Genomic DNA, 57,671 nt, shown 5'->3' on the forward strand with positions numbered 1-57,671 from the left:
CTGAAAGCATCTAAGCGGGAAGCACGCTTCGAGATGAGGTTTCCATACACCTTGTGTGTGAGAGGTTCCCTAGAGACGATGGGGTTGATAGGCCGGATGTGGAAGACCAGTAATGGTTGTAGCTGACCGGTACTAATGAACCGATAACTTATTATCACACTCAGTATTGTTGTGCTAGTGCTCGCGTCCCTGTGTAATTCTGAAACAATACACTCGCCATGATGGGTTGATATGTTTCATAGTGTTACGGTGGTTATAGCGAAGTGGGAAACGCCCGGTCACATTCCGAACCCGGAAGCTAAGCCCTTCAGCGCCGATGGTACTGCACTCGGTAGGGTGTGGGAGAGTAGGACACCGCCGGACTTCTTCAACAGAAGGGTCCTTGATCTGATGAACGTCGTGTTCCTTGAAGCCCCCGACGGGTGGCTCGGAGCTTGAACAGTTCTTGGATCAAGGGCCCTTCTTTCATGTATGCCCTGGCTGCGCAGCCGTGGTCGATGCCCTCGCTCCGTCGTAGCAATGGGTGCCGGCTCGCCCGAGGCGCCGCCCTCGTGCCACGATGTCTATTGCCCGTCCTGAGAAGAGGAAGACATGCCTGACGAGAACACCGAGAACACGCCAGAGCGTCGCGAACGCAGTTCGCGCTGGTCGCAGGGAGGTCGCGAGGCGGCCTCCGGCGAGCGTCGCCCGGCTCGTGACGACAGGGGTTCCCGTGAGCAGCGGGGTCGGTTCGAGCGCGACGATCGTCGCTCGTCAGGTCGCGACGAGCGAAGCAGCTATGGACGGGGCAGCGACCGTCGTGACGACCGTAGAGGTGTCCGCCGCGATGAGCGTGGCTACGGTGGCCCGCGTCGGGACGACGAGCGGGGTCGTGACGATCGCCGTTCCTTCGGTCGTGACGATCGTGGGGGTTTCCGTCGGGACGACCGTGGCCGGGACGAGCGCAGCTATGACAGACCGCGTCGGGATGACGAGCGGGGTCGTGAGGATCGTGGGGGTTTCCGTCGTGATGACCGTGGCCGGGACGACCGCCGCTCGTCTGGGCGTGATGAGCGTGGTGGTTACGGACGCGGTTCGGATCGTCGTGACGAGCGGGGTGGCGGTTTCCGTCGGGATGACCGCAGCGAAAACCGTGGCGGGTTCACCGGCCGGGGGGACCGCGGTGCCGGCTGGTCGGACGAGCAGTCGTCGATTCGTGGCCCGCGCAGCTGGGACGCGAAGGCCGTGGGGGACGAGCGTCCCCGTCGCAAGCCGGAGCCGGTGCTGCCGGAGGACATCACGGGCTATGAGCTCGATAAGGCGGTTCGTCAGCAGCTGCGTACCCTGAGCAAGGAGAACGCCGAGGGCGTCGCCAAGCACCTCGTCGCTGCCGCCGAACTGCTGGACGAGAACCCGGAGAAGGCGCTCGACCACGCGCAGCACGCCGTGAGCCGGGCCGGCCGGGTTCCGGCAGCGCGCGAGGCGCTCGGTCTGGTCCTCTACCGAACGGGCGAGTTCGCCGAGGCACTGCGTGAGTTCCGGACCGCGCGCCGGCTGTCCGGCTCCGACCACCTGCTGCCGTACATGGTCGACTGCGAGCGTGGCCTGGGGCGCTACGAGCGGGCCCTCGAGCTGGCGAACTCTCCGGAAGCGCAACGCCTCTCTGAGGCCGACAACATCGAGTTGGCCATCGTCGTCTCCGGCGTGCGCCGCGACATGGGACAGTCGCGGGCTGCCGTCGTCGGACTGCGCATTCCCGCCCTGCAGAAGGCGACGACGCAGCCCTGGGCCGCTCGTCTGTTCTACGCGTATGCTGACGCGCTGCTCGACCTGGGTGAGCGGGAGGAAGCGCGGGCGTGGTTCGTCAAGGCCGACGCGGCCGACCGTGATGGCGAGACGGACGCCGCCGACCGCATCGACCAGATCGACGGCTTCGAGCTGACCGACCTCGCGCCGGAGGACGAGCAGGACGTCGACCCGCGTCTCGCCGAGCTCGACCTGAGCGCGTTCGGCGCCGTACCGCCGAACGAACCGTCAGCGTCGGTCGGGGAACAGGACCCCCGTGACTGAAGGCCTGCTCGACCGGTACGACGGCATCGTCTGCGACCTCGACGGCGTCGTCTACGCAGGGCCCGACGCCATCCCGCATGCCATCGCGAGCCTCCAGAGCACGCGCGAACATGGGACGCGCGTCGTCTACGCGACGAACAACGCCTCGCGTCCCCCGTCGGCCGTCGCGGCGCATCTGCGTGAGCTCGGGCTGCGTCTGGACGACGAGGACGTCGTCAATTCGTCGATGGCGGCAGCGCACGTGCTGCGCGAGAGTGGCGCGCAGGTGCGTATCGTCCTGCCGATCGGCGGGGAGGGCGTTGCCCGAGCGCTGAGGGGGGCCGGTTTCGTCTGCGTCGGCGACGACGATGCAGGTGCAGGGACCGGCGACATCGATGCCGTCGTCCAGGGCTACGGGCCGGATGTCCGTGCGACGGACCTCGCGGCCGCAGCGCACGCCGTCAACGGTGGTGCGCGCTGGGTCGCGACGAACACTGACCTGACCTTGCCGACCGAGAAAGGGATCGCACCCGGCAACGGCTCGCTCGTCCAGGCCGTCCGCAATGCGGTGGCGGTCGATCCCGAAGTGGCCGGCAAGCCCATGCCCGTCATGTACGACATGGCGAGTGAGCGCATCGGCGCGGCCGACGCGTCGCGCGTCCTTGCTGTCGGCGATCGGCTCGAGACGGATATCGAAGGCGCGACCCGCGGCGGGTACGACAGCGTGCTCGTGCTCACCGGTGTTCACGGCCTCGCGGACGCAGCCGCGGCACCGAAGGAGCGTCGCCCGACGTACGTGCTCGCGGATCTGCGCGGGTTGACGCAGCCGTACGAGGTCGAGACTGCCGGGGAATGCGGCCCGGGTGCGAGCGTCGCGCGCGTGCGCGGTCTGCTGACGTCCCTGTGGGAGCGCGTCGATGCGGGAGACCTCTCCGCCGAGGACGCGGCGCGCGAGATGCGTCAGGCGTGCGGGTCATGAACGTCGGGGTGCCCAGCCCGGTTGAGCTCGCCCAGCGGGCCGAGGGCCGTCGTGTGATCGCCGGGGACGGCCCGGTCGGTGACACAGAGCTGGACGATGCCGTGAGCCGCCTGCGCGAGAGCGTCGATGCGATGGCCGGCAAGTCGACGGGCGGCAATGGGTCGGTCGGCAGAGTGTCGAATGACAGCGGGTCCGAAAGCTGTGGGCCCGACGTCGACGCCGCCGACGTCATCGCTCGTGCACACGACGTCCATGAGAGCTTGCAGCGACGCCTCGAACAGGCCCAGGCATGAGTGGTGTGCGACTCGACGCCGCCCTCGTGGCGCGCGGCCTCGTGCGTTCTCGCGCCCAGGCGAAGGAGCTGCTCGACGCGGGGAGGGTGCTTGTCGACGGCAAGGTCGAGGCGAAGGCGTCGACCAAGGTGAGCGACACGCAGAACGTCGAGATCGAGGGCGACCTCGACCACTACGTGGGCCGTGCCGCACACAAGCTCCTCGCCGCGTGCGAGGCCTTTCCGGGTGTCGCGACCCGCGTCGCCGGAGCGCACGCCATCGACGTCGGCGCCTCGACCGGTGGGTTCACGCAGGTGCTGCTCGAACGGGGGGCGGCTCACGTCGTCGCTCTCGACGTCGGGCACGGCCAGCTCGCCGAACCGGTCAAGAGCGACCCGCGCGTCACCGATCTCGAGGGCGTCAACGTCCGCGACGTCGTGAGCGCGACGCAGCTCGACGGCTCACCGTTCGCACTCGTCGTCAGCGATCTGTCGTTCATCTCGCTGACGCTGGCGCTGCCCCACATGTCCTTTCTGCTCGCCGACGACGGTGATCTCATCGCGCTCATCAAGCCGCAGTTCGAGGTCGGACGCGAGAGACTGGGCAGGACGGGCGTCGTGACGTCAGTCGAGCAGCGTCGCGAGAGCATCGAGAAGGTGCTCGCGTGCGCGTCCGAACTCGGCCTCGCCGTGCACGGTCTCGCGTGGAGCCCGATGGTGGGCAGCCACGGCAACCACGAATACCTCGTCTGGTTGCGTCGCGCCGCGGTCGGTGGCGCACTCGACGACGCCTCCGCCAACCAGCGAATCCGCGACCTCACGCGAAGGAGCGAGTGATGAACCGCCGCGTCCTGCTCATCGGCCACCCGCGCCGGCCCGAGGCCTACGAGGTCGCCGAGCGACTCGTCGAAGGGCTGACGGCCGCCGGGATCGAGGTCGCGGGCATCGCCGACGAGCTGGCGGCCTTCGGGATCGCGCAGCGGCCGGGCGTCGTCACCGTCGCGCCGGAGGAAGCCGGGGTGGCGTGCGAGCTCGCCGTCGTCCTGGGCGGTGACGGCACGATCCTGCGCGCCGCCGAACTGTCGCGCGACTGCGGGGTGCCGCTGCTCGGCATCAATCTCGGCCACGTCGGGTTTCTCGCCGAGGCGGAGAAGGAGGACGTCGAGCGGATCGTCGCCTGCGTGCGTGAGCGCTCGTGGATCGTCGAGACCCGCGCGACGCTCGAGGTCGTCGCGACCGACGGGCGCGGTGAGGTGGAACTGCACCGCGGGTGGGCGCTCAACGAGGCGAGCATCGAGAAGGCCGCACGAGAGCGCATGCTCGAACTGACCGTCGAGATCGACGGCCGTCCCCTCGCGTCCTGGGGCGCTGACGGCGTCGTCATCGCGACGCCGACGGGGTCGACGGCCTATGCCTTCAGCGCGGGAGGACCGGTCGTGTGGCCGGACACCGAGGCCATCCTCCTCGTGCCGATCTCGGCGCATGCGCTGTTCGCGCGCCCGCTCGTGCTGGGGCCGCGCGCGCAACTTGCCGTCGAACTCGTGCCCGGTGCGCAGGGGCGCGCCGTGCTGTGGTGTGACGGGCGGCGCCCGTTCGATCTGCCCGACGGCGCCCGTGTCGAGGTGCACGCGAGCGACAAGCCCGTCACGCTGGCGCGCCTGAGCACCGCGCCGTTCACGGATCGTCTCGTGCGCAAGTTCGACCTGTCGGTCGAGGGCTGGCGCGGCACGCGACGCGCGCATTGAAAAGTTCATCTGTTCGTAAGCGTGTTCGAATCACCATTCGTCGCGTCGTGCCCCTAGGGTGGGAAGCGTGCTGAGGGAAATCCGGATTCGCAACATGGGTGTCATCGCCGACGCGACGCTCGAACTCAGCCCGGGGCTCAACGTGGTCACGGGCGAGACGGGCGCGGGTAAGACGATGGTCGTCAGCGGTCTCGGGCTGCTGCTCGGTGAGCGTGCTGACGCCGATCGGGTGCGCACGGGGGAGAAGTCGGCGCTCGTCGAGGGGTTCCTCGACGTGCCGGGCGAGCATGTGAGCGCGGCCGCGCTGGCCGATGAGTTCGACTTGGAGGCGGGCGACGAGGTGATCCTCAGCCGCTCGGTAGCCGCGACGGGGCGTTCGCGTGCGCAGGTGGCCGGGCGCAGTGTCCCCGCAGGCGTGCTGGCGCGCATCGGGCATGAGCTGGTCGCGGTGCACGGGCAGGCCGACCAATGGCGGCTCAAGCAGCCCGAGGAGCACCGTCAGATCCTCGACGCGTTCGCAGGCCCCGAACTCTCGGAGGTGGCGCAGCGCTACCGCGACGGGTATGTGAGGCTGAAGGCGCTGCGGGCCGAGCGGCGCGAGTTGACGCTCAAGGCGCAGGAGCGCGCGCAGCGGCTCACGATGCTCGAGGCTGGGATCGCGCGCATCGACGAGATCGAGCCGATCGAGGGTGAGGACGTCGAACTCGCGGCGGAGAGTGAGCGGCTCACGCATGCCGAGGATCTCCTGGCCGCCTCGCGTGGTGCGGGTGCGGCCCTGGCCGGCGACGAGTTGTCGCCCGACGAGCCGAATGCGCTGGCGCTCATGGCTGCTGCGCGCAGTGGGCTCGAGTCGGGTGTGACGCTGGACGCCGACCTCGCACCGTTCATCGAGCGGTTGCGGGAGGTGCAGACGCTCACGGCCGACCTCGCCGCGGACGTGGCGCAGTACGCGGCCGCCATCGACATGGATCCGCAGCGGTTGCAGGAGGTGCATCAGCGGCGCGCCGCCATCACCCAGCTGCTCAAGGCGTACGGGCCCGAACTCGACGACGTGCTCACGTGGCGTGAACAGGCCGGGCGTGAGGCGCAGGAGCTCGCCGGCTCGGACGATCGCATCGCCGCGATCGACGCCGAGGTCGCGGGGCTCACGCCGAAGGTCGGGGCTGATGCTCTCGCGCTGCACGATCTGCGTCGATCCGCGGCCGAGCGACTGGGTGAGGCTGTCACGCAGGAGCTGCATCACCTCGCGATGGGCTCGGCTCGCCTCGTCGTCGAGGTCTCGATCGCCGAAGCCGACAAGGGCCTCGAGTTGCCCGACGGGCGCCTCGTCAAACCCTCGGAGCACGGCATCGACGACGTCACGATCCTGCTGTCGGCCAACCGCGGCATGGATCCGAAGCCGGTGACGAAGGCCGCCTCCGGTGGTGAGCTGTCGCGCGTCATGCTCGCCCTCGAGGTGGTGACCTCGACGGGCAGCGTGCCCACGTTCGTGTTCGACGAGGTGGACGCCGGCGTCGGGGGCGAGGCGGCGCACGACATCGGCGCGCGCCTGGCGCGGCTCGCGCAGAGCGCGCAGGTCATCGTCGTGACGCACCTGGCGCAGGTCGCGGCGTACGCCGACAACCACCTCGTCGTCCACAAATCGCATGACGGCGCCGTCACCGAGAGCGGCGTCGCCGCCGTCACGGGTGACGCGCGCGTCACCGAGATCGCGCGCATGCTGGGTGGCGACACGACAAGCGCGGTCGCGCGCGAGCACGCCGAATCCCTGCTGGCGGCGGCCGGCGCGTCACAGAAGTCGAGCGCATGAACGTTCTCTGGGTTCACATCCATCGTGCGGCAGCCCTGTCGCCCGAACACCTCTCGATGAAGTACGCTGGCATTCCGTGGTGGATCAGACGACGAAGCATATTTTTGTCACCGGAGGCGTGGCCTCCTCCCTCGGAAAGGGCCTCTCGGCATCCAGTCTCGGCCGTTTGCTGCGTTCGCGCGGCCTGCGCGTCACGATGCAGAAGCTCGACCCCTACTTGAACGTTGACCCGGGAACGATGAACCCGTTCCAGCACGGTGAGGTGTTCGTCACCGAAGACGGCGCGGAGACCGACCTCGACATCGGTCACTACGAGCGATTCCTCGACGTCAACCTGCACGGGCGCGCCAACGTCACGACCGGCCAGGTGTACTCCGATGTCATCGCACGCGAGCGTCGCGGGGAATACCTCGGTGACACGGTGCAGGTCATCCCACACATCACGAACGAGATCGTCGAGCGCATGCGCGCCGAGGCGAACAGCGACGACGCACCCGACATCATCATCACCGAGATCGGTGGCACGGTCGGCGACATCGAGTCCTTGCCGTTCCTCGAGGCCGCACGCCAGGTGCGCCACAACGTGGGGCGCGACAACGTCTTCTTCCTCCACGTCTCGCTCGTGCCGTACATCGGCCCCAGCGGTGAGCTGAAGACGAAGCCGACGCAGCACTCCGTCGCTGCACTGCGTCAGGTCGGCATCCAGCCCGACGGGCTCATCCTGCGCGCCGATCGCGAGATCCCCGAGCCGATCAAGCGCAAGATCTCGCTCATGTGCGACGTCGACTCCGAGGCCGTCGCGGCCGCCGTCGACGCGCCGAGCATCTACGACATCCCGCGCGTGCTGCACTCCGAGGGGCTCGACGCGTACGTCATCCGCCGCCTTGGACTGCCGTTCCGTGACGTCGACTGGGCCCAGTGGGACAAGCTCCTCGACCACGTCCACCGTCCGGCGCACGAGGTCGAGATCGCCCTCGTCGGCAAGTACATCGACCTGCCCGACGCCTACCTTTCGATCACCGAGGCGATGCGCGCCGGCGGTTTCCATCACGACACGAAGGTGAAGATCCGCTGGGTCGCCTCCGACACCTGCACGAGCGACGCGGGCGCGAAGAAGGCGCTGTCGGGTGTCGACGCGGTGCTCGTGCCCGGCGGGTTCGGCGTGCGCGGCATCGAGGGCAAGCTCGGCGCGCTGAAGTGGGCCCGTGAGAACAAGGTGCCGACGCTCGGCATCTGCCTCGGCCTGCAGTGCATGGTCATCGAGTACGCGCGCAACGTCGCGGGCATCGCTGACGCGTCAAGCTCCGAGTTCGACCCCGAGACGTCACACCCCGTCATCGCGACGATGGAGGAGCAGAAGTCGTTCGTCGAGGGCGCCGGCGACCTCGGTGGCACGATGCGCCTCGGCGCCTACCCGGCGAAGTTGCTCGACGGCTCGGTCGTGGCGAACGCCTACGGCACGACGGAGGTGAGCGAGCGTCACCGTCACCGCTACGAGGTGAACAATGACTACCTCGAGCAGGTCAGCGACGCTGGCCTCGTCGTCTCGGGTACGCACCCCGAGCTCGGGCTCGTCGAGTTCGTCGAACTGCCGAAGGACGTCCACCCGTACTACGTCTCGACGCAGGCTCATCCGGAGTTCAAGTCGCGACCGCACCGCGCGCACCCGCTGTTCGCGGGGCTCGTCCAGGCCGCGCTGGAGCGACCGAGCAAGTGACGACGTGCGGCTGCTGTTCGGGCCGCGTGTCATGAATCGAGGAGGGCGATGCCGGAGACGGCGCCGCCCTCCTCGGCGTTTCTTGGGACGTCGGCCTGCGACGTAGCGGCCGGGCGCGACCGGGTGCCAGTCCGGTGTGTCAGGATCGGTGGCATGACTTCCATGCACCCCACGATCACCCCCAGCGAACTCGTCGACGACTACACCCCCGCGCCCGTCGTGCGCAGCGACGTCGTCTACGAGGGATGGGTCTGGGACGTCGTCCAGGAGGAAGCCGATCTCGGCGATGCCGGGCGCGTCACCCGTGACTTCGTCCGCCATCCGGGCGCCGTCGCCGTCCTCGCGATGCGCGGCGAACCCGGCGCCGAGGAGGTGCTCGTCATTCGCCAGTACCGGCACCCCATCGGTGCGCAGGAGTGGGAGATCCCGGCGGGGCTGCTCGACGTCGACGGCGAGCTGCCGCACGAGGCGGCGCTGCGTGAGCTCTACGAAGAGGCCGACCTGCGCGCCGGGCGTCTCGACCTGCTCATCGACTACGCCTCGTCACCGGGCGGGCTCTCGGAGCAGCTTCGCGTCTTCCTCGCCCGCGACCTCACCGACGTGTCGGAAGATGACCGGTTCGAGCGCGAGGAGGAAGAACTCGACATGCCGACCGGCTGGGCTCGCCTCGACGACGTCGTCGACGCAGCGCTCGCCGGGCGCCTCCACAACCCGGCGCTGCTCATGTCATGCCTCGCGGCTCGCGCGGCGCGCGACGCGGGCTGGGCACCGTTGCGCGCCCCCGACACCCCGTGGTCGGTGCACCCCGCCTTTGCTCCGAAGCAGTAGCGGGTCAGCGGTAGCCGCCGCGGCGGCGCACCTCGGCGGCGATGCTCTCGCGTGACGCCCCGGTGGCCAGCATCGTCATGACGAGCAATCGCACCTGCACGGCGCGCAGGTAGCCACCCATGACGACGCCGCGGCGCTGGAGGTCGACCTCCGCGCCGACCGCACCGTACGTCTCGACGAGCGCCGGGCCCGAGAAGGTCCGGCTCGTCATGATGACGGGAATGCGGGCCGCGATGTGTCCGACGCTCTCGGCCCACCACCCGGGCACGTGCCCGGCTCCGAGGCCGGCGATGACGAGCGCGTCGGCGCCCGCGCTCACGGCGTCGAGCGCCCGCGCCGACTGCCCGAGTGCCACCGTCAGGACGGGCACCTCGGCGTCGACGGCGTCAGGCCGGGGGAGGGCCGGCAGTCGCGCGGGGCGGTGGAAGAGGTGGGTACGACCTTCGAGGACGCGCCCGATCGGGCCGCAGTCGGGGGAGACGAACGTCGTGAGCGATGACGTGTCGCCCTTCGTCACCGAGCGCGCCGCGTGGATCTCATCGGCGAACACGGCGACGACGCCCAGCCCACGCGCGGCGTCGCTCGCGGCGACGCGGATCGCGGCGAGCATGTTGGCGGCTCCGTCGGCCCCGGCCATCGTCGGGTTGCGCATCGCGCCCGTGACGGCGAACGCGCGCCCGTCGTCCCAGAGCAGGTCGAGCAGGTAGGCGCTCTCCTCGAGCGTATCGGTGCCCTGGACGAGGACGAACCCGTCGGCGTCGGAGGCACTCGCGCGCTGCAGCACCTCGAGCAAGTGCGCCGGGGTGAGCGAACCGCTCTGTTCGCGCGCGATCGTCTCGCCGGTGAGGTCGACGTCAGCTGCGTCGAGGCCGGGGACAGCGGCGATGAGGTCGTCGGCGCCGAGCGTGGGGCGCACTCCGGCGCCGTCATCGGAGGACATGGAGATGGTTCCGCCGAGGAAGTACATCGCGATCCGCTTCGTCATGGCGCACAGGTTATCGTCGTGCCAACGAACCGCCGCGCGCCGATCGCTGCGCGAGCCCGTCACCGAGGAGACCCATGCCTGCTGCGGCTGACCCAAGCGTGCGACCCGGCCCGGACGCTGAGTGCCCCTGCGCCTGGGTGCCCGGGCGCTCGTTGCGCGAATGCTGCGGCCCGCTCGTCCTCGACGGCGTGCTCGCGCCGACGCCCGAAGCGCTCATGCGCTCGCGCTACACGGCGTTCGTGCTACCCGACGCCGACCACCTGTGGCGCACCTGGCATCCGCGCACGCGCCCGGCTCAGGTCGGCGACCTCGACGGCGTGACGTGGCTGGCCCTGCGGGTGCTCGACACGGGTGACAGCGGCATGAACGAGGCCGATACGCGCGGCACCGTCACCTTCGAGGCGTCCTACCTCGCCGACGACGGTCGTCGCGGGGTGCTGCGAGAGCACTCGCGCTTCGAACGCCGCGCCGGCCGCTGGTTCTACGTCGATGGGGACGAGCTCGACTGAGCCGCGAAAAACACGGGCGCGTCGCACACGCGGCATCACCTAGAATGAGCAGGTACGCCGTGGCGGCCTGACACCCCGCCCGAGCATGGCCCGTGACGGGCGTGTTCTGCGGCGGACCGCGCGTCCGGCGTCACCGACGAGAGGCCGAAGATCTTTCGGCGAAGGTGTGGTGGCACCGCGACCTGGCCCCCGCCCACACCTCCCGGGCTGCTCCCACGTGGGGCGCCCGGTCGAGCATCGTCCGATCGACGCGTCGCCGCATGGAACGAATCGAGAGGAACATCATGCTTCGAACCCATGAAGCCGGAACCCTTCGCGCAGCCGACGTCGGTGACACCGTCACCCTGACGGGTTGGGTGGCCAAGCGTCGCGACCACGGCGGTGTCGCCTTCGTCGACCTGCGTGACGCCTCGGGCGTCGTCCAGGTCGTCGCACGCGACGAGGTGCTGACGGGAGCCGCGCACGGTCTGCGCTCCGAGTACTGCATCAAGGTCACGGGTGAGGTCGCCGCGCGCGAGCCGAAGGACGTCAACCCGAACCTGCCGACGGGTGAGGTCGACGTCGTCGCGAACGAGATCGAGGTGCTCTCCGAGGCGGCGCCGCTGCCGTTCCAGATCGACGAGCGCATCACCGTCGGAGAGGAGGCGCGCCTCAAGTACCGCTACCTCGACCTGCGTCGCAAGGACCAGGGCGACGCGATCCGTCTGCGCTCGAAGGTGAGCCAGGCTGCGCGCGCCGTGCTCAACGAGCGCGACTTCGTCGAGATCGAGACGCCGACGCTGACGCGTTCGACGCCCGAGGGCGCTCGTGACTTCCTCGTCCCCGCTCGTCTCGCGCCGGGCAGCTGGTACGCGCTGCCGCAGAGCCCGCAGCTGTTCAAGCAGCTGCTCATGGTCGCCGGGATGGAACGCTATTACCAGATCGCGCGCTGCTACCGCGACGAGGACTTCCGCGCCGACCGTCAGCCCGAGTTCACGCAGCTCGACATCGAGATGAGCTTCGTCGAGCAGGACGACGTCATCGAGCTCGGTGAGCAGATCGCGAAGGCCGTGTGGGCGACGATCGGCGTCGACCTGCCGACGCCGTTCCCGCGCATGACGTACGCCGACGCGATGGCGAAGTACGGCTCGGACAAGCCCGACCTGCGCTTCGGCAACGAGCTCGTCGAGTGCACGGAGTTCTTCAAGGACACGACGTTCCGCGTGTTCCAGGCCGAATACGTCGGCGCCGTCGTCATGCCGGGTGGTGCGTCGCAGCCCCGTCGTCAGCTCGACGCGTGGCAGGAGTGGGCGAAGCAGCGCGGCGCGAAGGGCCTCGCGTACGTCCTCGTCCAGGAGGACGGCTCGCTCACCGGCCCGGTGGCCAAGAACCTCACCGAGACCGAGGTGGCGGGCCTCGCCGGCCACGTCGGTGCGAAGCCCGGCGACTGCATCTTCTTCGCCGCGGGTGCGACGAAGGCGTCGCGCGCGCTGCTCGGCGCAGCGCGTCTCGAGATCGGCAAGCGCTGCGACCTCATCGACGAGAACGCGTGGAGCTTCCTGTGGGTCGTCGACGCGCCGCTGTTCGAGCCTGCCGCCGACGCTGTCGCCTCGGGGGACGTCGCCGTCGGCTCCGGTATGTGGACGGCCGTGCACCACGCGTTCACGATGCCGAAGGCCGAGTACCTCGACACGTTCGACACCGAACCAGGCGAGGCGCTCGCGTACGCGTACGACATGGTGTGCAACGGCAACGAGATCGGCGGTGGCTCGATTCGTATCCACCGCAAGGACCTGCAGGAGCGCGTCTTCAAGGTCATGGGTCTGAGCGAGGAGGACGCGCAGGAGAAGTTCGGCTTCCTCCTCGAGGCGTTCAGCTTCGGTGCGCCCCCGCACGGCGGCATCGCGTTCGGCTGGGACCGCATCGTCTCGCTGCTCGCGGGCACCGACTCGATCCGCGACGTCATCGCGTTCCCGAAGAGCGGCGGCGGCTATGACCCGCTGACGGCCGCGCCCGCCCCGATCTCCGCTCAGCAGCGCAAGGAGGCGGGTGTGGACGCCAAGCCTCAGGTCAAGAGTGAGGCTTCTGCGGACGCCGCATCGCCCGCCGCTCCGGCCGAGGTGTCGCCCAACAAGTCGTGATCGGCTGATCGGCGACCGATCAACGGGTCGAGCCCCTGACGTCGCATGACGTCAGGGGCTCGACCGATTCTGCGCGACGCGCCGGGGGTGCTGGGCCCGACAACGGTTTCAGGGCTTGCCCCTTTCAGCCGTAGGGTCGCCACATGCGTGATACGGCTACCGTCCTGTTCGATGCCGACGGTGTGCTGCAGCACGCGCGTCACGGCTGGGTGGGTGCGCTCGACGCGATCGGTGGCGAGGGCTTCGCGTCCGTCGTGTTCGCCCGCGAACTGCCCGCCATGCGGGGCGAGGCGAGGATGCGTGACTGCCTCGTCGCCGCGGCCGAGGAGCACGGGGTCGCGCTCGATCCCGATGACGCGCTGCAGCTGTGGTCGCGTTTCGACATCGACGAAGAGGCGATGGCCGTCGTCGCCAAGGTCAGACGTGCCGGGTACGGCGTGCATCTCGCAACCAACCAGCAGGACGTGCGCCGTGACCTCATGCGCCGCCGCTACGCCGGAGTGTTCGACGAGGAGTTCTATTCCTGCGAGCTCGGCGCGTGCAAACCGGCCGAGGCGTTCTTCGCGTCGATCATCGACCGGCTGGACGTCCCGGCGGGTCAGATCGTGTTCGTCGACGATTCGGCCCGCAACGTCGCGGCGGCGACGTCCTGCGGCATCCGGGCACATCTGCATGACCCCAGCAGCGGCGCGGCCGGCATGCGCCGGATGCTCGAGGGCGCCGGTGTTCGAATGTGACCGCAAATCGCCGTTGGGGACGGGATTCGCAAAGGGGGACGCGATTCGCGGGGGAGTCAGTCGCGGAGGCCGAAGCGGGCGTGCCAGCGTTTCATCGGGGCGGGGGCCCACCAGTTCCACCGGCCCATGACGGTCATCGTCGCGGGCACGAGGATCATGCGGACGAGCGTGGCGTCGAGAATGATCGACAGGGCGAGGCCCACGCCGATCTGCTTGATGATGACCATCTTCGCCGCGGCGAACCCGAGCATGACGATGACCATGAGAAGTGCGGCGCTCGTCACGATGCGTCCGCTGCGCTGGATGCCGACGGCGACGGCGCGCGCGTCGTCGTCACCATGTTCGTGGGCCTCGACGATGCGAGAGAGCAGGAATACCTCGTAGTCCATCGCCAGGCCGAAACCGAACGCGATGAGGATGACGGGGACGGTCGACTCGATCGCGTCGTTGCTCGTGTAGCCGAGCAGCGATTCGAAGTGGCCGTTCTGGAAGATCCACGTCATCGCTCCGAGGCTCGCGCCGAGGGAGAGGGCGTTGAACAGGAGGGCCTTGAGCGGCAGGACGAGCGATCCCGTCATGAGGAACAGCAGCACGAGCGTCGCGAACGCAACGACGAGCACGACGTAGGGGGCTCGCGCAGCGATGGCGTGCGTGTAGTCGTCGAGCTTGGCCTGCTGGCCCGTCACCCATGTCGGAAATCCTGGGCGGTGAGCGTGCAGGTCGTGGACGACGTGCTGCGTGCGCCCGTTGGAGGGGGTGGCCCCGTCGACTCGCAATCCGACGGCGACCTTGCCGTCGCCGAGGTCACGCACGGGGTTGACCCCGGTGACGTATTCGCGGTGTGCGACATCGCTCGAGACCCACTTCGTCATCGTCGCCACGTCGGTCTCGCCGACGATGCTCACGGCGGGTTCGCCGAGCGCAGGGAAGTCGTGGGCGAGGTCGTTCATGAGGGTGCGTTGCGGGTCCGACGTCGGCAGCAACGCGCTCGTCGAGCTCACCTGCCGCATGCCGAGCAGCGGCGCGGCCAGCACGAGCAGGACGACGACGACACCGCAGATCGAGATCCACAGATGACGCTGGACGGCGTGGGCGAGGTCGGCGAATCGTCCCTCGTCCGCGTCAGGCTGCACGCGCTTCTTCGCGAGGCGCGCCGCAGCGAGGCGCGCGCAGGCGGGCACGAGCGTCAGCGCCGCGAGGCAGGCGACGGCGACGACGGACAGGCCGGCGAGGCCGATCGCCTTTGTCACCGATGCGGGGAACAGGACGAGCCCTGCGACGGAGATCGCGACCGTAAGCCCGCTGAAGAGAACGGTGCGCCCGGCCGTCGCGATCGTGCGCTGGGTCGCGAGGTCGTGGTCGGCGCTCGTGAGCACCCCGTCGAGGCCGTCGGCCTCGCGCTGCAGCGCGAGGCGCGACAGTTCCTCGCGGAAGCGTCCGACGATGAGCAGGCCGTAGTCGATCGAGAGGCCGAGACCAAGAATCGTGACGATGTTGACGACGGTCGCATCGAGGTCGGTGACGTGGCTGAACCCGAGCAGCGCGAGCAGCCCGCCGGCGATCGCAGCGATCGCGCCGATGAGGGGGAGGCCCGCCGCGATGAATCCTCCGAACACGATGACCATGACGATGAGGGTCAGCGGGAAGGCGATGCCCTCTCCGGTCTTGAGGTCTTCCTGCACCTGATCGGTGATGCGCTTGAGCACTTCCACGGACCCGCCGGTGCGCACGCGCACCCCCGCGGGCGTCACCGCTTCGACGGCCTTCGTGACCTGCGCGCTCACGTCCTCCTGCACGCTCTTGTCGAGCCCAGCATCGAGCGTGGCGACGAAGACCATCGACTCGGGTGCGCTCGAGGAACGGTAGGCGGCAGCGACGCGCGGGTCGCGTTTCGCCGCGGGTGAGTACGCCGACTCGACCGCCGACGTGTGCACGACGTCGTCGATCACCTGCTGCACCTTCGCGCCGACAGCCGCTTGCTGTGAACTCGCCACCCCGTCGAGTCGGACGGCGACGCTGCCGCCGGCCTTGTCGCCGGTCAGCAGCATGTCGTTGCCGGTGTGTGCCTCACCCGGCACGAACGGCTCGGCCTGCCGCAGGTGTGCGAAGAGTCCGCCGCCACCGAAGGCGCCGGCCGTCGTCGCAAAGGCCAGGACGACGGCGACGAGCCACGTCAGGACGATGGCCATGGCGTGACGCGCGACGAAGGCGCCGTAGCCTCGCCCGCTCGGACGCTCGCCGTCGGTCGGCTCGGGCGAATGGCCCGAACCATTTGACGAGGCAGCCGACGAATCGTCGGCCCGAGAGGCCCCGGCGCGCTGTCGCGTGGCGCCCCACCTCATCCGATGACCGCCACGATGACGCTGACGAGCGCGAGTGCCATGAGGGCGCACGGCAGCGGCAGCCAGCGCACGCGACGACCGGAGGGGACGTCGGCCGGGTTGTCCACCGTCTCGGCGTCCAAGGCCTCGCGCAGCGCGCCGGCAGAGCGCGGAGGCTGCGTCAGGGTGCCCGGCATCGGGCGCAGGGACGCGGTCGGCAGGATGCCGAGACGCGCGTCGTCGGCGTTGCGCGCGCCGCGCGCCTTCTGCGAGCCGATCGCCCACACCGTCGTCTTGTGCCCGTCGTTGTCATGGAGGACGAGGCTGCCCTTCGACGTGGCGTGCGAGATGCCCGGCCAGGGCAGCGTCACCTCACGCACGACGTTGGAGACGACGACGTCGTCCGCGCCGAAGCGGATGCTCGGGCGCACCATGACGCAGAACGACGCCGCGGCGAGGGCGAAGCCGACGAACGCCATCGTGTGCGGCGAGCGGGCCATGAGGCCGCTGACGACGAGGACGATCCCGATGGCGACCCCGAACCACCCGATGACGACGTTGAACGTCTGACGGATCGCGGTGGGTTGGGAGGAATTGCTCATGGGGTGTCCTTCGAGGCGGGCGGCGCGGTGGCGCGGCTCACTCTAGTCGTGCCTTGTCGGTGGTGGCTGGTTGACTGCAGCCATGAGTGATGACCTGTTCTCGAGCCGCCTCGACGGTGAACGAACCTCGGGCAGCGCTGGTGCGTCGGCGATGGCGCCGCTCGCGGTGCGCATGCGCCCGCGCACCCTCGAGGAGGTGCGTGGGCAGGGCGACGTGCTCAAGCCCGGGTCGCCGCTGCGGCGTCTCATCGAGGGCCAGGCGGGTGCGGCGGGGCCGATGAGCGCGATCCTGTGGGGGCCGCCCGGAACGGGCAAGACGACGCTCGCGCATCTCGCGGCGAACAGCGCGGAACGCCGGTTCGTCGAGTTGTCGGCGATCACGGCGGGCGTCAAGGACGTACGTCAGGCGATGGAGGAGGCGGGCCGCCACCTCGCGATGTACGGGCGTTCGACGGTGCTGTTCCTCGACGAGATCCACCGCTTCAGCAAGGCCCAGCAGGACGCGCTGCTGCCGGGCGTCGAGAACCGCACCGTCATCCTCGTCGCCGCGACGACGGAGAACCCGTCGTTCAGTGTCATCGCCCCGCTGCTGTCGCGTTCGGTGCTCGTCACGCTCACCTCGCTCGACGACGCGCAGATCGCGGACGTCATCGGCGCGGCACTCGTCGACGAGCGCGGTCTCGACGAGCGATTCACCCTCGACGACGACGCGCGCGATCACCTCGTCCGCATGGCCGGCGGTGACGCCCGGAGGGCGCTCACGGCTCTCGAGGCCGGCGCCGGGGTGGCGACGGACGCGGGGGAGAAGACCATCACGCTCGCCCACGTCGAGCAGGCGATGGCGGCAGCCGCGGTGCGCTACGACCGCGCCGGTGACCAGCACTACGACGTCGCTTCCGCCCTCATCAAGTCGATGCGCGGCTCCGACGTCGACGCCGCCCTGCACTATCTGGCACGCATGCTCGAGGCGGGCGAGGATCCGCGATTCATCGCGCGGCGCATCGTCATCGCCGCGAGCGAGGACGTGGGGATGGCGGATCCGACGGCGCTGCAGACGGCGGTGGCGGCGATGCACGCCGTCGCGCAGATCGGCATGCCGGAGGCGCGGATCATCCTCGCGCAGGCGGTCGTGCACAACGCGATCGCGCCGAAGTCGAATGCGGCGTACGCGGCGATCAACGCCGCCATCGCCGACGTCCGGGCGGGCCGCGGCGGCGCCGTGCCGCCGCATCTGCGCGGTTCGGGGTATGCCGGGGCGACGCAGTTGGGGCACGGGGCCGGATACACATACACGCACGATGAACCGGACGGTGTCGGCCCGCAGCAGTTCCTGCCGGACGACCTGCTGCCCGATGCGGACTACTACCACCCGACGTCGCGGGGGTGGGAGGAGCGGCTGGGGGAGCGATGGCGACGCCTGCGCGCCGTCATCCGCGGGGGAGAGAGTGCAACGTGATGCAGCTCACTGCGTGATGTTGCAGAATCGCGTGTTTCGTTAACGCGGTGTTACACCTGCGGCCATTCGCGGGTCAAAGGTAACGATCTGGTGACCCTCGTACTTTGAGGCTGGAATCACAATTTCGATGGGGCATGATCTGGGGTGCATGACGAGCTCGGCCAACCGCCGGTCCGCGTGTGACAGGCGGAGCGCGCACCGAGCGCCCCGAGACGGAAGGACGAAGCCTTGGCAATGGTCACCGGCGATCCCGCGCTCGAAGGGATGGGCCCCGATGGGGCCGAACCCAAGACGCCCGAGGAGCCCAAGGCGATCGAAGGTCGTTCGCTTCGTCAGATCGCGGTCTCGCGACTCAAGCGCGACAAGGCGACCCTCGCTGCGATGACCATCGCAGGGTTGTTCGTCCTCATCGCGATCCTGGCGCCCATTCTCGTCGCGGTCGGTGTCCTCGACCCCACCTCCACGCACCGCGATCTCCTGTCGAGTGACGGCAGCCCGATCGGTTCGTTCAGCGGCGCCAGCTCACACCACCCGCTCGGCGTCGTCCCGCAGTCGGGCACCGACCTGCTGAGCCGCCTCATGTACGGCGTGACGTTCTCCGTCGTGGTCGGCCTCGGCGCGACGTTCGTGGCGATGCTCATCGGCATGACCGTCGGCCTCATCTCCGGCTTCGCCGGGGGCAAGGCCGACTTCCTGCTCAGCCGACTCGTCGACCTCGTCCTGTGCTGGCCGCAGACGCTGCTCCTCCTGGCTCTGTCGGGCACGCTCATCGCGCGCATCCAGAGCCTGGGCGTCAGCAACGACAACATCGCTGCCGGCATCTACATCATCCTCGTGCTCGGCCTTTTCGGCTGGCCGACATTCGCCCGCATCATCCGCGGCCAGGTCATGACGCTGCGCAACCGTGAGTTCATCGAGGCGGCCCGCTCCCTGGGTGCGACGAACCGCCGTCTGTACGTGACGGAACTGCTTCCCAACCTCTGGGCGCCGTTCCTCGTTTACGCCACGCTGACGTTCCCCGCCTTCGTGTCGGCTGAGGCCGCCCTGAGCTTCCTCGGTGTCGGCATCCACGCCCCGACCCCTACGCTGGGAAACATCATCACGGACGCCATCGACTTCTCGCAGGCGGACCCGATGTACTTCTTCGTGCCGGTGATAACCATCTCGACCCTCGTCCTGAGCTTCAACCTCATGGGTGACGGTCTGCGCGACGCGCTCGACCCCAAGGCCGACCGTCACTGACGCCACCAGGCGTTCTACAAACGAGCCTTCAGGCTCCCTCAATTTTCCTGGCCACGTCCGGTCAGGTCGGTTGGATCGCCTCGGCGGATCCTTCTTTCATCAAGGAGATGACGATGAACAAGAAGTCGGCTTCCATCCTCGCCGTGGCGATGGCTGGCTCTATCAGCCTCGCTGCCTGTGGCGGCGGCTCCAGCGACAAGGGTGGCTCCGGCGGCTCCGGGGGCAAGGACTCCGGTGGCACGCTGAACTACCTGTCGAAGGCCGGTGCGGAGAACCTCGACCCCCAGCGCGTCTACATCGGGCGTGACATCTCGAACTGGGGCCGCCTGTGGTCGCGTTCGCTCGTCACGATGCCGGCCACGACGGACAAGGCGCAGGGCGACAAGCCCGTTGCCGACCTCGCCACCGACACGGGCAAGATGTCGGACGGCGGCAAGCAGTGGAGCTTCACGCTGAAGGACGGCGTCAAGTGGCAGGACGGCAAGGACATCACGTGTGATGACCTCAAGTACGGCATCTCGCGTACCTTTGCCACGGACGTCATCACGGGTGGCCCGTCGTACGCCCTGTCGTACCTCGACATCCCGCAGAAGGACGGCCTGCCGATCTACGACGGCCCGTACAAGAACCACAACAAGGACGCGTTCGACAAGGCCGTCAAGTGCGATGGCAAGACGATCACCTACAAGTTCAACAAGGCATGGCCTGACTTCCCCCTCGCCATTGCTTCCCTGCGTGCCTACGACCCGTTCCGCAAGGACCAGGACAAGGGCGACAAGAGCAACCTCACGGCGTTCTCCAGCGGTCCGTACAAGCTGCAGGGCAGCTGGAAGAAGAGCCAGGGTGGCACCTTCGTCCGTAACGACCAGTGGGACGCCAAGACGGACAACGTGCGCAAGGCGCTGCCGGACAAGATCGTCTTCCAGGAGGGCATCGACCCGGTCAAGATCAACCAGCGTCTCATCGCCGACCGCGGTGACGACCAGACGGCCATCACGACCAGCAGCATCCAGCCGCAGCTGTACGGCCAGATCACGGGTGCCGTCAAGGAGCGTTCGTCGAACGTCCAGTCGCCGTACATCGACTACCTCGTGCCGAACTTCAAGAAGATGACGAACCAGAAGGTCCGTCAGGCTCTGCTCGCCGCGACGAACCAGGACGCCTGGATCACCGCCGGCGGTGGCAAGACGGCATACGCGAACGCCGACTCGATCATCAACCCGGCGCTCACGACGGCCTACGTCAAGAACCCGGCGTTCAAGTACGGCACAGGTGGCAACATCGAGGAGGCCAAGAAGCTCCTCAAGGAGGCCGGCCAGACGAACCCGACGATCAAGTTCACCTACCGTGGTGGTACCCCGCTGGCGGACAAGCAGGCGGCCGCTATCGCTGACGGCTGGCAGAAGGCCGGCTTCACGGTGAAGCTCAACGGTCTGACGGACACCTACTACGACGTCATCCGCGACCCCAACTCCGACGGCGACGTCTACTGGGCCGGCTGGGGTGCTGACTGGCCGTCCGCCAGCACCGTGATCCCGGCGCTGTTCGACAGCCGCGTCAACCTGACGTCGAAGTCCAACGGTTCCGACTACGGCAACTACAAGTCGGACGAGGTCAACAAGATGATCGACGAGGCCTCGAAGGCCACGTCCATCGACGCGGCAGCCGAGATCTACAAGAAGATCGACGCCAAGCTCGGTGAAGAGGTCGCCTACATCCCGCTCGATTCGCAGAAGTTCTACTACCTGCGCGGTTCCAAGGTCACGAACTACATCAACGGTGCCGGCACCTCGATGTACCCGGACCTGGCCGGAATCGGCGTCAAGAAGTAATCGGACGCCTTGACACCTTGACCGGCGGGGCGTCCACAGACGCCCCGCCGGTCACCCGGTCCTCGCGGCCGACACCGAACCCACCCCGTTCCCCGTTCGAGAGGACTGCCCGCAAGGGCGGAAGCTCATGGTTGCCTACGTCATTCGCCGACTCTTCTCGGGTCTGATCATGCTGCTCGTCGTGACCCTCGCGACGTTCGTGCTCTTTTTCTCCGCCGGCAAGGACCCGGCCGCCCAGACCTGTGGCAAGAACTGTTCCCCGGCGCTCATCGAGCAGAACCGCAAGGCTCTTGGCTACGACAAGCCCGTCATCGTGCAGTGGGGAAATTTCGTCAAGGGGGTCGTGGCCGGCCGCGACTTCCCGGAGGACGAGTCCCTGCGCAAGAGCGCCCCTGAGCTCGCCTATCACTGCGACGCCCCGTGCCTGGGATACTCACCGCTGCAGTCCGCGAACGTGACCGACGAGATCAAGCAATCCTTCCCCGTCAGCTTCTCGATCGCTCTCGTCGCCTTCGCCCTCACACTCATCCTGGGGGTGGGGTTCGGTATCCTCGCCGCGTTGAGTCGAGGAGGGATTCTCGACAAGGCTTTGGTCGGAACTGCGCTGATCTTCTATGCCCTACCCACGTTCGCCATCGGCTCTCTGCTGTACCAGTTCGTCGCGATCGACTGGGGCTGGGTGGAAGTGCCCAAGTACTCGACCATCGCCGACGGAGGTATCGGCGGCTGGCTGGCCGGTCTGTTCATGCCGGCACTGACGCTTGCGTTGTTCACAGCCGCCGGATACGTCCGCATGACCCGCGCCTACGTACTCGAGACGATGAGCGAGGACTACCTGCGCACCGCCAAGGCCAAGGGTCTGTCCAAGGGCAAGACACTGTGGAAGCACACGATGCGGGCGGCCATCACGCCGATCATGACGATGGCAGGAATCGACTTCGCCGTGCTCGTCGGCGGCGCCCCGATCACGGAGTCGGTGTTCAACTACGACGGTCTGGGCAAGTTGGCGGTCACGTCGACCCGGACCCCGGACCTGCCGACCAACGTCGGGATCGTCGTTGTCCTGTCCGCGCTCGTCATCGTGGCCAACATCGTCGTCGACTGCCTCTACGCCGTGGTCGACCCGCGCGTGAAGCTGGCCTGAGGAGAGACATCATGTTCGACAAGCTCAAGAAGAAGGTCGACGACTCCGTCGTCGGCGAGAAGGCCGAAGCGCTCGTGGACAAGGCCGGCGACGCCGTCGCCGCCGCGTCCGCGAAGATCCCCGGGCACGGCGCGGGCCATGGCGTGGGCCGCGAGACGTTCACGGACAGCGACGCCAAGCCCGGCAAGAAGCAGATCGACAAGAGTGGCACGCCGCTGCTGTCGGTGCGCGACCTCAAGGTGCACTGGCCGACCGATGACGGCATCGTCAAGTCGGTCGACGGCGTGAGCTTCGACCTCTACGAAGGTCAGACGCTCGGCATCGTCGGTGAGTCGGGATCCGGCAAGTCGGTGACGTCGACGACGATCATGGGCCTCAACCGCGACACGAACGCCCAGATCTCCGGCGCGATCGACTTCGACGGTGACGACCTGCTCACCATCAAGGAAGACCGCATGCGCGAGCTGCGCGGGCGCAAGATGGCGATGATCTTCCAGGACCCGCTGTCGGCGCTTCACCCGTACTACACGGTGGGCGCACAGATCATCGAGGCCTACAAGGTGCACCACCCCAAGGCGTCGAAGAAGGAAGCGCGTGAGCACACGATCGACATGCTCGCCCGCGTCGGTATCCCGTCGCCGCAGAAGCGAGTCGATCAGTACCCCCACGAGTTCTCGGGCGGTATGCGTCAGCGCGCGATGACGGCCATGGCGCTCGTCAACGACCCGAAGCTGCTCATCGCCGACGAGCCGACCACGGCACTCGACGTGACGGTGCAGGCACAGATCCTCGACCTCATGCTCGACCTGCAGCAGGAGTTCAAGTCGGCGATCATCATCATCACCCACGACCTCGGCGTCGTCGCCGACGTCGCGGACGACCTGCTCGTCATGTACGCCGGCCGTCCGGTCGAGAAGGGCGACGTCTACGACACGTTCGCGACGCCGCAGCACCCGTACACCGTGGGTCTGCTCAACTCGATGCCCCGTCTCGACGAGGCACGTCGCGAGCAGCTCGACCCCATCCCCGGCAACCCGCCGTCGCTCATCAACCTGCCGAAGGGCTGCTCGTTCGCGCCGCGTTGCGCGTTCAAGCACCTCGTGCCGGGCGATCGCTGCGACACCGAGATGCCCGATCTGCGCCACTTCGGCGACCAGGAAGCACGCTGCTTCCTGACCGCAGAGCAGAAGGCCGAGCACATGAAGCCCGCGCAGACCCGCACGATCGACGGCGCCGACGCGACGACCACCGGCACGGCGCAGGGCGTCATTGCAGGATCAGTTGACTCGCACGGCGCGACCAAGGTTGGAGATTGAGCATGACCAACGCAGACACGCGCGCGACGAGCGTGACACCGGGACCGGAGGACGCTCTCGCCGGCGCGACCCAGGTCGCCGCCGGAGACGAGGTGCTGCGCGTCACCGGGCTGCAGAAGCACTTCCCGCAGAAGAAGGCGGGCCTCATCCGGCGCCCCGACAACCCCGTCAAGGCCGTCGACGGCATCGACCTCGTCGTCCACCGCGGTGAGACGGTCGGCCTCGTCGGTGAGTCGGGCTGTGGCAAGTCGACCGCCGGTCGCACGATGCTCAAGCTCCTCGAGCCCACGGGCGGCCGGATCGAGTTCGCCGGTGAGGACATCACCGACTTCAAGGGCGGCGACCTGCGGCGCATTCGTCGTGAGCTGCAGATGGTGTTCCAGGACCCGCACGGCTCGCTCAACCCGCGTCACACCGTCGGCAAGATCATCTCGGCGCCGTTCGAGATCCAGGGCGTCAAGCCCGAGGGCGGCGTGAAGAACGCGGTGCAGGAGCTCATGGCGCGCGTGGGGCTCAACCCCGAGCACTACAACCGCTACCCGCACGAGTTCTCCGGTGGTCAGCGTCAGCGCATCGGTGTCGCGCGTGCGATCGCCCTCAAGCCGCAGGTCATCGTCTGCGACGAGCCGGTCTCGGCGCTCGACGTGTCGATCCAGGCGCAGGTCGTCAACCTGCTCGAGGAGATCCAGGACAGCGACAAGATGGCGTACGTGTTCGTCGCCCACGACCTGTCCGTCGTGCGTCACATCTCCGACCGTGTCGTCGTCATGTACCTCGGCAAGGTCATGGAGGACGCCGACCGGGACACGCTGTACGAGCGCCCACAGCACCCGTACACGCACGCGCTGCTGTCGGCCGTGCCGATCCCGGACCCGACGCTCAAGGGCAAGCGCGAGCGCATCCTGCTCAAGGGCGACCTGCCGAGCCCGCAGAACCCGCCGTCGGGTTGCGTGTTCCGCACGCGCTGCCCGAAGGCGCAGGATCTGTGCGCTCAGGTCGTGCCCGAGCCCGTCGAGGTCGCGCCCGGCCACCGCGTCGCGTGCCACTTCCCGGAGGTGCGCGCCGACGTCGTGTGACGTCACCCGCTCGAAGCCGTCAGGCCCGTCCCACACCGGGGCGGGCCTGACGGCCGTGTGCACCCCGTAATCTGGTGACGGCGCGGCAAGCGCCGCCGGAGAAGGAGATGACGTGGACCTGACGCTCGGGCAGATCGCCGGATTCATCGCGGCCGTCGCGTTCGCCGTGCTCGTGTGGCGCCTCGGCAGCGTCATCGGCAAGGCCGGAGCCGTGCTCGACGAGGCGAGCGCCGCGGTGCGCAAGGTGAGCGACGAGACGTTGCCGCTCATCACCGAGATGACCTCGACGGTGACGGCGGCCAACGCGCAGGTCGAACGTCTCGACGCGATCACCGCGAACCTCGCGACGATGACGAACAACCTCAACGCCCTGACGTCGTTGACGGTCGCGACGGTGGGCCGGCCGATGCTCAAGGTCGCCTCGGTCGGGTACACGATCAAGACGGCGGTGAGCGGGCGCACGGGCGGGGTGACGAAGGCGCGCTGAGCCGCCGGAAGCGCCCGGGCGCAGGGTTCGGCGACGCGCGGCACTCGTGGGATGATGGGCGGCGCACACCCGTACGACTTCTCACGAATGAGGGCGATTGATGGAAACCGCCGAGATCAGGCGCCGCTGGCTGCAGTTCTTCGAAGGCAAGGGCCACACGGTCGTCCCGAGCGCACCGCTCATCTACGACGACCCGAACCTGCTCTTCGTCAACGCCGGCATGGTGCCGTTCAAGCCGTACTTCCTGGGTCAGGCGACGTCGACGTTCACGCGCGCCACCAGCGTGCAGAAGTGCGTGCGCACGGGTGACATCGAAGAGGTCGGCAAGACGAGCCGTCACGGCACGTTCTTCCAGATGAACGGCAACTTCAGCTTCGGCGACTACTTCAAGGAAGACGCGATCAAGTTCGCGTGGGAGCTGCTCACGACGCACCAGAGCCAGGGCGGGTACGGCCTCGACGCCGACCGGCTGTGGCCGACGGTGTTCGAGAGCGACGACGAGGCCTACGCGATCTGGAAGGACGTCATCGGCGTCGACGCCGCGCGCATCACGCGCCGCGACGCCAACGACAACTACTGGAGCATGGGCGTGCCCGGCCCGGGCGGGCCGTGCTCGGAGATCTTCTTCGACCGCGGCGCCGAGTACGGCGTCGAGGGTGGCCCGGCGGTCGACGAGGACCGCTACATGGAGATCTGGAACCTCGTCTTCATGCAGTACGAGCTCTCGGCCGTGCGCAGCAAGGCCGACTTCGACGTCGCCGGCGAACTGCCGCGCCGCAACATCGACACCGGCATGGGCCTGGAGCGCATGGCGTCGGTGCTGCAGGGCGTCGACAACCTCTACGAGATCGACGAGGTCTACCCCGTCCTCGACATGGCCGCCGAGATGACGGGCAAGCGTTACGGCGCGAACTCGGGCCAGTCGGCCGCGAGCAGCCACCCCGACGACGTCCACCTGCGCGTCGTCGCCGACCACGTGCGCAGCTCGCTCATGCTCATCGGTGACGGCGTGACGCCGGGCAACGAGGGCCGCGGCTACGTCCTGCGCCGCATGCTGCGCCGCGCGGTGCGCGCGATGCGCCTGCTCGGCTACGCCGACCCCGCACTGCCGCACCTGGTCCCGATCTCGATGGAGCGGATGTCGCAGTCGTACCCCGAGCTCAAGACCGACTTCGCGCGCATCTCGCAGATCGCGTACGCCGAGGAGGAGGCATTCCGCCGCACCCTCGTCGCTGGTACGACGATCCTCGACACCGCGGTCGCGAAGGCGAAGCAGACGACGGACCAGCAGGCGGGCGGCGACAAGCCCGTCCTCACCGGCGACCAGGCGTTCAGCCTCCACGATACGTACGGCTTCCCGATCGACCTCACCCTCGAGATGGCGGCCGAGCAGGGAGTCAGCGTCGACGAGGCCGGTTTCCGTCGCCTCATGGACGAGCAGCGTCAGCGCGCCAAGGCCGACGCCAAGGCGAAGAAGGCCGGCCACGGTGACGTCGCCGTCTGGACGCAGCTGCGCGAGGCCGGGGCCACCGAGTTCCTCGCCTATGAGACGCTGCAGGCCGAGGCGAGCGTGCGCGGCCTCGTCGCGAACGGCTCGGCCGTCGAACAGCTCGAGCCGGGTCAGAGCGGCCAGGTCGTGCTCGACCGCACGTCGTTCTACGCCGAATCCGGTGGTCAGATCGCTGACGAAGGCATCATCGTCACGCCCGCCGGTCGCCTCAAGGTCGTCGATGTGCAGCGCCCGGTCAAGGGCCTCATCGCGCACACGGTCGAGGTGCTCGACGGGCCCGTCCGCGTCGGCGAGGGCGTGCACACGCAGGTCGACCCCGAATGGCGCATCTCCGCCTGCCAGGCGCACTCGGGCACGCACGTCGTCCACGCCGCGCTGCGCGAGGTGCTCGGCCCGTCGGCGCTGCAGAGCGGCTCGTACAACAAGCCCGGTTACCTGCGTCTCGACTTCGCGTGGAACTCGGCCCTGTCGCCCGAGGCGCGCAGCGAGATCGAGGAGGTCTCCAACCTCGCCCTGCGTCGTGACCTACCCGTCGCCGCGCAGTACATGACGCTGCCCGAGGCAAAGGAGTGGGGCGCGATCGCCCTGTTCGGCGAGACCTACGACGAGCAGGTGCGCGTCATCGAGATCGGCGGCCCCTGGTCGCGAGAGCTCTGTGGTGGCACGCACGTCGCGCACAGCTCGCAGATCGGTGCGCTCACGCTCACCGGCGAGTCGTCCGTCGGTTCGGGCGTGCGCCGTCTCGAGGCGTTCGTCGGGATCGACGCGATGCGCTACCTCGCGAAGGAGCGCGCCCTCGTCGCCGACCTCACGTCGATGACGAAGGCGCAGCCGGGTGAGCTCAAGGACAAGATCTCCGAGATGCTGACGCGCATCAAGGACGCCGAGCGCGAGCTCTCGCGCCTCAAGCAGCAGCAGATGGCCGCTGCGGCCGGCTCCCTCGTCGAGCAGGCGAAGGACGTCTTCGGGGTGCGCTTCATCGGTCATCACGACGACGCGATAGACGCCGACGCGGCCCGGGCGATGGCGACGGACCTGCGCGCCAAGCTCGGCGACGCGACGCCGAGCGTCGTCGCAGTCGGCGGCGTGAGCAAGGGCCGCCCCGTCATCGTCATCGCGACGAACGCGCCGGCACGCGAGTGGCGTGTCAAGGCCGGTGACCTCGTCAAGGTCGCGGCCGGCGTGCTCGGTGGTGGTGGCGGCGGCAAGCCGGACCTCGCACAGGGTGGTGGCCAGGACGCCTCGAAGCTCGGCGCCGCGATCGCCGAGGTCGAGCACACCGTCGGCCGCACGGTCACGAACTGAAGGTGCGGCTGGCTCGTGATGCGTGAGGGGATCAGGTTGGGCGTCGACGTCGGCACCGTGCGTGTCGGCGTCGCCGTCAGCGACCCTGACGGCATCATGGCGACGCCCGTCGAGACCCTCGCGCGCGCGAGCGCGAGCGACAAGGATGTGCAGCGCGTGGCCGAGCTCGCGGACGACGCTCGTGCCCTCGAGGTCGTCGTCGGCCTGCCCCTCAACATGAAGGGTGAGGACACCGCGTCGACACAGGCCGCTCGCGCCTGGGCCAACACGCTGAAGCGTCTTCGGCCCGCGCTTCGCGTCATTCTCGTCGATGAGCGTCTAACATCTGTGTCCGCGCACCAATCGCTCCACGCCAGTGGGGTGGCCGGGCGCAAGCACAGGCAGCACGTCGACCAGCAGGCCGCCGTGCTCATCCTGCAGGCCGCACTCGAGACCGAGCGTGGCACCGGAAGGCCGCCCGGCCTCGAGGTGGGGGGCCGCAAGCCCCGTGCGCGACGACGGACAAGCGAAGGTGACACCCACGATGCCTGATTCTCCCCGCGAGCGTCTCTTCGGGAGCGGCAACGACGAGGTCGACCCCAGCCAGAGCGTCCGTCGTGACGGCGAACGCAGCGCACCCACTCGGGCAGAGCTGCCACAGGCGCGACGGCTGCAGTCGCGACGCGAACATCGCGCCCGCGCTGATGCGCAACGCGAGGCCCAGGCTCTCCGCCCAGCCGGCGCCAGCGAGGTCGACTACAACCCGAACAAGCGCCGCGGTCTCGTGACCCTGGCGCTCGCGCTCGTCCTCGTCGTCGCCGCCGGATCCTTCGCGTGGCGCACCCTGGGGCTGAGCCTGCCGTCGTTCAGCAGCTCAGGGGGCGACTACTCGGGCACGGGGGAGAACGAGACCGCCGAGGTCAAGATCAACAAGGGTGACGCGGGCAGCACGATCGGTTCAGCCCTCGTCGCGGCCGGGGTGACGAAGTCGACGTCGGCCTTCGTCGAGGCGATGGCGGCGTCACCGAACGTCAACCTGACGCCCGGCGTCTACAAACTCAGGAAGAAGCAGAGCGCCGATTCGGCGCTCTCCGCGCTGCAGGACCCGAAGAACCGCGTCGGCGGCGGCATCGTCATCCAAGAGGGCCTGTGGCAGAGCGAGATCTTCGCGAAGCTGTCGAAGGGCACCGGCCACCCCGTCAGTGAGTACGAGGCCGTGACGCCCGCGCAGCTCGGCCTGCCGAGCACGATGAACGGCAAGCTCGAGGGCTGGCTGTTCCCCTCGACGTACGACTTCGACAAGTCGATGTCGGCGAAGCAGCAGCTGCAGACGATGGTGACGAACACCAAGGAGCAGATCAACTCGCTCAACATCCCGGCCGACCAGATCCAGAAGGTGCTGACGAAGGCCAGCATCGTGCAGGCCGAGTCGCCCAACGCGGCGAACGACGGCAAGGTGGCCCGCGTCATCGACAACCGCCTGTCGAGCGGGATGAAACTGCAGATGGACTCGAGCGTCCACTACGTCATCCACAAGCGCGGCACGGTGACGACGACCGACGCCGACCGCGCCAACCCGAGCCCGTACAACTCGTACGTGCACGCGGGTCTGCCGCCGACGCCGTACAACAGCCCCGGTCTCGACGCGATCAAGGCCGCCGCGAACCCGACGCCGGGCACGTGGAAGTACTTCGTCGCCGTCAACCTCGACACGGGCGAGACGCTGTTCGCGGACACCTACGACCAGCAGCTCGAGAACGAGAAGAAGTTCCGGGCCTGGTGCAAGGCGAACCCCGGACGCGGCTGCTGATGCCCCGCGCACTCGTCGTCGGCTCGCCGATCGACCATTCGCTCTCGCCTACGCTGCACGAGGCGGGGTATCGAGCGGCGGGCCTGGACGACTGGTCGTACGCACGTGCCGAGGTCGTCGCTGATGAGGTGCGCGCATTCGTGGCCAGGCTCGACCACGATGTCGTCGGACTGTCGGTGACGATGCCGTGCAAGGAAGCGGCGTTGGCTGTGGCTGACGAGGCGTCGGCGCTCGCTGGTGACGTCGGCGCGGCCAACACGCTCGTGCGGCGTGAGGGTGGTTGGTTCGCCGACAACACCGACGTCCACGGCGTCGTCGAAGCCCTGCGCGCCGCCGGGTGCGCGGGTGGCCGGGGCGCCGTCGTCATCGGCTCGGGCGCGACGGCACGTTCCGTCGTCGCCGCTCTGTCGCGTCTCGGCGTGCGCGAGGTGATGTTTGTCGTGCGCGAGCAGGCGCGCCCCGAGACGCTGGCACTGGCGCGCTCGCTGGGCATGAGCACCCGCGTCGTGCGCGAGGACGACGAGGACGCGGCGTGGGCGGTCGGCATGGCGCTGCTCGTCGTCCAGACGTCCCCGGCCGGGGGCGCGGACGCCCTCGCTGCGCGCGTCGTCGACGCCCCGTCGTTGCGCATCGGCGCGGCCGGCGGGCCGTTCGTCCTCGACGTCGTCTACGCCGACTGGCCGACGGCATTCGCCCGCACGATGAGTGCGCGCGGTGCGACCGTCGTCAGCGGCCTCGACATGCTCGTGCACCAGGCCGCGGCACAGTTCGAGCTGTTCACCGGCCACGCTGCCCCCATCGCGGACATGATGGAGGCCGGGCGCGCCGCCGTGAAATGATCGGCCGCATGCTTCGTTGGTTGACCGCAGGTGAATCGCACGGCCCGGCCCTCATGGGCGTCATCGAGGGGCTGCCCGCCGGCGTCGAGGTGACGTCGCAGAACATCTCCGACGCTCTCGCGCGCCGTCGCCTCGGCTACGGGCGCGGCGCCCGCATGAAGTTCGAGCAGGACGTCGTGACGTTCGTCGGCGGCCTGCGTCACGGCGTGACGCTCGGTTCGCCGCTCGCGCTGCAGATCGGCAACAGCGAATGGCCGAAATGGGAGACCGTCATGTCGTCCGATCCGGTCGAGGCATCCGCGTACGAGGCGTCGAACGACGTCAACGCCGAGAAGGAGATCGCGCGCAACAAGCCGTTGACGCGCCCGCGCCCCGGCCACGCCGACCTCGTCGGCATGCAGAAGTACGGCTTCGCCGACGCCCGCCCCGTCCTCGAACGCGCCTCCGCGCGCGAGACCGCGGCGCGCGTCGCCCTCGGTGAGGTCGCCGCGCGCTTCCTCGAGCAGGCCTACGGCATCCGGCTCGTCTCGCACACCGTCGCCGTCGGGACGGCCGCCGTCGCCGACGACTCACCGCTGCCGCACCCCGACGACGTCGCGGCCCTCGACGCCGACCCCGTGCGCACCCTCGACGCCGACGGCTCGGCGCGCATGGTCGCCGAGATCGACGCGGCGAAGAAGGCGGGCGACACGCTCGGCGGCGTCGTCGAGGTCTGCGCCTACGGTCTGCCCCCGGGCCTCGGCTCGCACGTACATTGGGACCGCCGCCTCGACGCGCGCCTCGCCGCCGCGATGATGGGCATCCAGGCGATCAAGGGTGTCGAGATCGGTGACGGGTTCACGACGGCCGCGCGCCGCGGTTCGGCCGCTCACGACGAGATGGTGCGCGGTGTCGACGGCGTCATCCGTCGCCAGTCGAACCGTGCCGGTGGCACCGAGGGCGGCATGTCGACCGGTGACGTGCTGCGGGTGCGCGCCGCGATGAAGCCCATCTCGACGGTGCCGCGGGCGCTCGCGACCGTCGACGTCGCGACGGGTGAGGCCGCGACGGCGATCCACCAGCGTTCCGACGTCTGCGCCGTTCCGGCGGCTGGCGTCGTCGCGGAGGCGATGGTCGCGCTCGTACTCGCCGAGGCGTGCGTCGAGAAGTTCGGTGGAGACTCGGTCGCCGAGACGCGGCGCAACCTCGAGAGCTACCTCGCCAACATCCCCGATCTGCTCACGACGTGGGAGTGAGCGCGCCAGCGACGCCTGCGGCTGACGCCGAGCGCCACCACCCGCGTCCCCGCGCCGTGCTCGTCGGGCCGATGGCGTCCGGCAAGTCGTCCGTCGGGCGCTCCCTCGCGGCGCGCTGGGGCGTCGAACTGCGCGACAGCGACGCGCTCATCGTCGAACGCCTCGGCTGCTCGATCAGTGACTACTTCGCGACGCACGGCGAGGCCGCGTTCCGCGAGGTCGAGCGCGACGTCATCACCGAGCAGCTCGGCACATTCGACGGAGTCCTCGCGCTCGGTGGCGGGGCGGTGCTCGACGACTCGACGCGGGCGGCGCTGCGCGAGCACACCGTCGTCTACCTGACCGTCGACGAACGCAACGCCGGCTACCGCATCCGCGGCGACGTGACGCGCCCGATCCTCGCGAACGGTGGCATCGACACGTGGCGGCGCATCTTCGCCGAACGCCGACGGCTGTACGAGGAGGTCGCGACGGTCACCGTCGACACCTCGCGCGGGACGACGGGTGCGTCGGCCACGCGCATCATCGAGGCGCTCGTCGCGGCCGAGCGCGAGACACCCGTCTCGACCGGTGGAAAGCGCCCGTTGCCGTCTTCGGTGGCGGCGACGATCGCGCGACGACGCATCCTCGGGGCCACACGAGGCGGCCGGACGCGCCGCGACGAAGGAGAGACGCCATGAGCATCATCAGTGTGGGAACCGCGTATGCCGTGCACATCGGCGAGGGGGTGCTGCAAGACCTCGCGGGCGCCGTCCCGGCCGGGGTGGCGCGGGCACTGATCGTCGAGCAGGCGGCGGTGACGGCGATTGCCGACCGCGTCGAAGAAGCGCTGCGTGGCCGCGGCATCGACGTCGTGCGCGAGGTCGTGCCCGACGGCGAGGCTGCCAAGACGATCGAGGTGAGCGCACGCCTGTGGGGCGTCATGGCGCGAGCCGGCTTCACGCGCACCGACGTCGTCGTCGGCGTCGGCGGGGGAGCGGTGACCGACCTCGCCGGCTGGGTTGCCGCGTCGTGGCTGCGCGGCGTGGGCGTCATCCAGGTGCCGACGACGGTGCTCGCGATGGTCGACGCGGCGGTCGGCGGCAAGACCGGCATCAACATCGCCGAGGGCAAGAACCTCGTCGGCGCGTTCCACGAGCCGCTCGCCGTGTTCGCCGACCTCGCCACGGTGCGGACGCTACCCGAACCCGACGTCGCGGCCGGGCTCGCAGAGGTCGTCAAGTGCGGTTTCATCCGCGACGAACGGATCCTCGAACTCGTCGAGGCCGACCCGGCTGCGTGCCTCGACGTGACGAGCCCGCAGCTCGTGGAACTCGTCGAGCGGGCCATCAGCGTCAAGGCCTCGGTCGTGGCGGCCGACCTCAAGGAATCGAACCTGCGCGAGATCCTCAACTACGGCCACACATTCGCGCACGCCATCGAGCAGCTCGAGAACTACACCTGGCGACACGGTGACGCCGTCGCCGTCGGCTGCGTGTTCGCCGCCGAACTGGCCTTCGCGGCAGGCGTGCTCAGGCGCAACGATGTGGAGCGGCAGCGCGCCGTCATCACCTCGCTCGGGCTGCCGACGACGTACGCGGGCGGTGACTTCGACGAGATGCTCACCGTCATGGGGCGTGACAAGAAGACGCGCGGCACGACGCTGCGCTTCGTCGTCCTGCACGGCATCGGCGACGTCCACCGCCTCGAAGGCCCGACGCGCGAGCAGCTGCGTGCAGCCTTCGACGCGGTGACTGGCTGAGACGCGCCGTTCAGCGCGTCGGCTGCTCCTTCTTCGCCGTCTCGCGGTCACCGGCGGCGGTGCCGGCGTTCTCGAAGTCGCCGGCGACCATGATGTCGGTGATCTCGCGCGCCAGTTCGTCGCCGAGGCGCCCCCAGTCGGGCTGGTAGCCGAAGACGTCGGCGAGGCCTGTGCCCTTGCGCATCCCGTCGAGCAATTCGACGTCGTCGGGCGTCAGCAGACCGGGGTGCGCGACGCCGACGGCGTCACTGATCTTCAGCAGGTCCTTGCGCAGCGCGACGAGGTAGTTCGCGAGGCGAACCTTCTTGAGCTCGGGGTCAAGGCCGTGCGCGAGCCACGCGTTCTGCGTCGCGACGCCCGTCGGGCAGGTGTCCTCGTGGCACTTCTGCGTCTGCAGGCAGCCGATCGACAGCATCGCCTCGCGCGCGACGTTGATCATGTCGGCCCCCATCGCGAACGCCTGCGCCGCCGTGATCGGCAGGCCGAGCTTGCCGGAGGCGATGAACACGACGTCGTCGGTGAGGCCGGCCTCCGCGAACAGGGCGTAGACGCGCGAGAAGCCGACGGCCCAGGGGAGCGCGACCGAGTCGGAGAACACGACGGGCGCCGCACCCGTGCCACCCTCGCCGCCGTCGATCGTCACGAAGTCGACTCCGCGGCGCGGGCCGTCGACGCTCGACATCGCTGCCGTCAGCTGCTGCCAGAAACCCATCTCGCCGACGGCCGACTTGATGCCCACGGGCAGGCCTGTGCGCTCGGCGATCGTCTCGACGAGGTCGAGCATCGAGTCGATGTCGTGGAACGCGGTGTGCCGTGACGGCGAGACGACGGTCTCGCCCTGCGGGACGCCGCGGATGTCGGCGATCTCCTTCGTCACCTTCGCGCCGGGCAGGACGCCGCCGAGGCCCGGTTTGGCGCCTTGGGAGAGCTTAATCTCGATGGCCCTGACGGGCGCCGACTCGACGACGGTGACGAGCTTGTCGAGGTCCAAGTGGCCGTCTTCGGCACGGCAGCCGAAGTAGCCGGTGCCGATCTGCAGGATGAGGTCGCCGCCGCTTCGGTGATAGGTGGACAACCCGCCCTCGCCGGTGTTGTGCATCGCCCCGGCGAGTGCGACGCCCTTGTTGAGCGCGGTGATCGCCGCGCCGGAGAGCGAGCCGAAGCTCATCGCGGAGACGTTGACGACCGAGCGCGGACGGAACGCCTTGGCGCGTCCGCGGGCGCCGCCGAGCACCTTCGCACAGGGGATGGCGTGGTCGTCGGTCTCCGCGGCATGCGACTGCGCGAACGTGCGGTGCTTGACGATCGGGTAGCCCTCGTTCCTCTCGAGGTCGTTGTCGGTGCCGAAGCCGACGTAGTTGTTGACGCCCTTGGCCGAGCGGTAGATCCAGGCGCGCTGGTCGCGGCTGAACGGGCGCTCCTCGTCGTTGCCGGCGACGATGTACTGCCGCATCTCGGGGCCGATCAGCTCGATCGCGTAGCGCGCGTGGCCGAGGACGGGGAAGTTGCGCAGCAGCGAGTGGTTCTTCTGCGTGAGGTCGTAGGCGGCGACACCGGCCGTGCCGAGTGCGGGCAGGGCGGCTACGAGGCGAGTCCACTTCATGCGCCCAGTATGGCGAGGCTCGACGTGAAATGCATCACGCGCAGGTGTGGAACGTCGATCGGGGGAGGTGCGCTCACACGATAGACTTGATGCTGATGCCCGTGCGCCTGCGCGGGCGATTGTTGACCGGCCGCGCGGATCACCGTCCGCAGCGGCATCACCCGGGTGCGCGTTCACGGGGCCGACGAGCCCTGGCGCTGCCCGATGAACGAAGGCGGATCTCCATGGCGAGCACGAACGACCTCAAGAACGGCATGGTTCTCAAGATCGACAACGGGCTGTGGTCCGTCGTCGAGTTCCAGCACGTCAAGCCCGGCAAGGGCCCGGCCTTCGTCCGCACGAAGCTCAAGAACGTCATGAGCGGCAAGATCGTCGACAAGACGTTCAACGCCGGCGTCAAGGTCGAGACGGCCAACGTCGACCGCTCCGACATGCAGTACCTCTACAAGGACGGCGACGACTACGTGTTCATGGACACGAAGACGTACGACCAGATCAACATCCCGGCCACCGCCGTCGGTGACGCCGCGAACTTCCTGCTCGAGAACCAAGAGGCGATCGTCGCGCAGAACGACGGCACCGTCCTCTACGTCGAGCTGCCTGCGTCCGTCGTCCTGGAGATCACGCACACCGAGCCGGGCCTGCAGGGCGACCGCTCCACCGGTGGGACGAAGCCCGCGACGCTCGAGACGGGCGCCGAGATCCAGGTGCCGCTGTTCCTCGAGCAGGGCACGAAGGTCAAGGTCGACACGCGCGACGGCTCCTACCTCGGCCGCGTCTCCTGATCGATGGGTGCTCGCACCAAGGCGCGCAAGCGCGCCCTCGACCTGTTGTTCGAAGCCGAGCAGCGTGACATCAACGCGAAGGACCTGCTCGACGAGCGCGTCCTCGCGCCCGTGACGCCGGCTCCGTTGCCGGAGTACACCGCGGTGCTCGTGCGCGGCGTCGTCGACCACTGGCGCACGATCAACGAAGCGCTCGAGACGTACGCACGCGGTTGGACGCTCGATCGCATGCCTGCCGTCGACCGCGCCCTGCTGCGCGTCGCGGCCTACGAGGTGCTCTACGTCGACGACGTGCCCGACGGCGTCGCCGTCTCCGAGGCCAAGAACCTCGCGACCGAGCTGTCGACCGACAACTCGCCGCAGTTCATCGGTGGTCTGCTGACCAAGCTGTCCGAAGTGAAGTCGAGCATCGTCGACTGACGGCCCCGTCCACCACTCACATGACACGACCCACCCGTTCGCGCGGGTGGGTCGTGTCATGTCGCTCGCGTGGGCCTGAGTGCCCCGATATGCTCGGATCATGCCCGTCGCCTCCCTCTCCGATGTCGAACACGCGCAGCGAGTGCTGTTGTACGGCGTCACGGGATCGGGCAAGTCGACGGCCGCGGCGCGGCTCGGCGCTGCCCTGGGGCTGCCCGTCCACCTCGTCGACGACGAGGTCGGGTGGCTGCCCGGCTGGGTCGAGCGTCCGCAGGACGAGCAGCGGGCTCTGGCGCACCAGATGGCGAGCGCAGAGGGCTGGGTCGTCGATTCGGCGTACGGCGCCTGGAGGGACGTCATGCTCGAGCGGGCGCAGGTCGTCATCGCGCTCGACTACTCGCGTGCCCTCACCCTCTCCCGCCTCGTGCGCCGCTGCGTCCATCGCCTCACCACTCGCACGCCCGTGTGCAACGGGAACACGGAGAACGTGCGACAGCTGTTCTCGCGCAACTCAATCGTGCGGTGGCACTTCTCATCGTTCGCGCGCAAACGCGAGCGCATGCGCCGTTGGGAGGCTGCGCCGGAGGGGGTGCCCGTGCTGCGGCTGACGCATCCGCGCGAGTTCGACCGGCTCGTCCAGTCGCTGGAGCTAGACAACATCGGGGCCGCGTCGCGAGAAGCAGCGCTGCGGCACGGCGGCATCGATGACCTGCCCGTCCCGGCCCGTGACGACGCGGCGCGCTTCGTCGAGTTCTGAACGCTCATTCACGGTGTCCGACCTCGGAGACTGCCAAGAGCAGGTCACCAGGCCGAGTGCCGGGGTCCCAACAGGACGACGCCGGTCAGGCGTGGCCGGCGAGGCGCGATAAGGTGGGCAGCGGAATCATCCTTTAACGATCCGTCCTGTGAGGCGGCGAAGGAGGCCTGCGCATGACGCGCGACGCTCTCGGCGTACCCGGTGACGGGGACGTCTCGACATCACGAACCACTCCCGACGACGGCCGCGTGGTCCTGTCGGCCCCCGAGATCGGTCGCGCTCTGCGCCGCATCTCTCACGAGATCCTCGAACGCAACAAGGGCGCGGACGACCTCGTCCTGCTTGGCATCCCGACGCGTGGCGCGCACCTCGCCCGCCGCCTGGCCGACGCGCTCAAGGACGTCGAAGGCATCGACATCCCCGTCGGCACGCTCGACGTCACGATGTACCGCGATGACCTGCGTGCCAACCCCGCCCGCGTGGCGCATCAGAGCGACATCCCCGCAGCCGGCATCGATGGGCGAACCGTCGTCCTCGTCGACGACGTGCTCTTCTCCGGACGCACCGTGCGCGCCGCCCTCGATGCGCTCGGCGACCTCGGGCGCCCCAAGGCCGTCCGCCTCGCCGTCCTCGTCGACCGTGGCCACCGCGAACTGCCGATCCGCGCTGACCACGTCGGCAAGAACCTGCCGACGGCGACGAGCGAGCACGTGCGCGTGCGCGTCGCCGAGACCGACGGCAGCGACGAGGTGCGCATCAGCGGCCCCGCCGCGCCGCAGCAGCGAAAGGACGCGTCGTGAAGCACCTGCTGTCGGCCGCCGACCTCACCCACGACGACGCCGAGATGATCCTCGAGACGGCCGCCGCCATGCACGACGTGCAGAACCGCGAGGTCAAGAAACTGCCCGCGCTGCGCGGACGCACCGTCGTCAACCTGTTCTTCGAGGACTCGACGCGCACCCGCAGCTCCTTCGAGATCGCCGGGAAATGGCTGTCTGCGGACGTCATCAACGTCAGTGCGAAGGGCTCGAGCGTCAGCAAGGGCGAGTCGCTACGCGACACCGTGATGACGGTCGCGGCCATGGGCGTCGACGGCCTCGTCATCCGCCACAACCGCAGCGGAGCGCCGCTGCAGGTGAGCCAGTGGGTCGACTGCATGGTGGTCAACGCCGGCGACGGCACCCACGAGCACCCGACGCAGGCGCTGCTCGACGCCTACACGATGCAGGCGCAGCTCGGCACGCTCGAGGGCAAGCACGTCGCGATCGTCGGTGACCTCACGCACAGTCGCGTCGTGCGCTCCAACCTCATCCTGCTCAAGACCCTCGGCGCGCACGTCACGCTCGTCGCGCCGCCGACGCTCATGCCGTCCGGCATCGCCGCCTGGGCTGCGCGCGACGGCTTCGACGTCAGCTACGACCTCGACGCCGTGCTGCCGCACGTCGACGCCGTCATGATGCTGCGCGTGCAGCGCGAACGCATGTCCGGCGGCTACTTCCCGACGCCGCGCGAGTACACCGTCGGGTATGGCCTGACGCGCGACCGCCTCGCGCTGCTGCCGCAGCATGCCGTCATCTGCCACCCGGGCCCGATGAACCGAGGCCTCGAGATCAGCCCCGACGCCGCCGACGAAGCACGCTCGAAGGTGCTCGACCAGGTGAGCGCCGGCGTCGCCGTGCGCATGAGCGTCCTGTACCACCTACTCGCCTCGAACTCGACGGAAGGAGCTCAGGCATGAGCGACCACGCAGGCCCCGTTCTCATCACCGGCGCCGACGTCGTCGGCACCGGCGCGGCCGACATCCTCGTGCGAGACGGCGCCATCGCCGAGATCGGTACGAACCTCGACGCCGCCGGCGCGACGCGCGTCGACGCCGACGGACTCGTCGCGCTGCCCGGCCTCGTCGACCTGCACACCCACCTGCGCGAACCGGGCCGCGAGGACGCCGAGACGATCGCGACGGGTTCGGCGGCTGCCGCCGCCGGCGGCTTCACGTCCGTCTTCGCGATGGCCAACACGAACCCCGTGACGGACACCGCCGAGGCCGCGGAGCGCATCGCCGAACTGGGGGAGCGCGTCGGACTCGTCGACGTCCACCCCATCGGCGCCGTGACGAAGAACCTCGCCGGCGAGGAACTCGCCGAGCTCGGCCTCATGGCCCGCTCGCGCGCCGCCGTCCGGGTCTTCTCCGACGACGGCAAGTGCGTGCACGACAGCCGCCTCATGCGTCGCGCGCTCGAGTACGTCAAGACGTACGACGGCGTCGTCAGCCAGCACGCGCAGGACCCGAACCTCGCGGACGGCCAGGCCTGCTGCCACGAGGGTGAGATCTCCGGACGCCTCGGCCTGCCAGGCTGGCCCGGCGTCGCGGAGGAGGTCATCGTCGCGCGTGACGTCATGCTCGCGCGCCACACCGGCAGCCGCGTCCACGTCGCGCACGCGTCGACGGCGGGCACCGTCGAGGTGCTGCGCTGGGCGAAGTCGCTCGGCATCGCCGTGACCGCGGAGGCCACCCCACACCACCTCATGCTGCCGACGGACCTCGTCGAGAGCTACGACCCGGTCTACAAGGTCAACCCGCCGCTACGCCCGAGCGAGGACATCGAGGCCGTGCGCGAGGCGCTCGCCGACGGCACGATCGACATCGTCGCGACCGACCACGCGCCGCACGCGCGCCACGACAAGGAGCACGCGTTCGCGGACGCCGTGTTCGGCATGCTCGGCCTCGAGCAGGCGCTCGCCGTCGTCCACACGACGATGGTCGCCACGGGCCGCATGACGTGGCAACAGGTCGCCGATGCGATGTCGACGAAGCCCGCCGCGATCGCCCGGCTGGGCTCGCACGGCCAGGGCCTCGTCGCCGGCGCACCCGCCAACATCACGCTCTTCGACCCGTCCGTCACCGTCACGGTGAACAAGGACGACTCGAAGTCGCTTTCCCGCAACAACCCCTGGCACGGCCACACGCTCGAGGGCGCTGTGGTCTCGACGTACCTGCGCGGACGTCGCACCTTCCACGACGGAGAGGTTCAGCAGTGAACGACACCACCCCCGCCACGACGAAGCGCGCCAGTGCGTTCGTCTCGCGCGAACCGGCCTGCCTCGTCCTCGAGGACGGACGCATCTTCCGCGGCCGCAGCTACGGCGCGATCGGCACGACGTTCGGTGAGGCCGTGTTCTCGACCGGCATGTCCGGCTACCAGGAGACGCTGACGGACCCGAGCTACCACAAGCAGGTCGTCGTCATGACGGCCCCGCACGTCGGCAACACGGGCATGAACGACGAGGACTACGAGTCGGGCAAGATCTGGGTGGCCGGCTACGTCGTGCGCGACCCCGCCATCCGCCCGTCGAACTGGCGCTCGGTGCGCACCCTCGAGGACGACCTCGCCGAGCAGGGCATCGTCGGTATCTGCGACATCGACACACGCGCCCTGACGCGCCACCTGCGCGAGCGCGGCGCGATGCGCGTCGGTGTGTTCTCGGGTGCGGACGCCGCGAACAGCGACGCCGACCTGCTCGACGCGGTGAAGAACGCCCCGCAGATGGAGGGCTCCGAGCTCGCATCCGAGGTCGCGACGAAGGAGGCATACGTCGTCGAGGCGAAGGGTGAGAAGAAGTTCACCGTCGCGGCCGTCGACCTCGGTATCAAGTCGAACACGCCGCGGATGATGAGCGAGCGTGGCATCGAGGTGCACGTGCTGCCGGCGACGGTGGCGCTCGACGACATCACGGCGATCAACCCCGACGGCGTGTTCTTCTCGAACGGCCCCGGCGACCCGGCGACGGCGCCGCAGGTCGAGCTGCTGCGCGACGTGCTCGCGGCCGGCATCCCGTACTTCGGCATCTGCTTCGGCAACCAGCTGCTCGGGCGCGCGCTCGGGTTCGGCACGTACAAGCTGAAGTACGGCCACCGCGGCATCAACGTGCCGGTGCTCGACAAGGCGAGCGGCACCGTCGAGATCACCGCGCAGAACCACGGCTTCGCCGTCGACGCCCCGATCGAGGGATCGACGCAGGCGCCCAGCGACGCCGAACACGGCACGAGCTTCGGGCGCGTCGAGGTCTCGCACGTGTGCCTCAACGACGACGTCGTCGAAGGCCTGCGTTGCCTCGACATCCCGGCGTTCTCCGTCCAGTACCACCCCGAAGCCGCGGCCGGCCCGCACGACGCGGCGTACCTGTTCGACCGCTTCGTCGAGATGATGAGCGACAACCAGAAGGTGAACGCCTGATGCCCAAGAACACCGACATCAAGAGCGTCCTCGTCATCGGCTCCGGCCCGATCGTCATCGGTCAGGCCGCCGAGTTCGACTACTCGGGGACGCAGGCCTGCCGCGTCCTGCGCGAGGAGGGCCTGCGCGTCATCCTCGTCAACTCGAACCCGGCGACGATCATGACCGACCCGGAGACGGCCGACGTCACGTACGTCGAGCCGATCACGCCGGAGATCGTGGAATCGATCATCGCCAAGGAGCGCCCGGACGCGGTGCTCGCGACCCTCGGTGGTCAGACCGCGCTCAACACCGCGATCGCGCTGCACAAGAACGGCGTCCTCGAGAAGTACGGCTGCCCGCTCATCGGCGCCAACGTCGAGGCGATCGAGCTCGGCGAGGACCGTGAGAAGTTCAAGGGCGTCGTCGAGCGCTGTGGCGCCGAATCGGCCAAGAGCCACATCTGCCACACGATGGACGAGGTGCTCGCCGCCGCCGACGACCTCGGCTACCCCGTCGTCGTGCGCCCGTCGTTCACGATGGGCGGCCTCGGTTCCGGCTTCGCCTACGACGAGACCGATCTGCGCCGCATGGCCGGCGCGGGCCTGCAGGCGAGCCCCGTGACCGAGGTGCTGCTCGAGGAGTCGATCCTCGGGTGGAAGGAGTACGAGCTCGAGGTGATGAGGGACAACGTCGACAATGTCGTTGTTGTCTGCTCGATCGAGAACTTCGACCCGATGGGCGTGCACACCGGTGACTCGATCACCGTGGCTCCCGCTCTGACGCTCACCGACCGCGAGTACCAGCGCATGCGCGACGTCGGCATCGCCGTCATCCGCGAGGTCGGCGTCGACACCGGTGGCTGCAACATCCAGTTCGCCATCAACCCGGCCGACGGGCGCATGATCGTCATCGAGATGAACCCGCGCGTGTCGCGTTCCTCGGCGCTCGCGTCGAAGGCGACCGGCTTCCCGATCGCGAAGATCGCCGCGAAGATGGCCATCGGTTACTCGCTCGACGAGGTGCCGAACGACATCACCGCCGAGACCCCGGCGAGCTTCGAGCCGACGCTCGATTACATCGTCGTCAAGGTGCCGCGCTTCGCGTTCGAGAAGTTCCCCGCCGCCGACCGCACGCTGACGACGACGATGAAGTCCGTCGGCGAGGCGATGGCGCTGGGCCGCAACTTCACCGAGGCGCTGCAGAAGGCGCTGCGCTCGATCGAACGCAGCGACGGCCAGTTCCACTGGGATCCGGCGAGCGAGGTGACGAGCCGCGACGAGGCACTCGAGATCCTCGAGCGCTCCAAGCAGCCGACGGACGGACGCATCGTCCTCGTGCAGCAGGCGCTGCGCGCGGGCCTCAGCGTCGAGGAGGTGCACGAGGCGACGAAGATCGACCCGTGGTTCCTCGACCAGATGCAGCTCATCAACGACGTCGCGTCCGAGATCGCGGCGGCGCCCCAGCTGACGCCCGACCTGCTGCGCCTGGCGAAGAAGCACGGTTTCTCCGACGCCCAGATCGCGCAGCTGACGGGCATGAAGCAGGACGTCGTGCGCGGCGTGCGTCATGCCCTCGGCGTGCGCCCGGTCTACAAGACGGTCGACACGTGCGCCGCCGAGTTCGCCGCCCAGACGCCGTACTACTACTCCTCCTACGACGAGGAGAGCGAGGTGCTGTCGCGCGAGAAGCCGGCCGTCATCATCCTCGGATCGGGCCCGAACCGCATCGGTCAGGGCATCGAGTTCGACTACTCGTGCGTGCACGCCTCGTTCGCGCTGCGTGACGCCGGGTACGACACGATCATGGTCAACTGCAACCCCGAGACCGTCTCGACGGACTACGACACGAGCTCGCGCCTGTACTTCGAGCCGCTGACGCTCGAGGACGTGCTCGAGGTCGTCCACGCCGAGAGCGAGGCCGGCCCGATCGCGGGCGTCATCGTCCAGCTGGGCGGTCAGACGCCGCTCGGGCTCGCGAAGGCGCTCAAGGACGAGGGGGTGCCGATCGTCGGCACCTCGCCGGAGGCCATCGACCTGGCGGAGGACCGCGGCGCGTTCGGGCGCGTGCTCGCCGACGCGAAGCTGCCCGCGCCGCGTCACGGCATCGCCTTCTCGGCCGAGGAGGCCATCGAGGTCGCCCGCGAGATCGGCTACCCCGTGCTCGTGCGCCCGAGCTACGTGCTCGGCGGGCGCGGCATGGAGATCGTCTACGACGACGAGACGCTGCGCGGCTACGTCACGCGCGCGACGACGGCGTCGCCGGAGCACCCCGTGCTCGTGGACCGCTTCCTCGACGAGGCGATCGAGATCGACGTCGACGCGCTCTTCGACGGCGAGGACATGTACCTCGGCGGCATCATGGAACACGTCGAGGAGGCCGGCATCCACTCCGGTGACTCCGCGTGCGTCCTGCCGCCCGCGACCCTCGGCACCGAAGAGCTCGAGCGCGTGCGCGCCTCGACGCTGGCGCTCGCTCAGGGCATCGGCGTACGCGGCCTGATGAACGTGCAGTTCGCGCTCGCGCAAGACGTGCTCTACGTCCTCGAGGCAAACCCGCGCGCCTCGCGCACCGTCCCGTTCGTCGCGAAGGCGACGTCCGTGCCGCTCGCGAAGGCCGCGGCGCGTGTCATGCTCGGCGCCTCGATCGCTGACCTGCGCACCGAAGGGCTGCTACCGCCGAGCGGCGACGGCGCCAAGCTGCCGATGGACGCGCCCGTCGCGGTCAAGGAGGCCGTGCTGCCCTTCCAGCGCTTCCGCACCGCCGAGGGGCAGGTCGTCGACTCGCTGCTCGGGCCGGAGATGCGCTCCACGGGTGAGGTCATGGGCATCGACGCCGACTTCGCCACGTCGTTCGCCAAGGCGCAGCTCGGCGCAGGGCAGGGGCTGCCGACGTCAGGCACCGTGTTCGTCTCGTGCGCGAACCGCGACAAGCGCGCGATGCTGTTCCCGATCAAGCGTCTCGTCGACCTCGGCTTCGAGATCCTCGCGACGCCCGGGACGTCGGATGTGCTGCGCCGCAACGGAATCGCCTCTACCGTGGTGCGCAAGCACTCCGAAGGCCCCGGGCCGGACGGGGAGAAGACGATCGTGTCGCAGATCCTCGACGGCGAGGTCGCGATGATCGTCAACACGCCGTCCGGGTCGGATGCACGCGCTGACGGCTACGCGATCCGCGCGGCAGGGACATCGATGAACGCGCCGATCCTCACGACGGTGCAGGAGCTCGCGGCCGCCGTGCAGGCCATCGAGGCCAGCATGCACGGCTCGTACGCGGTGAAGTCGCTGCAGGAGCACGCACGCGACCTCGACATGTACGGCACGCGCTGAGGCAGGTCGACATCGCCGGATCGACGCCGGTGACGGCTGCGACGACCTCGGGTGACGAGGGTGCCGTGAGTGGCTCCCGAGAGCCCAAGGACGTCGTCGCCGTCACCGGTGAACTCATCTCGACGCGACGTGTCGGCGCGTTCGTCGCGCACACGTTCGTCGCGGCGGGCATCGCCGAACTCGCGCGACCGGGGCAGCTCGTCTCGCTCGCCGTCGGGGATGACGCCTCCGCCATCGTGACGCGCCGTGCCCTGCCGCTTCGCTCGGTGACGCCGAGCGGCACGTACGGCGGCACCGTCGAGGTCGTCGTCGACCCCGATGCGGACGCCGGTTCGGCGTGGCTGGCTGCGCGGCGCCTGCACGACGAGGTGAGCATCCTCGGCCCGCTCGGACGCGGTTTCCCTATTCCGACGAACCCGGTGCCCGTCGTCGTCGCAGCGGTCGGGGCGGGCACGGCGTCGACCGTGTGGCTCGTCGAGACGCTGCGCCGCGCGGGCTGCCAGGTACCGCGGGTCGTCATCGGCGGTGAGGACGAGCGTCGGCTCCTCGGCGTCATCGAGGCGCGACGGCTCGTCGGCAGCGTCACGACGGTGGTGCCCGACGCGGGCGCGGGGGAGGACCTCGCGTACCGCATGCAGGTGGCGCTGGATGCGACGCTGCGTCAGCACGAGACGGCCCTCGTGTATGCGAGTGGCGACGTGACGTCCTTGGCCGCGATCACCGCTGCGGCGCAACGGCATTCGGTTCCCGTGCAGGCCGCGTTCGGCGTGCCGATGCCCTGTGGAACCGGGTTGTGCAGGGCGTGCGCGCTGCCCGTCGCGAACGCGGACGGGGAGGTGACGCCCGTGCGTTGCTGCACCGAAGGGCCCGTCCTGCCCGCCGATCGGATGGCGTGGGCGCAGTTGCTCGAGGTCTCGGCATGAGCGGGGCACTCGCGACGACGCTGGGGTTGAACAAGCTCGACTCACCCTTCATCGCGGCTTCTGGGTGTGCGGGGTACGGGCACGAACTCGTGCGCTGGGGTGGGCTCGGCGCGTTCGGTGCGCTCGTCACGCCGTCGCTGACGGTGGAGGCGCAGGACGCGTCGCGCGAACGCGTCATCGTCGAATCGCCGTCAGGGATCGTGCACCCGCACGACACGCCCAACGTCGGCGCGAACTCGCTCAACGCGACGCGTCTGCCGTGGGGGGTGACGGCGCCGACACCCGTCATCGTCTCCATCGCGGGTGCGACGAGCGGCGACTTCGCCGACGCGGCCGCGGCCGTACGGCGACGGACGGCGCTGCGTGGGGTGCTCGGCGTCGAGGTCAATCTCTCGGTCGCCAACGAGGCGAACAACGGGCGAGCGTTCGCCGGTGACGAGTACGCAGTGACGAAGGTGATCGCGCGCGTGCGGGAGCACCTGCCGCGCAACGTCATGCTCGCGGCGAAGCTGACGCTCGGTACCGACCTCGTCGAGTTGTCGCGCGCCTGCCTCAAGTCGGGTGCTGACGCACTCGTGCTCGGGCACGCTCCGGTCGCCTCCAGCATCGACGTGACGACGCTGCGCCCGCGCGCGGGCACCCGTGCTGCGATGGCCGGGCCGGCGTTGCTGCCGCTGACGGTCGGTGGCGTGTTCGAGGTGAAGGCCGCCATGGTGGCCGGTCGGTTGCCGACGGCACCCATCATCGCCGGGGGCGGCATCGCGTGCGTCGACGCCGCCGTCCAGGCGCTCGCGGCAGGGGCTTCGGCCGTCCAGGTGGGCTCGGCGCTCTTCCGCGATCCGCGGGCCGGGGTGAGGCTGCGGGACGGGCTTGCCGGTTTCCTCGCCGAGCGCGATCTCACCGTCGCCGGGCTCGTCGGGGCGGCGCATGCGTGACGTGACGCGCCGTGTGGTCGTGCACGAGAGCGACCGCCACCCATGGAAGCGCGCGCATTCCGCTTGTGCGATCGACGGCGGTTCGGCTCGTGCGTGACGCCGGCAACCATGTCATCCAGGCGCGCTGGGCCTCATCCTCGAACGGCCCACGGCGGCCGGGCTCGTGCGCGAGGCAGCCAGGGCCGAAGTCCTTTCCTGTTCATGTTTCATCTTCACGGAGGTTCCCATGACCACATCTGCTGAACCCGCTGCACGTGACAGCGCCGGCTTCGGCGCTCGGCTCGCGGCGACGCAGGCGCGCTTCGGGCCGGCGTGCGTCGGCATCGACCCACACCGCTCGCTCGTCGAGTCGTGGGAGCTCGACTACTCCTACTCCGGTGTCGAGCGGTTCGCGCTGACGTGCGTCGAGGCGTTCGGTGGGCGGGTCGCATCGGTGAAACCGCAGTCCGCCTTCTTCGAGGTGTTCGGCGCGCGGGGGGTGGCGCTGCTGGAGCGTGTGACCGCTGAGCTGCGCGCGGCGGGAACGCTCGTCATCCTCGACGTGAAGCGCGGCGACATCGGCACGACGATGACGGCGTACGGCGAGGCGTTCCTCGGCAAGGATGCGCCGGAACCCGCGGATGCCATCACCGTGAGCCCGTACCTCGGATACGAGTCGCTGCGGCCGGCGCTCGATCTCGCGCGTGACACCGGGCGCGGCGTGTTCGTGCTTGCGCTGACGTCGAACCCGGAGGGTGCGGGCGTGCAGCACGCCGTCACGCCGGGCGGCACCGTGGCGGGCGACATCGTGGCCGCCGCGACGCGCGACAACGCCGACGCGGCAGCGCGAGGGGAGTGGGGCCACGTCGGGTTCGTCATGGGCGCGACGATCGGTTCGGCCCTCGACGACCTCGGTCTGGGTGGCGCTCTCGCTGCCTCGAACGCGCCGATCCTCGCGCCCGGTTTCGGCGCACAGGGCGGCACCGTCGAGTCGATGCGATCGGTGTTCGGCGAGTCCATCTCACGCGTCATCCCGACGACGTCACGCGACGTCCTCAAGGCTGGCCCCTCCGTCGACGGGCTCGTCGCCGCCGTCGAGCGCACGCGTGAGTCGGTGGCCGGCCTCCGCTGAGCGGAGACAGGCATCGCGAGGCGCCCGGGCCGACTTGTGCCGGCGCTCCCCAGACGGTGCAGAACCGCACCGATCGGCAGATCGGCGGCGTCGGTGCGACCTGAGATGACGCTCGTGTGGTGCGCGCACCCATGTGAAAGGATGAGCGAACCGCTGATCGGGGCGGGCGTTGACGAAAGGGCATGGCGGTGAGTGCACGACTGGTCGTTCTGGCCGGGCCGACGGCTGTCGGCAAGGGGACGGTGGCCGCGTACATCCGCGAGCACTATCCCGAGGTGTGGCTGTCGGTGTCAGCGACGACGCGCCCGCCACGTCCGGGTGAGGTGGACGGTGTCCACTACTACTTCATGACGGACGACGAGTTCGCCGAGATGGCCGCGAACGGTGGTTTCCTCGAGCACGCCATCGTCCACGGTCGGGCGTCGTACGGCACGCCGAAGGCGCCCGTGGAGCAGGCCATCGCCGACGGCCGCCTCCCGCTGCTCGAGATCGACCTGCAGGGCGCGCGTCAGGTCAAGCAGAACGCCCCCGATGCGTTCTTCGTTTTCCTCGCGCCGCCGAGCTGGGACGAACTCGTTCGCCGACTCGTCGGCCGCGGCACCGAAACCCCCGAAGAGCGTGAGCGCCGCCTCGAGACCGCGAAGGTCGAACTCGCGGCGCAGAGCGAGTTCGACCACGTCATCGTCAACGACGATGTTCGGCGTGCCTCCGAAGAACTCGTATCATTGATGAGAACACCTGAACACTGAGGCACGTTCGCCTGCCCGCGCGCCGCGCATCACGCGCAGCGACGGCGGCCACGCGCCCCGAGGAGAAGAGGGACACATGTCCGGCACGAAGGCCGAGCCCATCGGCATCACCAACCCGCCCATCGACGACCTGCTCGAGATCGCGGACAGCAAGTACGCCCTCGTCACGTACGCGAGCAAGCGCGCCCGTCAGATCAACGGCTACTACAGCCAGCTCGCCGACGGCCTGCTCGACAACGTCGGCCCGCTCGTCGACGCCCAGCCGCAGGACAAGCCGCTCTCCATCGCGCTGCGCGAGATGAACGAGGGCCTGCTCTCCATCGAGAAGCTCGAAGCCTGAGTCGATCTCGCACATGCGCATCGTTCTCGGTGTGACAGGGGGCATCGCTGCCTACAAGGCGGCGTTGCTCCTTCGTCTTTTCACAGAAGCCGGCCACGACGTGACGGTCGTGCCCACCGCGTCAGCGCTCGAGTTCGTCGGCGCCCCGACGTGGGAGGCACTCTCCGGCAAGCCCGTGCAGACAGGCGTGTTCGAGAACGTCGCGCAGGTTCCGCACGTCCGGCTCGGGCAGAACGCCGACCTCGTCGTCGTCGCCCCCGCGACGGCCGACGTCCTCGCCAAGGCCGCGGCCGGCATGGCGAACGACCTGCTCACCAACACCCTGCTGACGGCGCGCTGCCCCGTCATCATGGCGCCGGCGATGCACACCGAGATGTGGCTGCACCCCGCGACGCAGGCGAACGTCGCGACGCTGCGCTCGCGTGGCGCGACGATCGTCGAGCCCGCGTCCGGGCGGCTGACGGGCGCCGACACCGGCGCCGGGCGCCTGCCCGACCCCGACGTCATCCGTGACGCGGCCCTCGCGGCTGCGGCGAGCGGAGAGCGACGTGGCGGCGCCACCGCGGGCGGCTTGGCCGAGACCACCGGGCGCGAGGAGGACGCCGTCACCCCGTCAGGCGCTCTGGCCGGCCGGACCGTGCTCGTCACCGCCGGCGGCACGCGCGAGGCCATCGACCCGGTGCGTTACCTCGGCAACCGCAGCAGCGGCAAGATGGGTTTCGCCATTGCGGCGGCGGCCGCCGATCGCGGCGCCGACGTCACGTTCGTCACGACGATGCAGCCCCCGGCCGACCTCGCGCAGCGCGTCCGCGTCGTCAGCGTCGAGAGCGCCCTTCAGATGCGTGACGCGGTGCTCGCCGCGACGCCCGACGTCCTCGTCATGGCGGCCGCGGTCGCCGACTTCCGTCCCGACCACGTCGCGGACGCCAAGATCAAGAAGACCCACGGCGACGACTCGGCGCCCGTCATCACCCTCGTACGCAACCCGGACATCCTCGCCGAGGCGGTGCGTCAGCGTGATGCAGAGCTCCAGCCGACAGCCGCGTCGACGAACGTGTCGAGCCGTGTCATCGTCGGCTTCGCGGCCGAGACGGGTGACGCTGACGGCGATGTTCTCCACCACGCCCGCGCGAAACTGGCCCGCAAGGGCTGCGACGTCCTCGTCGCCAACGAGGTGGGCGACGGCGTGACGTTCGCTCAGGATTCGTCGACGGCTCACCTGCTGCGCCGCGGCAGTGATGACGTCGTCACGGTCGGCCCGGCGCCCAAGTCTCACATCGCGGCGGCGCTGCTCGATCTCGTCGCCGACCTCGTCCCCTCTCAGTAACATCAACGATGGGTGCGTCGCACCCAGCCAGCAGCCGCTGCCCTAAGGAGTCATTCCGTTGTCTCGTCTCTTCACGTCCGAATCCGTCACCGAGGGCCACCCCGACAAGATCTGCGACCAGATCAGTGACGCGATTCTCGACGACATGCTGCGTCAGGACCCGCAGGCCCGCGTGGCCGTCGAGACGATGGTGACGACGGGTCTCGTCCACGTCGCCGGCGAGGTGCGCACCGAGGGGTACACGGACGTCGCGAAGCTCGTGCGCAAGGTGATCACGAACGTCGGCTACGACTCGTCCGAAAAGGGTTTCGACGGCCACAGCTGCGGCATCTCCGTCTCGATCGGCGCTCAGTCCGAGGACATCGCGCAGGGCGTGGACAGCGCTCACGAGCACCGCGTCGGCGGCGGCGAGGACCCCCTCGACAGCCAGGGCGCGGGCGACCAGGGCCTCATGTTCGGCTACGCGTGCGACGACACGCCCGAGTTCATGCCGCTGCCGATCCACCTCGCGCACCGCCTCTCCGAGCGCCTGACGAGCGTCCGCAAGAACGGCGACCTCGACTACCTGCGCCCCGACGGCAAGACGCAGGTGACGATCTCCTACGACGGTGACAAGGCCGTCGCGCTCGACACGCTCGTGCTGTCGACGCAGCACGACGCCGGCATCGACCTGGACGGCCAGCTCGCGCCCGACATCACGCGTCACGTCATCGAGCCCATCATCGCGGAGCTCGCGGCGAGCGGCGTCACACTCGACACGAACGAGATGCGTCAGCTCATCAACCCGACCGGCAAGTTCGTCATCGGTGGCCCGATGGGCGACGCGGGCCTCACCGGCCGCAAGATCATCGTCGACACCTACGGCGGCATGGCCCGCCATGGCGGCGGCGCCTTCTCCGGGAAGGACCCGTCGAAGGTCGACCGTTCGGCTGCGTACGCGATGCGCTGGGTGGCGAAGAACGTCGTCGCTGCGGGCCTCGCGAAGCGCTGCGAGGTGCAGGTCGCGTACGCCATCGGCAAGGCGCAGCCCGTCGGCCTCTACGTCGAGTGCTTCGGCACGGAGACGAAGCCGCTCGACGTCATCCAGAAGGCCATCGCGGACACGTTCGACCTGCGTCCGGCCGCTATCGTCGACGCGCTCGACCTGCTGCGCCCCATCTACCAGCCGACGGCCGCGTACGGCCACTTCGGTCGCACGAGCGCCGACGGCGTCGAGAACCCCTTCACGTGGGAGCAGACGAACCGCATCGAAGAGCTGCAGCGCGCGGCCGGCTGAGAGGCGTGATCCGTGCCGTGACCCGCTCGATCGGGCCGCGGCACGGTTGCTTTCAGGCCCCGAAACTCCCGGGATGCCGGGGTTGTCGGAGCACTCGTGTAGAGATGAGGTCATGACGAGCGACGACGTGCACGCCGCGAGCAGCGAACAACTCGCGCTGCTGCGCGACGCCGTGCGCGCCAAGGCACGCGGGGACGATGCGGGCAGCGCGAAGGCTGCTACGCGCGACGGTGGGAGCGAACGGGTCGCCGTCGTCTGGCCGATGCTCGAGGTGCCTCACCTCGACCGCGAGTTCGAGTACCGCATCCCCGCCGAACTGGCCGATGACGTGCGCTTCGGCGTCGCCGTCAAGGTGCGTTTCCACGGCAAGCGCATCACCGGGTACGTCGTCGGCGTGCGCGAGACCCCCGAGTTCACCGGCACGCTGAGCCCGCTGCTCGCCGTCGTGTCGCCCGAGGCCGTGCTCACCGAGCACATCTGGCAGGTGGCGCAAGCCGTCGCCGCTCGCATGGGCGGCACCGTCTCCGATGTCCTGCGCCTCGCGATCCCACCGCGGCACGCACGCGCCGAGAAGGCCCTCGACGAGCGGATGGCGAAGGCGTCGGCGGCGGATCGATCGATGCCCGAGGTGGCTGAGGCCGGGAACGCTGGTCCTGACGCCGCTTCGGCTGTGCCGGCTGAGCCTGACGACGAGGCTTCGGCTGTCACGGGCGGCGCTGCTGCCCATGATGGTGCGGCTGTCGCTGATAACGAGGCTGCTCCTGGCGAGGCGCTCGCGTCGTGCGGCGGGCATGCCTCGACGAGCGCGACGTCCAGCGGCGCGGTTGCGGCCGACGGGCCTACACCGGGCGATGATATGGCCTCGACGAGTCATGCGACGAGCGGCGCGGTGGCGGCCAGTGCGCCGGCGCCGCTCAGCGCGTGGCGTCACTACGCCGGGGGATTGAGCCTGCTCACGCATCTTGCCGCGGGGGAGAACCCGCGTGGTTCCTGGGATGTCGCGCCCGGGCTGTTCGGCCCGGATGCCTGGCCTGCCGCCGTCGCGGACGCCGCGGCAGCGGTGCGCGATTCTGGGCGTTGCACCGTCGTCGTCGTGCCCGACGGGCGGGATGTCGATCGCGTCGCCGCGGCGTGTTCGGCCCGGTTGAGCGACGATCAGGTCGTCACCCTCACGGCGGACATGGGTCCGCAGGCCCGCTACACCGCGTTTCTCAAGGCGCTGCGCGGCCTCGCCGATGTCGTCGTCGGAACGCGCGCGGCGATGTTCGCTCCGGTGCCCGACCTCGGCCTCGTCGTGTGGTGGGACGACGCCGACACCCTTCACGTCGACCCGCACGCGCCGTATCCGCACGTCGGAGCCGTGCTCGAGACTCGCGCCGACCTCGCCCCGGCCGCCCTGTTGAGCGCGGGCGCCGTGCCGTCGGTGCGGGTGCAGGCCCAGGTCGAGGCCGGCGTCAGTGTCCCCGTCGACCCGGTCGAACGCACGAGCGCGCGCGTCGTCGTCACGGGCGACGACCGCAGCGTCGAGCGTCACGGCGCCGCAGCCCGCGCGCGCATCCCCGCCGAGGCATGGCAGGGCGCGACCCGCGCGTTGCAGGACGGGCCGGTGCTCGTCCAGGTGCCGCGCCGCGGGTACATCCCGACGATCGCGTGCGCCCGGTGCCGCACGAAGTCGACCTGCGACGTGTGCCACGGGCCGCTCGGGCTCGACGGCGAGCACAGCGCCCCGACCTGCCGGTGGTGCGGCCACGTCGCGCACGTGCTGACCTGCCCCGAGTGCGGCAGCCACGAGATCCGGTCGCTGACGATCGGGGCCGGACGCACCGCCGAAGAACTGGGCCGTGCGTTTCCCGGGGTGCCGGTGCGGCGCTCCGGGGCGCCGGACGTGCTCGCGAGCGTGCCCGACGAGCCCGCGCTCGTCATCTGCACCCCCGGTGCTGAACCCGTCGCCGAGAACGGGTACAGCGCCGCGATCCTGCTCGACGCATGGGCCCTGCTCGACCGGGGCGGGCTCGACGCCGGTCAGCGTGCCCTCACGCATTGGTGCGCCGCGGCGGGCCTCGTGCGCCCGGCGTCGACGGGCGGCGTCGTCTACCTTGCGGGCGTGCCCCGGCACGTGCCGTTTCCCGCCGTCGAGGCGCTCGTGCGTTGGGCGCCGCGGTGGTTCGCGGCGCGTGAACTCGCCGAGCGCGTCGAGGTGATGCTGCCACCCGCCACGCGGATGGCAGCGCTCGAGGGCCCGCGACGCGCGGCCGCTCGGTACGCCGAAGCGCTCGAGAAGGCGGCGCGCGAGCACGACGTCAGCGTCGACGTACTCGGCCCGCTGCCGCTGCGGCGCCGGCACGTGTTCGACCGGGCGACGCCCCAGCGTCAGGCCACGTCGTCGGACGACGACGAGTCGCTCGTGCGCTTCCTCGCGCGGTGGAACGACCCGACCGATGCAGACGTCCCGGCGCTGCTGCGCGCCCTCACCGCGTCACGCTCAGCCGCGCGCGAACCCGTCGTCACGGTGCGCCTCGACCCACTCCTGGACGGCCTGGCATGACGAGCCCGAGCCGCTCCGCCCGCTACGGTGGCGCCATGATGTCTGGACCTAACCTCACGAGCGGCCTCACCTCGAGTGCCGGCCGCCGCGCCCGGGCGATCGACCTCGACGACCTCGACGGCCCCGACGCCGGCGACCTCGCGAGCCTCGCCGACCTGGGTGACGCGCCGCAGCCGAGCCCGGTCGACATGGTCGTGTTCGACATCGGCAACGTGCTCGTGCGCTGGGAGCCGCGCGCGGCACTGCTCGACGCCGTCGGCGAGGACGCGGCGACAGCGCTGCTCACCGACCCCGAACTCGACTTCTTCGCACACAACCTCGCCGCTGACGGCGGGCGCGCGTGGCGCGAGATCGTCGCCGAGATCGACGAGCGACACCCGCACCACACGGCCGCGGCGCAGGCCTACATCGACAACTTCCACCTCGCCATCGCCGAGCCGATCGCGGGCAGCGTCGCCATCGTGCGCGAACTCGCTGAGGCGGGTGTGCCACTGTTCGCGCTGACCAACTTCAGCGCCGAGCTGTTCGAGGTCGCCCGTTCGCTGCACGGCGACGTGCTCGACCTGTTCGAGGAGATCATCGTCTCCGGCGAGGAGGGCGTGACGAAGCCCGACCCGGAGATCTGGGAGATCCTCGAAGAGGTGACGCGCCACCGCGGCGGGTTGAGCGACGCCGTCTTCATCGACGACTCAGCCGCCAACGTCATGGGGGCCGAGCAAGCCGGCCTCGACGCGATCCTGTTCACCGACCCCGACACCCTGCGCGACGATCTGCGCCTGCGCGGGCTGCCGTTGGAGCCGTCAGCCGGCTCGCGCCAGACGAGTGCCGGCGTGTCCGAGACGCCCGACGGCACCGCCGGGGCCGGCGCGGCTCACCACTAGACTGATTCCTCACGACTCACCCCCTGCGGAGCTGCGCGAGCCGCCCGCTCGAACCGACGAAGGGCCCACCAGCCGATGCGCGTAGTTTTCGCCGGAACCCCGGAGGCGGCTCTGCCGTCGTTGCGGGCCCTGCTCGATTCGGCCCACGAGGTCGTCGCCGTCGTGACGCGCCCCGAGGCGCGTCAGGGGCGCGGGCGCAAGACGTCGCCGTCGCCGGTGCACGAGCTCGCGCTCGAGGCAGGCCTCGAGGTGCTGACGCCGACGAAACCGTCCGACGACGACTTCGTCGCGCGGCTGCGCGAACTCGAGCCCGACGCCGCGCCGATCGTCGCGTACGGCGGGCTCATCCCGCCGTCGGTGCTCGCGATTCCGCGGCACGGCTGGATCAACCTGCACTTCTCGCTGCTGCCCGCCTGGCGTGGCGCCGCACCCGTGCAGCACGCCCTCATGGCCGGTGACGACGTGACGGGCGCCTCGACGTTCCTGCTCGAGGAGGGGCTTGACACCGGGCCCGTCTTCGGCACGATGACGGAGGCGATCGGCCCCACCGACACCTCCGGCGACCTGCTGACACGCCTCGCCGAAGGTGGTGCGTCCCTGCTCGTCTCGACGCTCGACGCCCTCGCGAACGGTGACGTGACGCCGATTCCGCAACCTCGCGACGGTGTCTCGCTCGCGCCCAAGATCCAGGTCGACGACGTGCGTCTCGACTTCTCGGTGCCCGCGTTCGCCGTCGACCGCCGTATCCGCGGCGCGTCTCCGGCGCCCGGGGGGTGGGCGATGCTGCGTGGTGAGCGCGTCAAGCTGCTGCGCAGCCGCCTCGCCGACGCCGACGGGTGCCCGCCGCTGACACCCGGCGAGCTGCACGCCACGAAGACGCAGGTGTTCGCCGGCGCACTCGGCGGCGTCGTCGAACTGCTCGAGGTGCAGCCGCACGGCAAGAAGGTCATGCGTGCCGCCGACTGGGCCCGCGGGCTGCGTTTGAACGAAGGCGAGAGCTTCGGTGAGTGACGAACGACGCGGCGGCAGCGGCTCCAGCCGCCAGAGTGGCGGACAGGGCGGCCGTGACGAACGACGTACGGGCGGCCCCGGGCGCGACGGCCGAGGCGCGCAGCGGAGCGCCGGTCGTGGAGAACAACCTCCACGCGACGATCGCCGTGACGCGCGGGGCCGTCAGCGTTCGGATGCGCGCTTGCGCGGCGCGGGCCACCGCAGTGAGCAGGCGCCGTCAGCGCGCCGGCGCACGGGTGATCCCGCCCGCAGTGCGGCGCTCGCCGTCCTGCGCGCCGTCGACGACGGTGCCTACGCCAACCTCGAGATGCCGAAGGTCCTCACGCGCCATGATCTGAGTGGCCGCGACGCGGCGTTCGCCACGGAGCTGGCCCTCGGCACCATCCGTCGACAGGGGTTCTACGACCGCGTCATCGAGACGGGCTCGGGTCGCGCGCCGTCGCAGATCGACCCGGTCGTGCTCGCCGTGCTGCGCCTCGGCGTGCACCAGATCCTGTCGATGCGTGTGCCCGTCCACGCCGCCACGTCGGAGACCGTCGCCCTCGCCCGCGAGCACGCCGGCTCGGGTGCGGCGGGTTTCGTCAACGCCGTCCTGCGACGCGCGGGGGAGCGCGACCGTGAGACGTGGATCGCCGACCTCACGCGCGGTGTCGATGACGCCGACGAGGTGCGCGCCGTCGCGACTTCCCATCCGCGCTGGGTCGTCTCGGCGCTGCGCCAGTCGCTGCGCGGCCACAGAGCCGCGGGCGGGGACGGTCAAGCGAGCCTCGACGACGCACTCGACGCGCTGCTCGAGGCCGACAACACGCCTCCGCGCGTCAGCCTCGTCGCCCGCCCGGGCCTTGCCACCGTCGACGAGCTCGTCGCATCCGGAGCCGAGGCGAGCGACCTGTCGCCGGTCGGTGCGGTGCTGCCGTTCGGTGACCCCGCGAACATCCCCGCGATCCGGCAGACGAGGGCTGCGGTGCAGGACGAAGGTTCGCAGCTGCTCGCCCTCGCACTCGCCGACGCTGACGTGCCGCCGCGCACGGCATCGGGCGACGACGCACGCGAGGATTGGCTCGACCTGTGCGCCGGCCCCGGCGGCAAGGCCGCGCTGCTCGGCGCGGTCGCGCACCTGCGCGGCGACGTCCTCTACTGCAACGAGGCGAGCGAGCACCGCACGGACCTCGTGCGGCGCACCCTGCGCGCGCTGCTCGACGACGGCGCGGAGATCTACATCGGCACCGGCGACGGGCGCGACCTCGGTCGTGAGGAGCCCGGCACCTACGACCGCGTGCTGCTCGACGCGCCCTGCACCGGCCTTGGCGCGCTGCGCCGTCGCCCCGAGTCGCGCTGGCGCCGTCAACCATCGGACGTCGCGCAGCTTTCCGCTCTGCAGGTCGAACTGCTCGACTCCGCGATCGACGCGACGCGTGCGGGCGGCGTCATCGGATACGCGACGTGCTCGCCGCACCCCGCAGAGACCCTCGCCGTCGTCGCGGAGGTGCTCGGACGGCGCGACGACGTCGTCCAGGAGGACGCCTGGCCGCTGTTCCGCGACGCGTTCGACGAGCCCATCGAGCGCGTCGGCGACCTGCCGTCCGTCCAGTTGTGGCCGCATCTGCACGGCACCGACGCCATGTTCTTCGCCCTCCTGAGAAAGAAGTGACCCGCATGACCGACGCCCGTGACGTCCGCATCTCGCCGAGCATCCTCTCCGCCGATTTCGCCAACCTCGAACGCGAGCTCGACGCCATCAACAACGCCGACTGGGCGCACGTGGACGTCATGGACAACCACTTCGTGCCCAACCTGACGCTCGGGCTGCCGGTCGTCGAGTCGCTGCTGAAGGTGAGCCC

At 69.6% G+C, this 57,671-nt stretch carries 49 protein-coding genes and 2 rRNA genes (2 of these 51 only partly in view); 47 read left to right on the forward strand and 4 right to left on the reverse strand.

Annotation, left to right across the window (positions count from 1 at the left end; all coding sequences use genetic code 11):
* From DYE07_RS00955 to DYE07_RS01000, 10 genes are all read left to right on the forward strand, one after another.
* A 23S ribosomal RNA gene (locus DYE07_RS00955) occupies positions 1-156 on the forward strand; it begins 2,945 nt to the left of the window's first position.
* Positions 157-245: 89 nt separating this feature from the next.
* Positions 246-363: ribosomal RNA gene (gene rrf / locus DYE07_RS00960) — 5S ribosomal RNA — on the forward strand.
* Between the two features lie 861 nt (positions 364-1,224).
* A complete protein-coding gene (locus tag DYE07_RS14455; protein WP_136788439.1) occupies positions 1,225-2,049 on the forward strand; it encodes a tetratricopeptide repeat protein in 825 nt (274 codons plus the stop codon).
* The gene (locus tag DYE07_RS00970) at positions 2,042-3,007 is read left to right on the forward strand and encodes an HAD-IIA family hydrolase (RefSeq protein WP_074045220.1); all 966 of its coding nucleotides are present in this window, start codon (positions 2,042-2,044) and stop codon (positions 3,005-3,007) included. Before DYE07_RS14455 ends, DYE07_RS00970 begins: the two co-directional genes overlap by 8 nt.
* Positions 2,995-3,300: a hypothetical protein gene (locus DYE07_RS00975; protein WP_202774994.1), complete on the forward strand. Its 306-nt coding sequence runs from the start codon at positions 2,995-2,997 to the stop codon at positions 3,298-3,300. The genes DYE07_RS00970 and DYE07_RS00975 overlap by 13 nt, the downstream gene beginning before the upstream one ends.
* Positions 3,297-4,115, forward strand: coding sequence for a TlyA family RNA methyltransferase (locus DYE07_RS00980; protein ID WP_074039492.1), 819 nt, complete (start codon positions 3,297-3,299; stop codon positions 4,113-4,115). The genes DYE07_RS00975 and DYE07_RS00980 overlap by 4 nt, the downstream gene beginning before the upstream one ends.
* The gene (locus DYE07_RS00985; protein ID WP_074039489.1) at positions 4,115-5,023 is read left to right on the forward strand and encodes an NAD kinase; all 909 of its coding nucleotides are present in this window, start codon (positions 4,115-4,117) and stop codon (positions 5,021-5,023) included. The genes DYE07_RS00980 and DYE07_RS00985 overlap by 1 nt, the downstream gene beginning before the upstream one ends.
* Positions 5,024-5,090: 67 nt before the next feature.
* Positions 5,091-6,833: a DNA repair protein RecN gene (gene recN, locus DYE07_RS00990; protein ID WP_337905397.1), complete on the forward strand. Its 1,743-nt coding sequence runs from the start codon at positions 5,091-5,093 to the stop codon at positions 6,831-6,833.
* Positions 6,834-6,912: 79 nt separating this feature from the next.
* Entirely contained in the window at positions 6,913-8,550 is a 1,638-nt protein-coding gene (gene pyrG / locus DYE07_RS00995) for a CTP synthase (protein WP_074045223.1), read from the forward strand.
* Positions 8,551-8,703: 153 nt separating this feature from the next.
* The gene (locus DYE07_RS01000) at positions 8,704-9,378 is read left to right on the forward strand and encodes an NUDIX domain-containing protein (protein WP_115296136.1); all 675 of its coding nucleotides are present in this window, start codon (positions 8,704-8,706) and stop codon (positions 9,376-9,378) included.
* A 4-nt stretch (positions 9,379-9,382) separates the two neighbouring features.
* Here DYE07_RS01000 and DYE07_RS01005 read toward each other — a convergent pair whose 3' ends face one another.
* On the reverse strand, positions 9,383-10,363 hold the full coding sequence (locus DYE07_RS01005; RefSeq protein ID WP_115296137.1) for an asparaginase: 981 nt from the start codon (positions 10,361-10,363) through the stop codon (positions 9,383-9,385).
* A 74-nt stretch (positions 10,364-10,437) separates the two neighbouring features.
* On the opposite strand from DYE07_RS01005, the gene DYE07_RS01010 reads away from it, so the two are divergent.
* From DYE07_RS01010 to DYE07_RS01020, 3 genes are all read left to right on the forward strand, one after another.
* On the forward strand, positions 10,438-10,872 hold the full coding sequence (locus DYE07_RS01010; protein WP_115296138.1) for a YchJ family protein: 435 nt from the start codon (positions 10,438-10,440) through the stop codon (positions 10,870-10,872).
* A gap of 284 nt (positions 10,873-11,156) precedes the next feature.
* The gene (gene aspS, locus DYE07_RS01015) at positions 11,157-12,992 is read left to right on the forward strand and encodes an aspartate--tRNA ligase (RefSeq protein ID WP_115297040.1); all 1,836 of its coding nucleotides are present in this window, start codon (positions 11,157-11,159) and stop codon (positions 12,990-12,992) included.
* Positions 12,993-13,135: 143 nt separating this feature from the next.
* Complete coding sequence (locus DYE07_RS01020; protein ID WP_006943900.1) at positions 13,136-13,729, forward strand: HAD family hydrolase; 594 nt, start codon at positions 13,136-13,138, stop codon at positions 13,727-13,729.
* Positions 13,730-13,785: 56 nt separating this feature from the next.
* Here the strand turns inward: DYE07_RS01020 and DYE07_RS01025 are convergent, their stop codons facing one another.
* Both DYE07_RS01025 and DYE07_RS01030 read right to left on the reverse strand, forming a co-directional pair.
* Positions 13,786-15,918, reverse strand: a complete 2,133-nt coding sequence (locus DYE07_RS01025) for an MMPL family transporter (protein ID WP_050786440.1) — start codon at positions 15,916-15,918, stop codon at positions 13,786-13,788.
* Between the two features lie 149 nt (positions 15,919-16,067).
* Positions 16,068-16,652: a hypothetical protein gene (locus DYE07_RS01030; RefSeq protein WP_006943866.1), complete on the reverse strand. Its 585-nt coding sequence runs from the start codon at positions 16,650-16,652 to the stop codon at positions 16,068-16,070.
* Between the two features lie 82 nt (positions 16,653-16,734).
* Here DYE07_RS01030 and DYE07_RS01035 point away from each other — a divergent pair, with 82 nt between their 5' ends.
* The 14 genes from DYE07_RS01035 (at position 16,735) to aroB (ending at position 33,624) form a co-directional block, all read left to right on the forward strand.
* The gene (locus DYE07_RS01035) at positions 16,735-18,108 is read left to right on the forward strand and encodes a replication-associated recombination protein A (RefSeq protein ID WP_115296139.1); all 1,374 of its coding nucleotides are present in this window, start codon (positions 16,735-16,737) and stop codon (positions 18,106-18,108) included.
* Positions 18,109-18,342: 234 nt separating this feature from the next.
* The gene (locus DYE07_RS01040) at positions 18,343-19,350 is read left to right on the forward strand and encodes an ABC transporter permease (protein WP_115296140.1); all 1,008 of its coding nucleotides are present in this window, start codon (positions 18,343-18,345) and stop codon (positions 19,348-19,350) included.
* Positions 19,351-19,463: 113 nt separating this feature from the next.
* A complete protein-coding gene (locus DYE07_RS01045; RefSeq protein WP_237723734.1) occupies positions 19,464-21,182 on the forward strand; it encodes an ABC transporter substrate-binding protein in 1,719 nt (572 codons plus the stop codon).
* Between the two features lie 127 nt (positions 21,183-21,309).
* Positions 21,310-22,326 carry an ABC transporter permease gene (locus tag DYE07_RS01050; protein WP_115296142.1) on the forward strand — a complete coding sequence of 339 codons (1,017 nt, stop codon included), beginning with the start codon at positions 21,310-21,312 and terminating at the stop codon, positions 22,324-22,326.
* An 11-nt stretch (positions 22,327-22,337) separates the two neighbouring features.
* On the forward strand, positions 22,338-23,642 hold the full coding sequence (locus DYE07_RS01055) for an ABC transporter ATP-binding protein (RefSeq protein ID WP_115296143.1): 1,305 nt from the start codon (positions 22,338-22,340) through the stop codon (positions 23,640-23,642).
* A gap of 2 nt (positions 23,643-23,644) precedes the next feature.
* The gene (locus tag DYE07_RS01060; RefSeq protein ID WP_115296144.1) at positions 23,645-24,718 is read left to right on the forward strand and encodes an ABC transporter ATP-binding protein; all 1,074 of its coding nucleotides are present in this window, start codon (positions 23,645-23,647) and stop codon (positions 24,716-24,718) included.
* A gap of 112 nt (positions 24,719-24,830) precedes the next feature.
* Positions 24,831-25,205, forward strand: coding sequence for a DUF948 domain-containing protein (locus tag DYE07_RS01065; RefSeq protein ID WP_237723733.1), 375 nt, complete (start codon positions 24,831-24,833; stop codon positions 25,203-25,205).
* Positions 25,206-25,305: 100 nt separating this feature from the next.
* Positions 25,306-28,020, forward strand: a complete 2,715-nt coding sequence (alaS, locus tag DYE07_RS01070; protein ID WP_115296145.1) for an alanine--tRNA ligase — start codon at positions 25,306-25,308, stop codon at positions 28,018-28,020.
* Positions 28,021-28,038: 18 nt separating this feature from the next.
* Complete coding sequence (ruvX, locus tag DYE07_RS01075) at positions 28,039-28,551, forward strand: Holliday junction resolvase RuvX (RefSeq protein ID WP_062258133.1); 513 nt, start codon at positions 28,039-28,041, stop codon at positions 28,549-28,551.
* On the forward strand, positions 28,544-29,809 hold the full coding sequence (gene mltG / locus DYE07_RS01080) for an endolytic transglycosylase MltG (protein ID WP_006943867.1): 1,266 nt from the start codon (positions 28,544-28,546) through the stop codon (positions 29,807-29,809). Before ruvX ends, mltG begins: the two co-directional genes overlap by 8 nt.
* Entirely contained in the window at positions 29,809-30,648 is an 840-nt protein-coding gene (locus DYE07_RS01085) for a shikimate dehydrogenase (protein WP_115297042.1), read from the forward strand. The genes mltG and DYE07_RS01085 overlap by 1 nt, the downstream gene beginning before the upstream one ends.
* A gap of 8 nt (positions 30,649-30,656) precedes the next feature.
* Positions 30,657-31,883 carry a chorismate synthase gene (gene aroC, locus DYE07_RS01090; RefSeq protein WP_115297043.1) on the forward strand — a complete coding sequence of 409 codons (1,227 nt, stop codon included), beginning with the start codon at positions 30,657-30,659 and terminating at the stop codon, positions 31,881-31,883.
* Positions 31,880-32,563 (forward strand): shikimate kinase, encoded by a 684-nt coding sequence (locus DYE07_RS01095; RefSeq protein ID WP_006943742.1) that lies wholly within the window; start codon positions 31,880-31,882, stop codon positions 32,561-32,563. Before aroC ends, DYE07_RS01095 begins: the two co-directional genes overlap by 4 nt.
* Positions 32,560-33,624, forward strand: a complete 1,065-nt coding sequence (gene aroB / locus DYE07_RS01100) for a 3-dehydroquinate synthase (RefSeq protein WP_115296146.1) — start codon at positions 32,560-32,562, stop codon at positions 33,622-33,624. The genes DYE07_RS01095 and aroB overlap by 4 nt, the downstream gene beginning before the upstream one ends.
* A 10-nt stretch (positions 33,625-33,634) precedes the next feature.
* Here the strand turns inward: aroB and DYE07_RS01105 are convergent, their stop codons facing one another.
* Positions 33,635-35,227: an FMN-binding glutamate synthase family protein gene (locus tag DYE07_RS01105; protein WP_115296147.1), complete on the reverse strand. Its 1,593-nt coding sequence runs from the start codon at positions 35,225-35,227 to the stop codon at positions 33,635-33,637.
* 224 nt (positions 35,228-35,451) lie between these two features.
* Here DYE07_RS01105 and efp point away from each other — a divergent pair, with 224 nt between their 5' ends.
* From efp to rpe, 20 genes are all read left to right on the forward strand, one after another.
* Positions 35,452-36,012: an elongation factor P gene (efp, locus tag DYE07_RS01110; RefSeq protein WP_006943829.1), complete on the forward strand. Its 561-nt coding sequence runs from the start codon at positions 35,452-35,454 to the stop codon at positions 36,010-36,012.
* Between the two features lie 3 nt (positions 36,013-36,015).
* Positions 36,016-36,432, forward strand: a complete 417-nt coding sequence (gene nusB, locus DYE07_RS01115) for a transcription antitermination factor NusB (protein WP_115296148.1) — start codon at positions 36,016-36,018, stop codon at positions 36,430-36,432.
* Between the two features lie 100 nt (positions 36,433-36,532).
* Positions 36,533-37,189 carry a P-loop NTPase family protein gene (locus DYE07_RS01120; protein WP_062258140.1) on the forward strand — a complete coding sequence of 219 codons (657 nt, stop codon included), beginning with the start codon at positions 36,533-36,535 and terminating at the stop codon, positions 37,187-37,189.
* Between the two features lie 173 nt (positions 37,190-37,362).
* Complete coding sequence (gene pyrR / locus DYE07_RS01125) at positions 37,363-37,989, forward strand: bifunctional pyr operon transcriptional regulator/uracil phosphoribosyltransferase PyrR (protein WP_006943833.1); 627 nt, start codon at positions 37,363-37,365, stop codon at positions 37,987-37,989.
* A complete protein-coding gene (locus DYE07_RS01130; protein WP_006943772.1) occupies positions 37,986-38,927 on the forward strand; it encodes an aspartate carbamoyltransferase catalytic subunit in 942 nt (313 codons plus the stop codon). Before pyrR ends, DYE07_RS01130 begins: the two co-directional genes overlap by 4 nt.
* Positions 38,924-40,228 carry a dihydroorotase gene (locus DYE07_RS01135; RefSeq protein ID WP_115296149.1) on the forward strand — a complete coding sequence of 435 codons (1,305 nt, stop codon included), beginning with the start codon at positions 38,924-38,926 and terminating at the stop codon, positions 40,226-40,228. The genes DYE07_RS01130 and DYE07_RS01135 overlap by 4 nt, the downstream gene beginning before the upstream one ends.
* Positions 40,225-41,424 carry a glutamine-hydrolyzing carbamoyl-phosphate synthase small subunit gene (carA, locus tag DYE07_RS01140; RefSeq protein WP_074039459.1) on the forward strand — a complete coding sequence of 400 codons (1,200 nt, stop codon included), beginning with the start codon at positions 40,225-40,227 and terminating at the stop codon, positions 41,422-41,424. The genes DYE07_RS01135 and carA overlap by 4 nt, the downstream gene beginning before the upstream one ends.
* Positions 41,424-44,732 carry a carbamoyl-phosphate synthase large subunit gene (gene carB / locus DYE07_RS01145; RefSeq protein ID WP_115296150.1) on the forward strand — a complete coding sequence of 1,103 codons (3,309 nt, stop codon included), beginning with the start codon at positions 41,424-41,426 and terminating at the stop codon, positions 44,730-44,732. The genes carA and carB overlap by 1 nt, the downstream gene beginning before the upstream one ends.
* Before the next feature lie 65 nt (positions 44,733-44,797).
* A complete protein-coding gene (locus DYE07_RS01150) occupies positions 44,798-45,655 on the forward strand; it encodes an iron-sulfur cluster-binding protein (RefSeq protein WP_237723732.1) in 858 nt (285 codons plus the stop codon).
* Entirely contained in the window at positions 45,652-46,590 is a 939-nt protein-coding gene (locus DYE07_RS01155; RefSeq protein ID WP_115296152.1) for a dihydroorotate dehydrogenase, read from the forward strand. The genes DYE07_RS01150 and DYE07_RS01155 overlap by 4 nt, the downstream gene beginning before the upstream one ends.
* Before the next feature lie 226 nt (positions 46,591-46,816).
* Positions 46,817-47,701, forward strand: a complete 885-nt coding sequence (pyrF, locus tag DYE07_RS01160; RefSeq protein WP_074045238.1) for an orotidine-5'-phosphate decarboxylase — start codon at positions 46,817-46,819, stop codon at positions 47,699-47,701.
* A 182-nt stretch (positions 47,702-47,883) separates the two neighbouring features.
* Positions 47,884-48,450 (forward strand): guanylate kinase, encoded by a 567-nt coding sequence (gmk, locus tag DYE07_RS01165; RefSeq protein WP_038568496.1) that lies wholly within the window; start codon positions 47,884-47,886, stop codon positions 48,448-48,450.
* Between the two features lie 76 nt (positions 48,451-48,526).
* The gene (rpoZ, locus tag DYE07_RS01170) at positions 48,527-48,790 is read left to right on the forward strand and encodes a DNA-directed RNA polymerase subunit omega (RefSeq protein WP_006943764.1); all 264 of its coding nucleotides are present in this window, start codon (positions 48,527-48,529) and stop codon (positions 48,788-48,790) included.
* Between the two features lie 13 nt (positions 48,791-48,803).
* Positions 48,804-50,117 (forward strand): bifunctional phosphopantothenoylcysteine decarboxylase/phosphopantothenate synthase, encoded by a 1,314-nt coding sequence (locus tag DYE07_RS01175; protein WP_115296153.1) that lies wholly within the window; start codon positions 48,804-48,806, stop codon positions 50,115-50,117.
* Positions 50,118-50,175: 58 nt separating this feature from the next.
* Positions 50,176-51,393 carry a methionine adenosyltransferase gene (gene metK, locus DYE07_RS01180; RefSeq protein ID WP_038568493.1) on the forward strand — a complete coding sequence of 406 codons (1,218 nt, stop codon included), beginning with the start codon at positions 50,176-50,178 and terminating at the stop codon, positions 51,391-51,393.
* Between the two features lie 112 nt (positions 51,394-51,505).
* Positions 51,506-53,938: a primosomal protein N' family DNA-binding protein gene (locus DYE07_RS01185; protein WP_115296154.1), complete on the forward strand. Its 2,433-nt coding sequence runs from the start codon at positions 51,506-51,508 to the stop codon at positions 53,936-53,938.
* A gap of 35 nt (positions 53,939-53,973) precedes the next feature.
* Entirely contained in the window at positions 53,974-54,819 is an 846-nt protein-coding gene (locus DYE07_RS01190; protein WP_231729357.1) for an HAD family hydrolase, read from the forward strand.
* Between the two features lie 75 nt (positions 54,820-54,894).
* A complete protein-coding gene (gene fmt, locus DYE07_RS01195) occupies positions 54,895-55,830 on the forward strand; it encodes a methionyl-tRNA formyltransferase (protein ID WP_115296155.1) in 936 nt (311 codons plus the stop codon).
* A gap of 181 nt (positions 55,831-56,011) precedes the next feature.
* Positions 56,012-57,481, forward strand: a complete 1,470-nt coding sequence (locus DYE07_RS01200) for an RsmB/NOP family class I SAM-dependent RNA methyltransferase (RefSeq protein WP_115296156.1) — start codon at positions 56,012-56,014, stop codon at positions 57,479-57,481.
* A 5-nt stretch (positions 57,482-57,486) separates the two neighbouring features.
* On the forward strand, positions 57,487-57,671 hold the start of the coding sequence (rpe, locus tag DYE07_RS01205) for a ribulose-phosphate 3-epimerase (RefSeq protein ID WP_115297044.1). The gene runs 490 nt beyond the window's last position; 185 of the gene's 675 nt are visible here — the first part of the coding sequence; the start codon lies at positions 57,487-57,489; its stop codon lies off the right edge, out of view.

The sequence above is a fragment of the Dermacoccus nishinomiyaensis genome (genome assembly GCF_900447535.1).
Taxonomy (GTDB): Bacteria; Actinomycetota; Actinomycetes; order Actinomycetales; family Dermatophilaceae; genus Dermacoccus; species Dermacoccus nishinomiyaensis.

What these genes read in the sequence shown, in the direction of transcription:
- DYE07_RS00980 (WP_074039492.1), top strand. Translation starts at nt 3,297, where the DNA reads ATGAGTGGTGTGCGACTCGACGCCGCCCTCGTGGCGCGCGGCCTCGTG.
- DYE07_RS00985 (WP_074039489.1), top strand. Translation starts at nt 4,115, where the DNA reads ATGAACCGCCGCGTCCTGCTCATCGGCCACCCGCGCCGGCCCGAGGCC.
- DYE07_RS01000 (WP_115296136.1), top strand. Translation starts at nt 8,704, where the DNA reads ATGACTTCCATGCACCCCACGATCACCCCCAGCGAACTCGTCGACGAC.
- DYE07_RS01005 (WP_115296137.1), bottom strand. Translation starts at nt 10,363, where the DNA reads ATGACGAAGCGGATCGCGATGTACTTCCTCGGCGGAACCATCTCCATG.
- DYE07_RS01010 (WP_115296138.1), top strand. Translation starts at nt 10,438, where the DNA reads ATGCCTGCTGCGGCTGACCCAAGCGTGCGACCCGGCCCGGACGCTGAG.
- aspS (WP_115297040.1), top strand. Translation starts at nt 11,157, where the DNA reads ATGCTTCGAACCCATGAAGCCGGAACCCTTCGCGCAGCCGACGTCGGT.
- DYE07_RS01020 (WP_006943900.1), top strand. Translation starts at nt 13,136, where the DNA reads ATGCGTGATACGGCTACCGTCCTGTTCGATGCCGACGGTGTGCTGCAG.
- DYE07_RS01025 (WP_050786440.1), bottom strand. Translation starts at nt 15,918, where the DNA reads ATGGCCATCGTCCTGACGTGGCTCGTCGCCGTCGTCCTGGCCTTTGCG.
- DYE07_RS01030 (WP_006943866.1), bottom strand. Translation starts at nt 16,652, where the DNA reads ATGAGCAATTCCTCCCAACCCACCGCGATCCGTCAGACGTTCAACGTC.
- DYE07_RS01035 (WP_115296139.1), top strand. Translation starts at nt 16,735, where the DNA reads ATGAGTGATGACCTGTTCTCGAGCCGCCTCGACGGTGAACGAACCTCG.
- DYE07_RS01040 (WP_115296140.1), top strand. Translation starts at nt 18,343, where the DNA reads ATGGTCACCGGCGATCCCGCGCTCGAAGGGATGGGCCCCGATGGGGCC.
- DYE07_RS01045 (WP_237723734.1), top strand. Translation starts at nt 19,464, where the DNA reads ATGAACAAGAAGTCGGCTTCCATCCTCGCCGTGGCGATGGCTGGCTCT.
- DYE07_RS01050 (WP_115296142.1), top strand. Translation starts at nt 21,310, where the DNA reads ATGGTTGCCTACGTCATTCGCCGACTCTTCTCGGGTCTGATCATGCTG.
- DYE07_RS01055 (WP_115296143.1), top strand. Translation starts at nt 22,338, where the DNA reads ATGTTCGACAAGCTCAAGAAGAAGGTCGACGACTCCGTCGTCGGCGAG.
- DYE07_RS01060 (WP_115296144.1), top strand. Translation starts at nt 23,645, where the DNA reads ATGACCAACGCAGACACGCGCGCGACGAGCGTGACACCGGGACCGGAG.
- alaS (WP_115296145.1), top strand. Translation starts at nt 25,306, where the DNA reads ATGGAAACCGCCGAGATCAGGCGCCGCTGGCTGCAGTTCTTCGAAGGC.
- ruvX (WP_062258133.1), top strand. Translation starts at nt 28,039, where the DNA reads ATGCGTGAGGGGATCAGGTTGGGCGTCGACGTCGGCACCGTGCGTGTC.
- mltG (WP_006943867.1), top strand. Translation starts at nt 28,544, where the DNA reads ATGCCTGATTCTCCCCGCGAGCGTCTCTTCGGGAGCGGCAACGACGAG.
- DYE07_RS01085 (WP_115297042.1), top strand. Translation starts at nt 29,809, where the DNA reads ATGCCCCGCGCACTCGTCGTCGGCTCGCCGATCGACCATTCGCTCTCG.
- aroC (WP_115297043.1), top strand. Translation starts at nt 30,657, where the DNA reads ATGCTTCGTTGGTTGACCGCAGGTGAATCGCACGGCCCGGCCCTCATG.
- aroB (WP_115296146.1), top strand. Translation starts at nt 32,560, where the DNA reads ATGAGCATCATCAGTGTGGGAACCGCGTATGCCGTGCACATCGGCGAG.
- DYE07_RS01105 (WP_115296147.1), bottom strand. Translation starts at nt 35,227, where the DNA reads ATGAAGTGGACTCGCCTCGTAGCCGCCCTGCCCGCACTCGGCACGGCC.
- efp (WP_006943829.1), top strand. Translation starts at nt 35,452, where the DNA reads ATGGCGAGCACGAACGACCTCAAGAACGGCATGGTTCTCAAGATCGAC.
- nusB (WP_115296148.1), top strand. Translation starts at nt 36,016, where the DNA reads ATGGGTGCTCGCACCAAGGCGCGCAAGCGCGCCCTCGACCTGTTGTTC.
- DYE07_RS01120 (WP_062258140.1), top strand. Translation starts at nt 36,533, where the DNA reads ATGCCCGTCGCCTCCCTCTCCGATGTCGAACACGCGCAGCGAGTGCTG.
- pyrR (WP_006943833.1), top strand. Translation starts at nt 37,363, where the DNA reads ATGACGCGCGACGCTCTCGGCGTACCCGGTGACGGGGACGTCTCGACA.
- DYE07_RS01135 (WP_115296149.1), top strand. Translation starts at nt 38,924, where the DNA reads ATGAGCGACCACGCAGGCCCCGTTCTCATCACCGGCGCCGACGTCGTC.
- carB (WP_115296150.1), top strand. Translation starts at nt 41,424, where the DNA reads ATGCCCAAGAACACCGACATCAAGAGCGTCCTCGTCATCGGCTCCGGC.
- DYE07_RS01155 (WP_115296152.1), top strand. Translation starts at nt 45,652, where the DNA reads ATGAGCGGGGCACTCGCGACGACGCTGGGGTTGAACAAGCTCGACTCA.
- pyrF (WP_074045238.1), top strand. Translation starts at nt 46,817, where the DNA reads ATGACCACATCTGCTGAACCCGCTGCACGTGACAGCGCCGGCTTCGGC.
- gmk (WP_038568496.1), top strand. Translation starts at nt 47,884, where the DNA reads ATGGCGGTGAGTGCACGACTGGTCGTTCTGGCCGGGCCGACGGCTGTC.
- rpoZ (WP_006943764.1), top strand. Translation starts at nt 48,527, where the DNA reads ATGTCCGGCACGAAGGCCGAGCCCATCGGCATCACCAACCCGCCCATC.
- DYE07_RS01175 (WP_115296153.1), top strand. Translation starts at nt 48,804, where the DNA reads ATGCGCATCGTTCTCGGTGTGACAGGGGGCATCGCTGCCTACAAGGCG.
- DYE07_RS01185 (WP_115296154.1), top strand. Translation starts at nt 51,506, where the DNA reads ATGACGAGCGACGACGTGCACGCCGCGAGCAGCGAACAACTCGCGCTG.
- DYE07_RS01190 (WP_231729357.1), top strand. Translation starts at nt 53,974, where the DNA reads ATGATGTCTGGACCTAACCTCACGAGCGGCCTCACCTCGAGTGCCGGC.
- fmt (WP_115296155.1), top strand. Translation starts at nt 54,895, where the DNA reads ATGCGCGTAGTTTTCGCCGGAACCCCGGAGGCGGCTCTGCCGTCGTTG.